The organism is Bacillus sp. JZ34, assembly GCF_053903205.1.
The window spans coordinates 4136331-4194001 of the sequence record NZ_CP096403.1 but is presented as its reverse complement, the minus strand read 5'-3'; the positions used below and the strand labels follow the sequence as shown (position 1 = coordinate 4194001).

The following is a 57671-nucleotide window of genomic DNA, read 5'->3' as shown; positions in this document are numbered from 1 at the left end:
GGCATTCAGCTGCATCGAGTACGCCGAGTCTCCCGCTTGTACCGGCACCGATGTAGATGATCCGTCCCCCTTTCTTTAACGACCCGACGGCGAAGTCAACGGCGGTCTTAACTTCTGGTAAGACTTCTTGTACAGCTTCGGCTACAGTTTTGTCTTCATCATTGATGATTTTCAAAATATCAATCGTCTTTGCCTGGTGAATGCGCCTGGATCTTTCATTCCGGCGTTCGGTCGTTAATGAACCTAAATGGCTGTTTTCCATCGACAACTCCTCCTGATAATGAAGTGCATATATTTCTTAATTTTCAGTATATTAAGAGTGGAATATTATTTCAATAACAAAAGGTAAATATTAAAATTTTATTTCAATGAAGTTCTAAACAACGGATTGCCGACATAAAATAAAGCGCAGATGAACTGCGCTTATGTTCAGGTATTACAGCTCGTCTATTTGGTGTTCGGAAATCACGCGGAAGCCTTCTTTTTTCAGAAGCGCCGCCGTAACGCCGTTGCCGGCTATTTTTTGGCTTGAGAAACTTCCATCGTATATATGGCTGCTGCCGCAAGACGGGCTGTTTTCCTTCAACACGATCGTATCAGCCTTGATTTGCCTTGCCATCTCCAATGTTAGATAAGCTCCTTTTATATACAGGTCTGTTACGTCTTTTCCCGATTGTGTGTTGATCACCGCCCTGCCGTCTAAAACGTCTTCTCCCGACCCGCCTATAATTTCGGCCGGTTCCCTTGGCGTTTGAAATCCGCCGAGCAGCTCGGGACAAGCAATCACCGCTTTTTTTTCTTCAACAAGCTTATTGATTTTCCCCACATAGCTGTGCGATCCGTTATAGCGGCATTCCACCCCGGCCAGACATGAACTTACCAGTATCATTTTTCGCGTCCCCTCTCTTGCACATCAGATAGCCCTATTTTAAACAAAATTTCTGCGTTTTTCTCAATGTTTATGAATAAAAAATTTGAAAATAAAAATTTTAATTTACCCCTTTACAAATGGGGAGGAACCTGTATATAATAACTTTTGTCAGCTTTACGAGAGCTGCTTGAAACACGATGATGGCCCGTTGGTCAAGTGGTTAAGACACCGCCCTTTCACGGCGGTAACACGGGTTCGAATCCCGTACGGGTCACCATTCTTTTTTGGACAGCACGCTGCGAATGCCGGAATTTTTAAAAGGAAGGCATGCTAAGGTCGCAACGTCCTGTTGCAACGCATGCACTTGTACGTCCTGTACTGCGGAGGATTAGCTCAGCTGGGAGAGCATCTGCCTTACAAGCAGAGGGTCGGCGGTTCGATCCCGTCATCCTCCACCATTTTTTCGGATCGGTTTTTGTCACAACCGCGCCGGTAACTGCATAAGATACCGTATCATGCCGGTCTAGCTCAATTGGTAGAGCAACTGACTTGTAATCAGTAGGTTGGGGGTTCAAGTCCTCTGGCCGGCACTGTTTTTGGAGGGGTAGCGAAGTGGCTAAACGCGGCGGACTGTAAATCCGCTCCCTCAGGGTTCGGCGGTTCGAATCCGTCCCCCTCCACCATTATTGGGCTATAGCCAAGCGGTAAGGCAACGGACTTTGACTCCGTCATGCGCTGGTTCGAATCCAGCTAGCCCAGTTTTTGGACATCCTGTTAGGATGTCCTTTTTATTTTGTCTTTTTTGTATAACTATTCAAAAAAATGTCTTGTTGAGTCAATTCCGAATTGGAAGGTACAATGAAGGTCTGAAAGGGGGATATCATATGTTAAAACAGCAGATTTCAATGATCGGCGTACCGATGGATCTCGGTCAGCTGAGGCGGGGAGTCGATATGGGACCGAGCGCGATTCGCTGTGCCGGTGTTAATGAACGGTTGGAAAGCCTTTGTCAGGATATTGAAGACCTCGGCGATATGACAATCGGGCAAAGAGAGGATGAGAAAGAAGGCGGGGAGCCGGCATCTGAAGAGCTGAGAAACTTGAAAGCGATTACAAAAGCGAGTGCAAAACTTGCTGAGACCGTTGATAAGATCGTGGCTTCAGGTGCTTTTCCGCTCGTGCTGGGAGGTGACCACAGTATAGCGATCGGAACGCTGGCCGGACTTGTGAAGCATTATCAAAACCTGGGTGTGATCTGGTATGATGCCCATGCTGATTTAAATACGAAAGAAACGTCTCCTTCAGGCAATATTCACGGCATGCCGCTCGCCATCAGCCTGGGGATCGGCCATGAAGGGCTGACAGGCATCTATGGAAAAGAAACGAAAATTAAAGCGGAGAACATCGTCATCATCGGTGCGAGGTCACTTGATGACGGGGAAAAAGAATTGATTCGCGACAAAGGGATCAAAGTGTATACAATGCATGAAATCGACCGCCTCGGTATGACGAGGGTGATGGAAGAAACGATAGACTATTTGCGCGGCAGAACGGACGGTGTCCATCTGTCGCTCGATTTAGACGCGCTTGATCCGAACGATGCCCCGGGTGTCGGAACCCCGGTAGCGGGAGGCATCAGCTACAGGGAAAGCCACCTGGCGATGGAAATGCTGGAAGAATCGAAGCTGATTACGTCCGCTGAGTTTGTCGAAGTCAACCCGATATTGGATGAGAAAAACAGGACGGCTGAAGCGGCAGTCGCCTTAATGGGGTCGCTGTTTGGCGAAAAGCTGCTTTAGATGCGGTTGAAGAGCGGCCTTAGGCTGCTTTTTTTTATAAAAAAGTCTCAACTTCATAATATTTAGATTGTATAATAATTTTAAGCTAATATTAAGCGCATGATCCCTGTCAAAGCATCTACACCCTGCCAAAAATTTGATAAACTATTTTTATGAATTTAATGAAACCTTATAAAAATCAATTCGTATACATAAAGACCGGTGAAGGCAGAGGTTAGATAAATATGGAAACAATGATTAAAAAAAGAATCAAACAGGTGAAAAAAGGCGATCGTAATGCATTTGCAGACATCGTGGATATTTACAAAGACAAAATTTATCAGCTTTGCTACCGTATGCTCGGCAATGCGCATGAGGCGGAAGATATTGCGCAGGAAGCGTTTATCAGAGCATACGTGAATATCGACAGTTTTGATATCAACCGGAAATTTTCCACATGGCTTTATCGAATCGCAACCAATTTGACCATCGATCGTATCCGTAAAAAAAAGCCGGACTATTACTTGGATGCAGAGGTGGCGGGGACTGAAGGACTGACGATGTATTCCCAGGTTGCGGCGGATGTTGCGCTTCCAGAGGATGAAGTGGTTTCTTTGGAGCTGCACAGCACCATCCAGGAAAAAATCTTAAGGCTTCCCGATAAATACAGGACGGTCATCGTATTAAAGTACATTGATGAGCTCTCACTCATTGAGATCAGTGAAATCCTTAATATTCCCGTAGGTACGGTGAAAACGAGGATACACAGGGGCAGAGAGGCTCTCAGAAAACAATTAAGGGATCTTTAAGTGGGGTGATGAAATGAGCTGTCCGGAGCATATTGTTCAGCTTATGCATAAATACCTTGACGGAGACATACTACCGGAAGATGAATCGCAATTAAAAGAGCACCTCCAATCATGCGAAGACTGCAAAAAGCACCTTCATGAAATGGAAAAATCCATCGCTCTTGTCCAGAGCACGTCACATCTTACAGCTCCGGCGAACTTTACAGCCGATGTGCTGGCGAATCTGCCGAAGGAAAAGCGAACGGCATCGATCAACAGGTGGCTTAAAGCCCATCCGTTTTTAGTGGCGGCAGCTTTGTTTATCATTTTGATGGGCGGCAGCTTTTTCTCCAGCTGGAAAAACGATCAGGATTTCAGCGTATCCAGCCAGCCCAATCTCGTAGTGAAAAACAACACGGTCATCGTACCTGAAGGCAAAGTTGTCAAAGGCGATGTGACCGTGAAAAACGGAAAGCTGATTATAGAAGGCAAAGTCGACGGCGATGTCACGATTGTTAATGGCGAAAAATATACGGCTTCAGCAGGACAAGTCACTGGTCAGATCCATGAGATCAACGAAGTGTTCGACTGGATGTGGTATAAGATTAAATCGACCGGAAAATCGGTTTTTGACATGAAGGAGTCTAAAGAGTAGAGCAAAGCGGGCGAATGAGCTTTGCTCTTTTTTTATGAGGGGCCGCCATTTCACTTGGAAAATCAATTTGTGCTATAATAGCGTCTGTATATGTAAAAATAATAGATCATACCATTTTGAAACATATTAACCTTACTAATGACTGAATTCTTGGAGGACGAGGAAATGGCTTTTGAGGATATCCCTTTCTTGCAGTACCTCGGCGATGCCGTTGATATTCTCCTTGTTTGGTACGTAATATATAAATTAATGATGGTCATCCGCGGGACAAAGGCGGTTCAGCTTTTAAAGGGAATCGTGGTCATTGTTCTCGTCAGGCTGGCCAGTCAATATTTAGGATTAAGCACCCTGCAGTGGCTGGTTGACCAGGCGATCACATGGGGGTTCCTGGCGATCATTATCATCTTCCAGCCTGAATTGAGGAGAGCGCTGGAACAGCTGGGGCGGGGGCGCTTTTTTTCGAGGAGCGGAACACCTGAGGAAGAGCAGCAGCAGAAAACGATTGATGCGATTACAAAAGCGATTAAATATATGGCGAAACGCCGGATTGGCGCGCTTCTGACGATTGAACGGGAGACGGGAATGGGCGATTACATAGAAACGGGGATCCCTTTAAATGCAAAGGTCAGCTCTGAGCTATTGATCAACATCTTTATTCCGAATACACCGCTTCATGACGGCGCCGTAATTATGAAAAATGATGAGGTTGCTGCAGCCGCCTGCTACCTTCCGCTTTCTGAAAGCCCTTTTATTTCAAAAGAGCTTGGGACGAGGCACAGAGCAGCAGTGGGAATCAGTGAAGTGACCGACAGTCTGACGGTTGTCGTATCCGAAGAAACGGGCGGCATCAGCGTCGCCAAAAACGGAGACCTTCACCGTGATTTATCGGAAGAGGCATTGAAAAACATGCTTGAAGCGGAATTCAAGAAAAATTCGCGAGAAACTTCCTCAAATCGCTGGTATTGGAGGGCGAAGAAAAATGGATAAGTTCTTAAACAATCCCTGGGCTGTCAAAGTAGTCGCATTATTATTCGCGTTTCTTCTTTACTTTGCGGTCCACAGCGCTCAAGCGCCGACTCCGAAGAAACCAGGTGAATCGTTTTTCCCGACATCGACGACAGACGAAGCGACGCTCACCGATATACCGGTCAAATCGTTTTATGATGATGAAAACTACGTCGTAACAGGCGTGCCGCAGACGGTGAATGTCACGATTAAAGGCCCGACAGGAACCGTCAAGAAGGTCAGACAAGTGAAGGATTTTGAGATTTATGCCGATATGCAGCATCTGAAAACAGGCAGGCACAAAGTCGAGCTGAAGGCCAGAAATGTTGCCGAAGGCCTCACTCTGACCATCAATCCATCGGTGACAACCGTGACCATCGAAGAAAAAACGACGAAGGAATTCCCGGTCGAGGTTGATTTTTATAATAAAAACAAAATGAAAGACGGCTACACGCCGGAGCTGCCGATTATCAACCCGAAAAACGTCAGCGTCACCGGCTCAAAAGCCGTGATCGACAGAATCCAAAACATCAAGGCGACGATCAATTTAGAGGGCGTCGACCAGACGGTTGAAAAAGAAGCCAAGCTAACAGTGTACGACAGGGACGGAAATGTTCTTCCGGTTGAAGTCAGTCCATCCGTCGTTAAAATCACCGTTCCCGTGACAAGCCCTAGCAAAAAGATTCCCGTCAAAGTTGACCGGAAAGGGAGCCTTCCGGACGGTATCAGCATTTCCAGCCTCGATATCAGTCCGGGAGAGGTAACCGTCTACGGGCCGCAAAATGTTCTTGATTCGTTAGAATTTGTCGAGGCCGATGAGGTTGATTTAAGTAAAATGAAAGATGACACTGAGTTGGAAGCCAACATTAAAGTGCCGGACGGCGCTAAAAAAGTGTCACCCGAAAAAGTGAAAATCAAGGTGAAAGTTGACAAGGAAGAAGAGAAAAAACTGAAGAACGTTTCAATTAAAACCGCGGGGCTGAATGACAGCCGGGATCTTGAATTTCTCGATCCGAAGTCAGGCAAGCTGGATATCACGGCAAAGGGCTCGACAGCCGCGATCGAAAAACTCCAGCCTTCCGACGTCGAGCTCTATGTCAATGTGGCGGATCTCGATGACGGCGAGCATAACGTGAAGCTGGAAGTAAACGGACCGCAGAACATGACATGGTCGCTGCCGCGGCAGAGCATTCGAGTGAAAATCTCATCTCAAACAACCCAAAACGAAAAAAATAATGGTCAGAATGAAGAAGAAGAGAATCATTCTGAAAAGGATTCACAACCTTCATGAATCAAAAAGGAGCGATATTAATGGGCAAGTATTTTGGTACAGACGGTGTAAGAGGCGTGGCAAACAGTGAACTTACACCCGAGCTGGCCTTTAAAGTCGGACGCTTTGGCGGATATGTCCTAACAAAAGATAAGGAGCGCCCCAAGGTGCTGATCGGCCGTGATACGCGCATTTCCGGGCATATGCTGGAAGGTGCCCTTGTTGCGGGCCTTCTTTCGATAGGAGCAGAAGTCATGCGTCTCGGCGTGATTTCGACGCCCGGCGTCGCATATTTGACGAAGGCTATGGACGCGGAAGCGGGCGTAATGATTTCAGCTTCCCACAACCCTGTCGAAGACAATGGAATTAAGTTTTTCGGCGGCGACGGATTTAAGCTTTCCGATGAGCAGGAGCTTGAAATCGAGCGTCTGATGGATCAGCCTGAAGATCACCTGCCAAGGCCTGTAGGCGCTGATCTGGGTATGGTGAACGACTACTTTGAAGGCGGACAGAAATATTTGCAGTTTCTTAAGCAGTCTGCTGATGAAGACTTCACAGGCATTCATGTCGCACTTGACTGTGCGCACGGGGCGACATCTTCGCTGGCGACCCACCTGTTTGCCGATCTTGACGCAGATGTATCGACGATGGGGACTTCTCCGAACGGATTAAACATCAATGACGGAGTCGGCTCGACCCACCCTGAAGCCCTGGCCGAATTTGTGAAAGAAAAGGGAGCTGACGTCGGCATGGCGTTTGACGGGGATGGTGACCGCTTGATCGCTGTTGACGAAAAGGGGAATATCGTAGACGGCGATCAAATCATGTACATATGTTCGAAGTACTTGAAGAGCGAGGGGCGCCTGGCGGACAATACAGTTGTCTCTACGGTGATGAGCAACCTCGGCTTTTACAAAGCGCTTGAAGCGGAAGGCATTAAAAGCGTTCAGACAGCTGTCGGCGACCGCTATGTAGTGGAAGCGATGAAAAAGGACGGGTTTACTTTCGGCGGAGAACAGTCGGGACATCTGATTTTCCTTGATTACAATACGACAGGCGACGGCCTGCTTTCTGCGATCATGCTGATGAACACGATCAAAATGACAGGTAAGTCTTTGTCAGAGCTTGCGGCAGAGATGCAGAAGTTTCCGCAGCTCCTCTTGAACGTGAAAGTAACCGATAAACATAAAGTAGCGGAGAACGAAAAGGTAAAAGCTGTCATCGAAGAGGTTGAGAAGGAAATGAACGGTGACGGCCGCATCCTTGTGCGCCCGTCCGGCACCGAGCCGCTTGTCCGTGTTATGGCTGAGGCGAAAACGAAGGAGCTTTGCGAGAAATACGTAGGCCGCATTGCAGATGTCGTGAAAGCTGAAATGGGAGCGGAGTGATTTTCCGCAGAAGACTGACGAACGAGACATGCTGATTTGACATAAGATAAAGGGAACCGTTCAATCTTGGAAAAAATGTGAACCATTTTGAAAAATGTTTGACGGTTCCTTTAGTGTATAGTAAAATCAGCTTGTCTTGTTTAATTTAAAAGGAAAGGCAGGGCAGAACCATTTTTTATAGTTATAGCGCCCGGACTAAGCGTGCGGATGAAACAGCTTAGTTGACGAGGATGGAGGTTTATCGAATTTTCGGCGGATGCCTCCCGGCTGACCACAAGATCACAGCCGCAAGGATTTCCTCAAACCAAAGAGGCGACTCTTTGAACAAAGGGAAATCGCATGATCTTCCATAAAAAACATGTAGGAGGGGACGAAGAATGTCCCCGCCTGATAAGCAGACTTTCTTCGTCTCCTGCCTGCGACTTTAGGAGGAAGAAAATTATGTGTGGTATTGTAGGTTATATTGGCCAGCTTGATGCAAAGGAAATTTTACTTAAAGGTTTGGAAAAGCTGGAGTATCGCGGCTACGATTCAGCTGGAATCGCTGTAGCGAACGAAGACGGCGTACACGTGTTTAAAGAAAAAGGACGGATTGCCGATCTTCGCGAAGTCGTTGATGCAAATGTGATATCGCAAGCGGGAATCGGACACACACGCTGGGCGACTCACGGGGAACCGAGCCGTCTAAACGCTCACCCGCATCAAAGCGCATCAGGCCGATTTACACTTGTTCATAACGGCGTCATCGAAAACTATGTTCAGCTGACGCGCGAATATTTACAAGATGTAACCCTTAAAAGTGATACGGATACAGAGGTTGTCGTTCAAGTGATCGAGCAATTCGTCAATAACGGTCTTGACACGGAAGAAGCGTTCCGCCAAACGCTTATGCTGCTCAAAGGCTCTTATGCGATTGCATTATTCGATCATGAAAACAAAGAAACAATCTATGTTGCGAAAAATAAAAGCCCGCTTCTTGTCGGCCTTGGAGACAATTTCAATGTGATCGCGTCTGACGCGATGGCGATGCTTCAAGTGACAAACGAATACGTGGAGCTTATGGATAAAGAAATGGTGATTGTCACAGACAAAAAAGTTGTGATTAAAAACCTTGACGGAGAATTGATGTCACGTGCCTCATATATTGCAGAGCTTGATGCGAGCGATATCGAAAAAGGCACATACCCTCACTACATGTTAAAAGAAATCGATGAACAGCCACTTGTCATGCGGAAAATCATTCAGACGTACCAAGATGAAAACGGCAAGCTTTCCATTCCTGGAGACATTGCAAATGCTGTTGCAGAAGCGGATCGCGTCTATATCATCGCCTGCGGAACGAGCTATCATGCCGGTCTTGTCGGCAAACAATTTATCGAAACATGGGCGAAAGTTCCGGCTGAAGTCCATGTCGCAAGCGAATTCTCTTACAATATGCCATTGCTTTCTGAGAAGCCGCTGTTTATCTTTATTTCTCAAAGCGGAGAAACGGCTGACAGCCGCGCGGTTCTCGTACAGGTGAAAAAGCTCGGACACAAAGCGCTGACATTGACCAACGTACCGGGATCCACGCTTTCCCGTGAAGCGGACTACACGCTTTTACTGAATGCCGGCCCGGAAATCGCGGTAGCGTCAACAAAAGCATATACGGCGCAAATCGCAGTTCTCGCTATTTTGGCAGCTGTGACTGCGGAAACCCGCGGCAAAGCACTCGGCTTTGATCTTGTTAAAGAGCTCGGCATCATCGGAAACGCGATGGAAGCCCTTTGCGACCAGAAAGACGAAATGGAAATGATCGCGCGCGAATATTTGACAGTAACACGCAATGCTTTCTTCATCGGCCGCGGCCTCGACTATTTCGTCTGCCTCGAAGGATCCCTGAAGCTGAAAGAGATTTCTTACATTCAAGCTGAAGGCTTCGCCGGCGGTGAATTGAAGCACGGTACAATCGCATTGATCGAAGACGGCACACCAGTCATTGCCCTTGCGACACAGGAGCACGTCAATTTAAGCATCCGTGGAAATGTCAAAGAAGTGACAGCCCGCGGCGCCAACCCTTGCGTGATCTCCTTGAAAGGCCTGGAAGAAGCAGACGACCGCTTCGTCCTGCCTGAAGTGCATCCGGAGCTCGCACCGCTCGTCTCCGTCATCCCGCTGCAGCTAATCGCATACTACGCAGCGCTGCACCGCGGCTGTGACGTTGATAAGCCACGGAACTTGGCGAAGAGTGTGACGGTGGAGTAAGGCGACGTTTGAAATAATAGTTTGTACCCCTCTTGGATTGGATGATCTGGAGGGGTATTTTTGTGTTTGAAAGAGAAATAAGTCTTATCAAAAATCGAACTCTGGTAGTCTGAAAGTGCGCTAGATTATAATTGAAAGGATGTGTAACCATGAACAACGAGACGTACATTGAAGTCAACAGAACATCGCAGTTGATGAATAAAATGAGAAAATTCTCAGTGCTGATTGATGGTGTCGAGGCTGGGAAAATCAAAGATGGCGGGAGGCTGCGAATTGATTTGGAGCCTGGCGAACATGAGATCCAAGTGAAAATTGATTGGTGTGTAAGCCAAACTTTGAGGTTTACGTTAGATGAAGGAGAAGCTTTAAAGTTTAGATGCGGAAGTCCGGTTCGTGGATGGAAGATGTTCTTCGGACTTTTTTATGTATTGGCCGATCCAGAAAAGTATTCGTTTATTGAGCAGGAATAGGCGGTTGCAAGCAGCTTTGGTCTGCATCATCGCCATCATACGCTGCACCGTAACAACCTGACGAAAAGTGTGACGGTGCAGTTTTTTATCCGCAGATGAACATGAAGCGGTGTCAATGAAAGAAAAAGCCTCATCCTTTTTAAAACACCTTATTTCTATAAATCCGAATCGACAGAAGCCATGAACACCCGTATAGCGTAATAATTGATATGGCAACGATCAGATACAGCAGAGCATTTTGTAAGGATAGCAGCATGTGAATCAACTCTCTAATTTGATCGTTCAAATTTTGGACAACAAAATTAACCGTTAGCATATACAAGCCAAATGCAACAATAGAAGCAATCAACAAATAGTTACTTTTGAATTTATAACAGAATGGCAGCATGAATGAAGCAGCTGTCATCACAATGGCGACCATTAGCAAAATGTCTTTCCAGATCGTAAGTTCCCGGTGAATGATAAAGTTTACGATCAATATGGCCGCAGCCACCATACATGTAAAGAGAACGACGACAATATACTTTGAACTGACAATTTCCTTTCGTGTATAAGGCAAAGAATTGAGAAGCATATGTATAGAAGGCTTTTCATCTATTGACATGGTATTCATAAAAATAGCAATACTAAATGCAATTCCAACCCAGATGGGGGAAGCATCTAATGTTAAATAAACACATAACCCCAAAAATAAAACTGCCAATGTTTTTTTCTGCAAGACAATGTCCTTACGTATTAAGTTGAACATGCTCTTTAGCTCCTTTCTTCGTATAAAACATAATATCTTCCAGAGTCGGTTTTTCAATTAACACCATATCCCCAAAAATGTTTTCTGTTCGTGATTTATTCGCAGTCAATGCTTCAAATCCATGAGTTGATTTTCGAACCGCTATAAACTCCTGTTCGGTTTCCCGGTCCAACAACTCCATGCCGCCTTTTACAATTGCATATTGTTCTTCAATCTCGTAAAAGTCCTTTGTAAAGATATGCTCTCCTTTATGAATGAACGTGATATAATCTGCAATCTTATCTAAATCAGTTGTTATATGAGTTGAAAAAAAGATCGTCTTATCCCCATCTTGCATGAGCTGATGCAAGATTTCCAACAGCTCACGGCGGAAAATCGGGTCCAGTCCGGCCGTCGGTTCATCCATAATAATTAGTTCCGCATGATGGGACAAAGCGACGGCTAATGATGCTTTCATCATCATCCCTTTTGAGAACGTCTTGATTTTTTTAGTGAGCGGCAAGTTAAATGTGTTCACATAATCATTGAATACTTGTTCATCCCAATTGACATAGGATCTTTTCACAATATCTTTCATTTCAGTCAATGTTAAATGTTCATAAAATATGTTCGAATCAAATACAAAGCCAATTCGTTGTTTGATTTCTTTCTCATGCTCCTTGTAATTCAAGCCAAATACCGTAATCGTTCCGCTGTCAGGCTGCAATAAGTTCATGATCAGTTTAATCGTTGTCGATTTCCCCACGCCATTTCCGCCGATAAATCCGGTGACAAAACCTTTTTTTACATTCATTGAAAAGTCCTTTAGTTGAAAACCATCGAACGATTTATGAACATGCCGGAGTTCAATTACATTGTCCATCATTCTTCCTCCTGATATAAAATGGTAAGCAAATCTTTTAATTCTGTAAGGGGAACGCCAATGTCTTTGCTGTTTTTTATCGCTGCTGTCAACTGCTCTTCAATTGCTTTCATTTTTCCTTCTTTCATCATTTCGTTATTCTGATCTGATACAAAAGAGCCTTTCCCGACTACGGAATAAATGAAGGCATTTTTCTCAAGTTCTTCATAGGCGCGCTTTGACGTAATAAGGCTGACATTTAGATCTTTTGCCAATTGGCGCATAGAAGGCAGCGGCTGTCCAGGCTTCAATTCATCGGCAAGAATATGATCCTTAATTTGGGTGTAAATTTGTTCATAAATGGGTTGCTTTGAACGATTCGAAATTATAATTTTCATTTCAAAACCTCTTTTATTTATACACAATATATACAATATGTACAATATACACAAAAATTACCTGAATGGCAACGATTTTTTGTACTGAAATTTTCTTGATACTCTACTCACGTCACCTTTTACACTTATATTGAAGAATAGATAGGAAAGGTGACTAAAATGGATGAAGAGCCATCAAAAAAAGCAATCTTTTCAGTACAATTAATGCTTGGAATTTCACTTATTCTTGGTGTTATACCTCCCCTTATTATGTTTTTAATTTCAAGAAAGAAAGACTTATATTACGGTGAATCAAGTCGCAAAGCACTTAACTTTCATTTGACGATTTTCCCATTGTTTGTAATTGGTAGTTTTCTGCCTTCATGGGTTAAGTACGTTATATTGGCTATAGAAACATTAATAATCATGTATGCTATTATTCGAATAGCTTTTCAAAAACCATATTATTATCCAGCCATTCCTTACATTAAAAGTAAAGATGAAAATATAGAAAAGAGGTATTCGCATGTCAAATAATATGTTGACAATCGGACAATTGGCTAAACGAACAGGAGTTTCTATAAGAACACTTAGGTATTACGATAAAATTGGTTTGCTAATACCAACCGACTACAAAGAAGGAGGACACCGACTTTATAGCCTTGATGAACTCTCACGTTTACAACAAATACAATCTCTTAAATTCATAGGCTTTTCACTTAAAGACATCGCAGATTTATTAAAATCGCAATTTATAGAAGAACAGCAACTTAGCTATTCAATTTCATTCAAAAAAAGAGAACTTATTGCAGAACAAGAAAGAATTCGTCAAACGATTGATCAGTTGGATCATATGAAAACTATTATCTCAGGGTATGAAAAGGTAGATATAAAATTATTCAGCTTTATTATTCACTCTATTCTTTTTGAAGAGGAAAATTTTAATGAATATAGTCAAGCTAAAGGTTCTATTCACAATTTTAGAAGCAGTGAAAGAGCTAATTTAGATAAAGAGTACTTTTCATTGTTTATGGATTTGAAGGAACTTATAGCAAACGAAACAAATCCTGAATCCGATGAAGCATTAAAATTTATCAAACAGTTGGTAGATATTTCTAACAGAACGTTATTAAAGATTGATACAGCAGAAATAGAATCAACGGTTCAATATAATGAACCTAATATACTCAATCCCTTCACGGAAGAAGAAAGAGCCTTTCTTAAAAATGCTTTTGCTTATATGTCAAAGTTACAAGAATGATTAATTGAAAAAGAGTACACCCAATGGCTAAAGAAAAAAATTGGCGCTCCCACTTTCTGTGTATAAAGCTTATTTACGGAGGTTTTAGTTTTGGTTCAAGAAATTTTCCAAAGGGTAGAAGAAGTCAATATTATTTATCAATTTATAGCAGTATTTATAATTGGATTTGTGCCTTTCCTTGAGGCTTTCGTAGCTGTACCAATCGGAATACTTTTAGGCCTACCATTTATTCTCGTAGTTTTAGTGGGGGCTACCGCTAACTGGCTGTCTGTTATGGCTGTAATAGTATTTTCTTCTTTTATGAGATCTTGGTTTTCCAAAAAAGAAAAGAATAACACTGATCATTACATTAACAGACGTTTTCAAAAAGCAAAGTCATACTTCAATAAGTACGGAGTTCCCGGGATCTCACTTTTGGGTCCTATAATAGGAACAAATCACATTGGAGCATTGGTATGTATAATAGCGAAAGCAAATAAAAAAAGGATCATCGTTTGGCAAACTGTCAGTATAGTTATGTGGGCTGCGGGAACTGGAGTTCTGTTAATTTTCGGAGTTGATATCTACAATAATATAAAGAACTAGAATATACTCAATACACCAAATTTTATAATTCTCGATTTGGAAGAGGGTATCGCTTTTTGTTAGACATATTATCTTATCCTTCACTCCGTCCAAAGTGTGGTGCTATTGCAAACTTATATAAGTATGGCAACTAACAATTATTTTTCGATCTACCAACGTATGCGTGTTGGTATTCATGTCAAACGCCAACGGTAAAAAGGTAGGGAATGTGTCGTTCAAGAAGTAAAAATTACCGTTGTATCATCACATGTTATGAGTGAGTTTATAAAGAAATATATGTTGCTGTCTTTTCCAAAAAGCAATGGTGGAAGTTTTTTTAATCCTCTTTCACAATATTTCAATTACCCGAAGAAAAAATAAACGGGCATATAACATATTGACAATTTGCGATATGAAGATATAATGATTGGTATGGAACCTATTGAAGTTTTCAAAGCTTTATCAAATGAATCAAGGCTGCAAATTTTGCAATGGCTGAAGGAGCCTGATCGTCATTTTGAACCCCATGAAGGGATTGATATGAACACAATCGGGGTATGTGTCAGCCAAATCACAGACAAATTGAAAATGACGCAATCAACGGCTTCTCAATATCTCGCCATTCTTTTAAGAGCCGGCTTGATTAAGGCGGAACGAATCGGAAAGTATACGTACTACAAAAGAGACGAAGAGGCCATCAGAAAGCTTGCTGACTTTCTTAAAACAGAGATATGAGCATTCAAAAAATAAACATCTCTAGATGATGTTTATTTTTACACCATACATATCGACATATTCCGATGTGTTTATTTTTTGATTTACATATCGTTATTTCGTGATATGTAAATGTATAAAGCGAAGAAGGAGCGAACGATGATGTTTAGTGCTTGGAAAATTTATATTTTAGCGATCATCAGTTTTTTGGTAGGGACCTCAGAGTACATTATTTCCGGGATTTTGGATCAGATCGCCCAAACACTCGGAATAACTTTAGCTGCCGCGGGCCAGCTGATTACGATCTTTTCACTTGTGTATGCAGTTTTCACACCGGTTCTCATGGCATTGACGGCAAGTATGGATAGGCGCAAGTTAATGATGTATGCTCTCGCTTTGTTTGTGATCGGAAATATTCTGGCCTTTACCCTGCCTGGCTATGGCTGGTTTGTTGCAGCGCGGGTCATTATGGCATTGGGGGCAGGCATGGTTGTGGTCACGGCATTAACGATTGCCGCCAAAATAGCTCCGGCGGGTAAGCAGGGCAGTGCAATTGCTACAGTGATCATGGGGTTTACCGCTTCTCTGATCATAGGTGTTCCACTCGGAAGAATGACGGCAGAAGCATTAGGCTGGAAGTCTGTATTTGGAGGAATTGCTTTACTGGGATTCATCGCAATGATTGTTATATTCTTAATCTTGCCGCATACCGAAGGCGATAAGCCTGTTCCTTTGCTTCAACAGCTTTCTCTTTTAAAGAACCGGAAAGTAGCAATGGGGTTATCAATCACTTTTTTCTGGCTCGGAGGGTATTCCGTTGCATATACTTATCTGTCTCCTTATCTTCAGACCGTTTCAGGGATAAGCGGCAATTTGCTTAGCGGCTTTTTGCTTATATTTGGAATCGCCAGCTTGGTTGGATCGAAGTTTGGCGGATATAGCACCGATAAATGGGGCGTTCCCTTTACACTCGTTGGCGGGATGGCACTGCATATCATCGCACTGATTTTACTGTCGCTTGTCACCCATTCCTATGTCGGAGTACTGTTGATTCTCATATTATGGTCGTTTGCCGCATGGTCTACCGGCCCGACACAGCAATATCACTTAGCGACGCTCGAACCGGAATTGTCAGGTGTATTGCTCGGCATCAATCAATCGATGATGCAATTCGCCATGGCCGTAGGTGCAGGCATCGGAGGAGTTTTTGTGGAAAAAATATCGCTCGCTTCTATTACATGGTTTGGGGCATTGGAGGTTACACTTGCGATTGTTGTTGTTTTGGTGACTTTCAGTTCGCATTACAAACGGAAAGCAGGATCTGTAAGAGAAATCAGCTCATAATACGTTGCCTTGATTGGTGTTGAAGATTCAATGGGTTCATTCCTCATATCTTACCTGTGCTGACAGGTGATGTTGTGAGGAGCCGAAAGATCTAACATCCGCCCGTTGTAAAACGAGCGGATGTTTTTTATTTAGTCCGCTAAAATCCGCAAATAAGCCTTCCAAGGTCCGACATCGTCCTGATACCGTTTTGCCAGCACTCTTGCGATTTGCGAGATGTGAGTGAGGTCGTGGGCAACCCATGTTGAGATCTGTTCTCTCAGCTTGACGATTCCAAACTCAGGGTGCATTCCCGTTTGTTCGAAGTCGGTTTCAGGATCAATGATCTGCCGCAATGCTTCCAGATTCGCCCGTCTGATGTCTGCAAACTCGTTAAGCAACTGTTCCATCGTTTTTCCGTCGTTTTGATTCAACTGGCTGAAGCGGTCGAACGGCGGAAAAGGTTCCGTTGCTCCTTTTGTCACGATCAATTTGATGCGCGGTAACCAATTGTTTTTTTCTCCTTCAATCAGATGGCCGACGACATCAAAGGCGTTCCACGTGTCTTCGCCTTCATTGCAGCTGATCCAGGGACTTGATAATCCGGTCAGCAGCTGACTCAGCGTTTGTGGTGTGCGTTCCAGGATTTCGATTGCTTCCTTGAGTTGAAAGTTCATGTGGATGACCTCCTTTGCAATTTGAGATAAAAGGATGAGATAGGACTGACGTGTTTTACATTTATTTTAATTGAATAGTTGGAAGTATTCACCCCATCAAGAAATTCTAAACAGGCTAAAATACTTTCATTTATATTTTTATAAACCTGAGTTTTAAAGACTTCCCAAGGGTGGACATCCAGCTTCGATCTTATTTGGATAGCTTCTTTATCTTTAAAATACTTTATTTCTATAAATACGATTCGACAGAAGCCATGAACATCCATAGCAGAAATTAACCTGCATACTAGTAACACTTTACTATCACTGTGGAGCAAGTTCTCGCCTAGTATGAAATAATCTGAGAGTAATAAAGTTGTATCCGAAGTTTGATTTCATCAATGAACTAGATTCTTATAACAATTGGGAAAAGGCTAAAAAAAGAGAAGACCTAAAACAAATTATTGATATCCTAGAATATAGGAGCAAAAGTATTAATGTCTATAGAGAACATATTAACAGAAGCAATAAACATACGAGTGATTTCATTAACATTATGGGGAGCATCATTCACTTGACTTTTAATAGGTTATTTGAGATTGACCGCGATTTCGAAAATAAACTATATGTTTACGCATACCAAACATTATATGGCCAGAGAGTTCGAAGAAAGATGCTTCATTTACAGGAACTTTAAAAAACATCTTAAACAGATGGTTGAACAGATTAACTGATCAATCATCTGTTTTTTTCGATATTGATGGAGTCTTGATTTTTTATTGCTAAACTCTATTTATAAAGACGAAAAGGAGTTATTTGAAGATGAGCAATGAGTATATCTTGCAAACGAGGCACTTAACCAAAAAATACAAAAAATCGACCATTTTAAACGGTGTATCAATTAATGTAAGAAAGAACACTGTTTACGGCCTTTTGGGTCCCAACGGGGCAGGTAAGTCAACGACGCTAAAAATAATATCCGGTTTGCTCAAACAAACATCAGGAGAGGTAATTTTCAATGGAAATCAGTGGACAAGGAAAGATTTGATTTATATCGGATCTTTAATTGAAAATGCTCCGCTTTATGGGAATTTAACTGCTATAGAAAATCTTGAGGTGATAAATACGATTCTTGGCCTGCCAAAAGAGCGAATTCAGGAGGTTCTTCAAGTTGTTGGGTTAACAAATACGGGAAGTAAAAAAGTGATGAATTTTTCTATGGGAATGAAACAACGACTTGGCATTGCCCTTGCCATTTTGAATCGTCCCAAGCTATTAATATTAGATGAGCCTACTAATGGATTGGATCCTATTGGGATTCAAGAATTAAGAGAATTGATCGCTTCATTTCCGAAGCAAGGAATGACCGTTCTTTTATCCAGCCACTTGTTATCGGAAGTTGAACATTTAGCTGATGATATCGGCATTATCAGCAATGGAATACTCGGCTATGAAGGTAAATATCATTCATATGATAACTTAGAAAATCTATTTACAGATGTTGTACGAAAGCATAGAGCCCAATAGGAGGTTACCGAATGTATTTATATTTAAAATCAGAAATGATAAAAACAAAAAGAACAATGATTAGAAAAATGTTGTTGGTGATACCCCTAATATGTTCCATTCTTGCACTAGGTTTTAATTTTCTAGGCGGCCCGGATATCGTAAGGCTGAGTGTAGAAACGATCATTAATCATTGGGGAATATTATGGCTATCCGTGTTCGTAGCCCTTTCCACTGGGCTTTTAAATAATCTCGAAAAAAAATCGACAAATTTTAAAACGATTATTGGCTTACCAATAGATCTTCAAAAAAAGGAAATAAGCAGAGTTTTATTTACAACTGGATTAATGGGGCTAGGGTCTCTTCTGTTAATAACTTTTATAATCCTAACAAGTTTGCTGGTTAATACAAGTCCATATTTGGTTTCACTTTCTTCTTGTATTTTAGCGGTTACCTTAATGTTTATAGCTTCACTATGGCAGATCCCGTTTTGCTTGTGGCTTTCTAGAAAAACGAATCTTTTTATCACCTTACTGTTGAATAGCATGCTTAATTTAAATTTAGGTGCAGTTTTTGCTCCTACGGGAGATTGGTGGTTTGTTCCATACAGCTGGCATTTAAGAGTGCAAATGCCTTTAACGAAGCTACACTCTAATGGAATCTCTTTGCCGCAAAATGATGAACTTCTGAGCTATTCAGTTATTCCGACTGCTCTTGTTTTAAGCCTTACATTTTTTTTCATACTGACATTGATTACTGTTAGGTCTTTTAATAAACTTGAGGTGAAATAATGCTGCAATTTTATAGATGTTTTCTTGGCGAATGTAAAAAAAGAAAGCGAAGTATATTTTCATTATTACACTTAAGCATTCCGCTCGTTTTATCTGGTATTTTGGTGATGTACTTCTTATTCAGGAATGTACCCGTAGGTCCGGAAGCAAGCTATATCATTTTTTTCGAATTAATTGGAGTAGGTACACCGGTCATCATTTCGATTATTTGTGGGCTGGTGGCCGATTCTGAAAACGAGGCAGGCCATTTTCAAAATATACTTGGATTAATTCAGAGCAGAACCGTTTCATTCACAAGTCAAACAACAATGATGATATTCTCTTATTTTGCTGCGATGTTTTTAACGATATCAATCTATACCCTAGCTCTGAAGCACCTGATTGGAGTAGGTGAAGTTAACTTTACTCTCTACTATTTAACAGGTATAATTTTTGCAGGAACTTCCATCTTTCAATATTTCTTCTATCAATTCGTTGGTTATAATTATGGGATAGGAATGTGCAGTATATGTGGGTTTGGAGGAGTGATTATCGCAGCTCTGTGCTTGACCACAATAGGAGATAAAATCTGGTGGCTCCTGCCTTGGGCTTGGGCAAACCGATTCGGTGAATATGTAATGGATTATTTGAAAATGACAGGTCCAAAACCGGTTGGAAATTCTACACTTGTAATGGGAGGTTATTCTTTTTTAATTATGACTACAGGAATAATTCTTCTAAGTATCGTTTGGATAAATAGGTGGTCCGGAAAAAAAACAAACGATTAAAGGGTGGTTCAATTTGGCCAAAATCTTGGCGGTTGATGATGACGCTGCAATTCTAAGACTGGTCAGGAAAATGTTGAGTATAAAAAAACATGAGGTTACAACTTTGCAAAGTATTAAAGATATCACGATAGAGGAGTTAAATAAATATAATCTCATTTTATTAGATGTCATGATGCCAGATGAAGATGGATTTAAAATTTGTGAGAAGATTAGATCTTTAATTGATATACCGATCATCTTTATGACTGCCAAAAGTGATGAATCTTCAATAATTAAAGGTTTATCCATTGGCGGAGATGATTATATTGTAAAGCCATTCAGCATTCATGAAGTGAATGCGCGTATTGAGGCCCATTTAAGGCGGGAAGCAAGGCCGAAAAAGGATACTAAAAGTGTATTTATCGATGGTGACATCCTTATTGATTTGGAAGCAAAAAAAGTAATGGTGAAAGGGGAGGAAGTAAACTTTACTAAAACTCAATACAAAATTTGTGAACTGCTTGCATTACACAAGGGGAAAATCTTTTCCAAAGAAGATATTTATGAGTCTGTCTATTCAATAGAAAGCGATTCTCAAATTTCAACGGTTGTTGAACATATCAGAGTGATAAGGAAAAAAATTGCCCAGTTCAATTTAGCCCCTATCGGTACGGTCTGGGGTGTAGGGTATATATGGGAATAAAGAATACGTTATCGGTTTATTTTGTTAAATGGATTACAAAATTAGGTTTTGCAGGTTTGTTTATTTTGACCCTGAATATTGGATTCGTGACTTGGGGAATTAATCATCATTTTTTCCTTCCGGCAAATGAACCGATAAAAAAAGCGGAAAAAATACAGAGTAAAGTTGAAAATGCCAATTATATTGATCCCAGCATCATTCCTCCAGAACTGGATTATACTATTTTTAATAAGCAAACAAACAAAATTGTAAAGAGTAATATGAGTTCCAGAAATAAACAAAGATCAATAGAAGCTTATCTGTATCCTAGTAAGGATAGAATGAGCTCTTTTATAAGATATGACAGTCGATATGAAAGCATTTTGATTCATTATAGCTTGAAAATCCAGTTTGCAAATATTGAATTAAGAAAGGTATTTCCGAACCCTGGCGTATGGATATCAGTTTTTTCAATTTTAATTTATTGTGTTTATTTAGTTTGGAATATAAGAAGTTTTTCTCGAATTATTGTCCAAGAAAACCAAAAGCTTATCCAAGTAGCCCGTAAAATAAAAGAAAGAGACTTAAATATCGAATTTCCGCGAGTTCGATTTAATGAGTACAAAGATGTAATGGGCGCAATGGAGAGTTTATCGGAAGCACTTGTTAAATCCATTCAGAAGGAAATTGAGATTACCAATTCAAAGTCAGAACAGATCAGTTATTTAATCCACGATATAAAAATTCCACTGACTGTGATAAAAGGGAATATAGAACTTTTGGAGACAATGGGAGATGAGGATGCTAAGGAAAATTTTAGCGACATTAAGAATTCTATACAGCAGATTGAAGGATACATTCAGGAAGTTATCGATATCAACCTGGACAACAAACAAGACAATACGAATATGGAAGAAGTATCTGTAACCGATTTCTTGTGCAAGCTGGAAGCCGAAGTTAAAAGCTTGGGTAATAATATCATTGTCGAAGATTGGACACATAAAGAGGCTACTACCCTTTATATAGACGTAATCCTGCTTATTCGAGCAATAAATAATATTGTATTAAACGGAATAGAAAGAACGCCGCCGCATGAAAAAGTGCAAATGATCGTCAAGCAGGATAAAGACCGTATTCAATTTGTTATCATCGATCAAGGACCCGGTTTTTCGGAAGAAGCTCTAAAAAAAGGTACTGAACTTTTTTACACTGAAAACTTTGGACGGACTAATAACAGCCATTATGGATTAGGATTAACGTTTACCGAAAAGGTAATCAAGCAGCATAATGGAAGAATGAAGTTTAGAAATAATGCCAACAACTCTGGGGAGGTACTGGTAGAATTACCGATTCTATCGAGAAAGGGATAATACAAAAGATAAGTTCATTTTAATGACTAAAGGAGAATATTTGACCGCTTTTGTGTGATTTTTTATTTTTTAAAGTGTCCCGAATCCTCATTCGGGACACCCTTTTATATTTCTGAAACTAAGTCAACTGCCGCTCAGCAAACTCACGATACAGCGCATGCGAAGCAATCAGCTCGTGGTGCCGCCCCCGCCCTGTGATCTCGCCTTTTTCGATAAATATAATTTGGTCCGCGTTCACGATTGTCGATAGCCGGTGGGCGATGACGAAGGTGGTGCGGCCTTCCATGAGGCGGGCGAGCGCCTGCTGGACGATGGCTTCTGATTGGCTGTCGAGGCTGGCTGTCGCTTCGTCCATCATTAAAATTTTCGGGTCGCGCAGGAAGGCGCGGGCGATGGCGATCCGCTGTCTTTGTCCGCCGGACAGCTTGACGCCGCGTTCGCCGACTTCCGTATCAAGCTGCTCTGGAAATTGTTTAATAAATGTGTCGGCATAAGCCATTTCCGCGACTTTCCACAGTTCTGGATCGTCAATGCTGTCGGCGTAGTCCAAGCCATAGCATAAGTTCTCACGGATGGTGCCGGACATCATCGGGCTGTCTTGAGATACGTAGCCGATCTGGCTGCGCCACGATTTCATCGACAGCTTGTTGATCGGTGTTTCCCCGATATTAATGACCCCTGAGTCCGGTTCGTAAAATCGTTCCAAGAGGCCGAACATCGTCGTTTTTCCGCCGCCGCTCGGACCGACAAATGCAATCATCTGCCCGGGATCGACGTCAAAAGATACCTCCCGCAAGACAGGCTCGTCATCGCCATAAGAGAAAGATACATTCTCGACGCGTATCGGCAGATTGGAGATGTCCATCTCAAGTCCTTCCTGGCCCTCTTCCTCTTCAGTATGCAAAATCTCGATGATCCGCTCTGTTGCCCCTTTTGCTTTTTGCAGCTGAGTGAAAAACATTGTGAACGATGTGATCGGGAAGATGATTTGAAACAGATAAAGCAAAAAGGCGATCAGTGAACCTGCCGACATCGTCCCCTCAGAGACGCGGATGCCGCCGTAGCCGATGATGGCGACGATCACAATCATAATGACAAGGTGCATAAACGGGGAGACAAGCGCAAATATACGGGCTTCCTTGAGTCCGTATTGAAAGAGCTTCGAAATGCCTGATAGCCCTTTCATTTTTTCTGTATGCTCGGCGTTTGATGCTTTCATTAATCTGATTTCGCTTAATGTCTGCTGGACATGTCCGGTGAAGGAAGCTGTTTCATCCTGCAGCGTTTTGGAGATGCGCTGCATTTTCATGCCGAGCGGGATCATGATGAAGGTCGTGATCGGAACGGAGATCAGCATGAGCAGTGTCATTTTCCAATCCATGATCAGCAAAATGATCACCGATCCGACAATGGTGATGATGCCGGAAACAAACTGCGGAAAATGGTCGGAAATCAAGCTTTCAACAATGCCGGTGTCATTGACAACACGGCTGACGGTTTCACCGCTCGTCTTTTCGTCAAAGTAGCGGACAGGCAGGCGCAGCAGCTTGAACCACATACGCTCGCGCAGGGAAGCGACCACTTTTTGCCCGGCATAGGAAAGAAAATAGGTCGAAAACCCGTCGCAGACCGCTTGAACAATAAAAACGAGCGCAAGGATTCCCGCTAAGGCCAGATTGATCGAATGGACGGAAAAGCCGTCAACCATTTCCCTTGTCAACAGTGGAATGGACAGGCCGACCAATGTAGTGACGAGGCTTGCGGCCAAACCGACGGTTAAAGCCAGCCTGGGGACGCCGGATGTGAGAATCATGGTGAAAAACGGTTTCATGCTATTGTTGTTTTCTGTTTTCATTTGATAAACTCCTTATCGATATAATGTCAAAGAAGTGGATGGCGCAAGCTGTAACTCATCATATTACGATATACACAGCAGAAAGTTCCCGATCATTGCCGATTTTAGCTTCATGCTAAAAAGATTGACAGGAGAGATAATTGTAACTATTATTGTTACATATAGTTGATTGCATATAAGAAAGGAAGAAAAAACATGACGATAAATATTAAAGTATATTCCGATTATGTCTGTCCATTCTGTTTCCTCGGAAAAGACCAATTCGAAAAAGCGATCGAAGGCAAAGATGTGGAAGTCGAGTGGCTGCCATTCGAACTGAGGCCGCGTCCATCTGAGCAGCTTGATCCGTTAAACGACCCGTCCAAATTGGCAATGTGGGACGGCGCCATTAAGCCGCGAATCGAGGCTTGGGACGTCAACATGAAGCTGCCAAACGTCTCACCGCATCCTTATACAGATTTGGCTCATGAAGGCTATCACTTTGCAAAAGAACACGGTAAAGCGAAAGCGTACAATGACCGGGTTTATCAAGCCTTTTTCCAGGAAGATCAAAATATTGGCGACATCGACGTATTAACAGCGCTGGCTAAAGAAGCCGGACTGGATGAGCAGGCTTTTAAAGAAGCTTTAAGCTCCAGAACATATCAGGACGTGCAGCGGAAGGCGCTCCAACACGCTTACGAAGAAGTAGGCATTACGGCCGTTCCGACATTTATCATTGGCAATGAACGGATCGCCGGGGCCGCCGCAAGGGAAGTGTTTGAACAGGTGATTGAAAAAGAAAGCAAACAAAAGCCTGCTGCCGGCTTGCAGTGCGACCTTGACGGAAACAACTGCTGAGCAGGAAAAATGAGCGATTTGCAGAACCCTTTAATAGGGTTCTTTTTTATACCGGAAAGAAGAGGGAAGACAGTTGACACTCCATCATTTTATTGCAGCCGATCAGAAGCTTCCGTTGGGAAGTTTCCGGGACCAAACAAAAGAAGGTTTGATTAGCATCGCTGAGCTTGATCAAGGGTATGAAATGATCAAAACAAAATTCAGCAAGCCGTTTGTGTATGAGGCAACCGGCTGTTTGCATAGACCCGGGAATGGCATAAGGGCGCTATTCAGCTATATCAATTCAAATATTGCCGATGGCGAAGATATTGAAGTTTACTCTTGCTGGGACGGTGAGGAAGACAGAGAAAAAGACGACCGTTTGGACTTTTTCATTGATCTAAAAGCTCTTCAGCTGGGCAAGCATGTCAAGCTGGATAAAAAGAAATACATCGATGAAATTGCAGGCATGTTTTATTTTGAGGAGCGGCAGCTGGTCAAGATTCGTAAATAAAACATTTGCTGGCGCAGGGTTTTCACACCTTTTTTCGGCCGGTTCATTTAGATGTTCAATCAGTGCACGCGCATTGTCATAGCTCACAGGCTAAGTACGATTAAGGATGCAGATCTCATATTAGTGCTAAAAGACGGAGAGATTCAAGAGATGGGCAACCATTTACAATTGATTCGCAACCAAGGGTTTTACACCAAATTGTACAATTCAAACAATGACCAAGCGATTGTGGGAGGAGGCTAAAACAGTGAATGATTTATTTGATGAAATAAGAGATGAGTCGATTAATATTGGGGGGATTGATGGTTACAAATTCGGCTCCTTAAAAGAGATATTGCGAAATAAAAGATTTGTATTTCTTGGTGAAAGCAGCCATTGCGTCAAAGAATATATTGAGGCGAAGGCAAGCTTGATCAAATATCTGCATCAGGAATTAGGATTTCGTATTCTTGCTTTCGAAAGTGAATTGGGAGATTGCAGCATAGGAAATTATCTTTCAGAAGAACTTAGTGCCAAAGAAAATATGTCCGGTTCCATCGGGAAAGTTTGGCAAAACGAATTTATGCTTGATTTGTTTGAGTATATGAAGGAAACTCAACAGCGGCAGCCTTTGTATTTAACAGGCGTTGATGTTCAGCAGAGCATGGATAAGCACTTTTCCTCCTACATGCGTTCGCATTTGACAGGGGATCTCAGGAAAACGTTTGTAACATTTGATACGCGTACAAATGAGATGCTCGATAAAGATTATATGTTAAAGCGGCGTTTTAGGAAAACAGTAGAAGAAATTGAAAGAATAGGCCAAGGACTGATAAGGGAGCTTGAAAAACAGACTTTCCCCTCTGCTATGCTTCGTGATGTCGTGTTACAGACGATGAAAAACAGACTCAATTATTTTAAGGCGAATTTTACAAAAGGTTTTTCAAAATTGTTTGAATATCGTGATGAATTAATGGCGAAGAATCTTGAATTTTTATCTCAGCATGTTTATCCTGATGAGAAATTTATCATTTGGGCTCACAACCTTCACATCAAAAAACAAAGCAGCGTCAATCGGTTTTCACCATATCGATCATTTGTAGAAAACCTTCCGGAATTTATGAAAGAGGACAGTTTTGTTATTGGTCTTTACGCGGGAGAAGGAAGAATGGGTGACAACCAAGGAGGCGATCATCCTATCAAAAAAGTTAACAAAAAGCACATGGAGTGGTTGCTCAGCAATTCACCCCATCCCAATTTTTTTATACCATGTGCTTCAAAGTGGGGGGAAAAAAAGTGGAAGGCTTTTGAGGGAGGAGGCTTGCGTATTTCTTTCAAGCCGGTTCAACAGTATGACGGAGTTTTATTCTTTAAAAAAGTAACCCCAGCAGTTGTTAATGTTGAATAGGATGTTGACGGGTTAAGCATAACCTCTAAGGTGAAGATCTCTGCTTATAGGAATTTTTTGTTGGGAAAAGAACTTTTTCGTTATATTAAATTGCTGGTGGCGGCCAAAGGGAGGAAAACTGAAAGCTGTTTTTTTGGTTTTCAATGGTGAATGGGATTATTGCATAGAGTGCACAAGTCAGACCCAGGGTAATTTCATGGACGTATTAACTTTTGGTAAAGGCGTTTATCAGGACATCCATGAAAAGATATGTTCGGCAGATGAGGAAGGGAATCCTGTTCCCGAGATGCCGGAGATGGTGGTTGAGGAGAAATATGAAGAACTCCAAAGGTAAATTGGTAACGCGTTCACAGTTTCTTGAGAGGAAGATCTTCAACAAATCATGATAAAGGGATGGCCGAAGGCTTTTCTTCACAGCTGGATCGCCTTGAAGACGATCTGAAAGCCATTCGTTAAAAGAGGGAGGGTATATTGATGACGACGTTTCCTGAGCATTTCATATAACCACGTAATCGCGGACCTCCTCATCAAGTTTTTCTATAACCATTAAAAAGAGGAGGTTGATATACATGCGTACAGAGCAGGAAATCATCGATTTGGTGCTGAAGATCGCACGGGAGGACGACCGCGTTAGAGCGGTCGGTATGAACGGTTCGCGGACGAATCCGAATGTTCCGAAAGACCCTTTTCGCGATTATGATATGGTCTATGTTGTAACAGATATGCAGTCTTTTCTTGATGAGCCGGGCTGGGTTGACGTTTTTGGGGAGCGGATCATCATGCAGACGCCGGAAGCGATGGAGCTGTTTCCGAATGAGCTTGGCAACCGCTTTTCTTATTTGATGTTATTTACTGACGGTAGCCGCATTGATTTGATTCTTGTGCCTCTTGAAGAAAAGCTGGAATACTGCCGGGTAGACGGATTAACCGTGATCCTGCTCGATAAGGATCAGGACCTGCCCGTTATCCCGCCGCCGACGGATCGGGAATATTGGGTGCAAAAACCGTCCCCGCAATGCTTCGCCGACTGCTGCAATGAATTTTGGTGGACGTCGACATATGTGGCCAAAGGGTTGTGGCGGCAGGAAATTCTTTATGCACTCGATCATTTAAACCTCATCAGGGCCATGCTGCTGAAAATGCTCGAATGGAAGGTCGGTTTTGAAACGGGCTTTTCGCTGAGCATAGGCAAGAATGCAAAGTTTCTTGATCGCTATGTTGATCGAAATACGTGGGAAAGGCTTTTGGAGACGTATCCGCCAGCTGATTATGAGCGTGTATGGAACAGTTTGTTTAAGATGTGGGATCTGTTTGAAGAGACAGCGGCAGCAGTCGCTGAACATCTGGCTGAACAATATCTTTTCGCAGAAGCCGAGAAAGTCAAACAGTACGTGAGACGCGTTCAGCAGCTGAAGCCTGATGCAAAGGTAATTGACTAATCAGATGATGGCCGCACTCCCGGCAGGTGAGCCGGGAGTGTGTTTTTTGCGGAGGTGAACGCCATGTTCAGTCTTAAAAAAATATTGAAGGAGCATTATGGAATCGACAGTGTGAACATTTCTCCCGAGCAAGGGGGATGGACAGCACTCGCTTATCAAGTAACCGATGGAAAAGCCGCTTTCTTTCTAAAAGTGTATGATAAAAATAGGGCATCGACAGCGAAATGGACGGCTCTGATTGATGATTATATGCCTGTTCTCAGGTGGCTGAGTGACCGCACCGCTCTCAGCGGGAAACTGCCTGTGCCGCTTTTAACAACAAATGGAGAATACAAGTGCGAAGATGATGATGCGGTTTATGTGCTTTATGAATACATCGCCGGGGAAACCATTGGTGGCCGGCCGCTCGGCAAAGGCTGCGCGAAGAAGCTCGCCAGCATCATAGCGGAGCTGCACCGATATGACGAGACGATCCCGGTGAAGACAGAAAGAATAAAAGAAAACTATGATATTTCGTTTTTAGGCGAGATGAAACAATGGCTTGATCACCTTCCTTGTGAGCTGGCGCCACTCATTCAACCCTACATCGGATCAATCCGCGAGATGATGGAGGCAGCCTTGTCCCTGGCGGATGATTTGAAATGCAGCGACAGAAGATTGGCTTTGTGCCATACAGATATTCATGGATGGAATATGATGAAAACGGGCGGGGAATTGATTTTGATCGATTGGGAGGGCTTGAAATTGGCCCCTGTTGAAGCGGATCTGATGTTTTTTGCCAATCAACCGTATGTACAAGAGTTTTTGCGGGTTTATCGCGAGACTCATAAAGGGTTTGAAATTGATCAGAACGCATTGCGGTTTTATCAGATCAGGCGAAGACTGGAGGACATATGGGAGTTTACAGAGCAGCTGGCGTTTGACATTCAGACAGAAAAAGAAAAGGCAGAGACGATGAGCTTGCTGAAAAACGAGCTTGAGGCCATAGAGGACAGCAAGATCGACTGTTAAAAAGCTAAATGGAGGAACATCTGTGAAAAATTATCGTACTTTATTTTTTGATGTGGATGACACACTATTAGACTTCGGTGCAGCGGAAAAGTCAGCACTGCGGAAGCTTTTTCAGGAACAGCAAATTCCTTTAACAGCTGAAATAGAAGCGAATTATAGACGTATCAATCAAGGTTTATGGAGGGCGTTTGAAAAAGGGGAGATAGACCGCGGCCAAGTGGTCAATACGCGTTTTTCCCTTTTATTCAAAGAATATGGTCTAGAGGCTGACGGCGTTTTGCTTGAGGAGAAGTATCGCAGCTTCCTTGAAGAAGGGCATCAACTGATAGACGGCGCTTTTGAATTAATTGAAAGCCTGCAGGATCAATATGATTTATATATCGTGACGAACGGTATTTCAAAAACGCAGTATAAGCGTCTGCAAGCTTCGGGATTATACCCGATGTTTAAAGGGATTTTTGTTTCAGAGGACACCGGTTTTCAAAAACCGATGAAAGAATACTTTGATTACGTTTTTGAACGAATTCCTCATTTTTCTGCCGATCAAGGGCTGATCATCGGGGATTCATTGACAGCGGACATAAAAGGGGGGCGGCTGGCCGGATTGGATACATGCTGGATGAATCCAGACATGTCAGCGAATCATACGGACATTGAGCCGACTTATCAAATTCAAAGGCTTAATGAACTCCAGCACATTTTAAATCATGGAAAAGTACCTTCGGCCTGATTGCTGCCGATACGAGTAAAGAACGCGATGCTTGACTGGCTCAAGTCATAAAGAAAGCTCTCGCTTTTTGCGAGAGCTTTTTTGAAGTATTTATGATCTGTTGACCTTGAAAACGCCTAACCCCTGCTCAGTCACAACTGCCGGCTAAGGCCTATACGAAGCCGTTTGAATCATTTGAATAAAGTTGCTGGCGGAAGGAGCAAGGTGATCATCTCTTCTAATGCATAATGAAATAGGATTTTTTAAATCGACTTGTTTGACATGAACCCGCGCTATATCTCCCCGGTCAATATATTCGTTTACTTCAAGAGAGGATGTGAAAGCGACTCCATAACCTTCCATAACCGTTCTGATCGTTTCATTCAATCCGTTTATTTGTATACCTATTCTGGGTTTGTCGACATGATGCAATGTGCATAAAGAAATTAATTTCTCCCGGGAAAGACTTCCTTCTTCACGAAAGATAAACGGTTCTTTCACCACTTCTTCCAATGTCGTGTACTGTGATGCAAGCCTATGATTTTTATTGACGACAAACAGCATGTCATCTTCTAAAAGCAGCGTCCCTTTTATGAAAGGATCGAATTCCGTTGTCCCGCCGATCAGGCCAATGTCCGCTTCATAGTTGATCAGCTGTTCACAAGCTTTTTGAAAGTTCGTTGTCGTGATTTCAACTTCTGTCTTGGGAAATTGCTGTTTATAGCGGCTGAGCCATCTTGGCAGCAAATAATTGGCGGGGAGGAAGGTGGCGGCAATACGCAGTTTTCCAATTGACCCTTCCCTTAACTGTTCCACGTACAATTCAATTTCTTTTTCAAGTGAAAACAGCCGCTTTGCCTGTTTTGCAAGCTCTGCGCCGGACTGTGTCAGCAGAATCCCCCTGCCTTTAGGAACGAATAAGGTACAGTCGATCTCGCGTTCTAATTTCTTAATTTGCGAGGTGACGGCAGGCTGGCTGATGTTTAGCTGTTTGGCAGCTTGGGTGACGCTGCCTGTTTCCGCGACCGAATAGAACAATCGCAGTGCATGAAGATTCATATTTCACACCTCTATTTATAAATAAAAGTTATCAATATCAAATAAAGATATATTAGAGTTATCTAAATACTTTTACTATTATAAAGTTGAACAACATGTTTTACAAGAAAGGAGAAACGGCTATGAGTACGCTTATCCTAAATAAAACAGCTTATTGCAAGTCTCCGTATGATGTATGGCTGGAGGAATTGAACGAACCGGTGGCCATGCTGACTTCAACCGATCGTGCGGATGAATGCAGAAATTATGATGTGATCGAAGCGTTTGACGATTATCCGGTTAATGGATGCATCGAAATGCGTGCTTTGGAGCTGAATGAAACGTATCACTTTAAAACGATTATTGCATCATCAGAATTTGATATGTTGAGGGCGGGGAAGCTGAGGTCGCTTTTGGGTATAAAAGGGCAGTCTTACGAAAGCGCTCTGTTGTTCCGCAACAAAATATTAATGAAAGAGCAGGTCAGAAAAGCCGGTGTAAAGGTTCCGGACTTTAAGAAAATCGACTCGGCGGCCGACTTATATACGTTTGTTCAAACTTTCGGTTTTCCTGTGGTCGTTAAGCCTATTTGCGGATCGGGGTCTGTTGATACAACCGTTTTAAGGGATCGGCAGGACGTGTGGAATTTTCTTTCGAAAGGTTTTCCTGATCATCTGGAGGTTGAGTCGTTTATCGAAGGGGATATGTATCATATAGACGGTCTGATCCTTGATGGAGAGACTGTCCTCAGCTGGCCGTCGCGTTATATCAACGGATGTCTGGCTTTTCAGGAACAACAGTTTTTAGGCAGCCTCCAGCTTGAACGGGAAAATCCGCTCACCCGGCGGTTGACTGATTTTGTTCAAAAAGCGCTTGCTGCCCTTCCTGTTCCGGATATTACAACATTCCATGCTGAAGTGTTTCATACACCGGATGATGAACTGGTGTTTTGTGAAGTGGCCAGCAGAACCGGCGGCGCTATGGTCCGTGAAGCTACTGCGCAGACTTTCGGCTTTGATATCAATGAAGCGTGTGTTAAAGCGCAATGCGGCCTGGACTTTCATATTCCGGCGGTGAACAACAATCCGCACCGCCTAAGCGGCTGGCTGTTGATTCCACCAAAAGACGGCGTGCTGAAAGAAATCATGCCGGCACCAGCTACAGACTGGCTAGCGAAACAAAATATTTTCGCTCAAGCCGGAGACAGGTTCCACGGCTCGTCTTCCAGTGTAGACGCAATAGCAGGCTGTTTGATTACCGGGCACACAGAAGCCGAATTAAGCGGCCGCATCAGCCGGCTTGCAACGTGGTTTCATGATCATACCGAATGGGAAAAGACTTCGGATGTTTGCGCAATTTAAAGCATTCAGCCGCCTTCACCCGTTGATCCGATTTTTGCTGATAGGCACGCTTGTCACAAAGGCGGCTAAGTCGATGACAACCCCGTTTTTGGCACTCTATCTTCATATGAAAACGGGAGCCGATTTTGGAACCATCGGGCTTGTGATCGGTTTAGGCTATTTTTCAAGCACTGTAGGAGGGGTAGTCGGAGGAGCGCTTTCAGATAAAATCGGCAGAAAAAAAGTGATGCTTTCATCCATTTTCATTTGGAGCTTTGTATTCATTCTTTTTGGACTTGTCCATGATTTCATGTGGTTTTTATTGCTAAATATTTTAAGCGGGCTTTGCCATTCGTGTTTTGAACCTGTGTCAAAGGCTTTGATGGCTGAGTTATCGGAACGGGAGATGAGATTCCGCATTTTCTCTTTGCGGTATTTGGCCATTAATATTGGAGCCGCTGTCGGACCTTTATTGGGCACTTATTTCGGTCTTGCCAAAACCGGAATGCCGTTTATCATCACAGGGCTTGTCTATTTTGGCTATGCTGCACTTTTAAGCTTGATGATGATTCGGCTGATCACGGTGAAAGAGACAAAAACCGCTTCTGAAAAAATTCAGGCAGGTTCCGTTTTAAAAACGTTAAAGCAAGACAAGGCTCTTCGATTTTACATAGCCGGCGGCATCCTTTTTTTGTTCAGCTATTCGCAAATGGAAAGTACTTTGCTGCAGTATTTAAATAACGACTTTGCAAACGGAGTTAAAATATTTTCGACTTTAATTACGTTAAACGCAGTGACGGTCATCCTTTTACAAGTGCCGCTCACCCGTTTATTTGAGAAGTATAAATCCTTAACAACAATATCAATTGGAACCGTTTTTTGCATGTTGGGGAATGTCGGTTTTTCTGTCGCAAATGGCTGGATTGTTTTTATGCTTTCGATGTTTGTTCTGACAATCGGCGAAATTTTATGTTTTCCTTCAATGAATGTCCTTTTGGACGAGCTTGCTCCGGATCATATGAAGGGCGCGTATTACGGCATGCAAAACTTATACAACATCGGTGAATTTTTAGGGCCTTGGCTGGGGGGAATGATGCTTGCCTTGTACGGGGGAAAAGCCGTCTTTCTCATTGCTGCGTGTTCAGTCTTCTTCGCTCTAGGTGCCTACCATCTGGGAAGGAGAAAGTTTTTATCTGCACAGCATCATGGTGTATCGCCTTTTTCTTATTGAAAATTTAGGCCGCTCATGCATGAATCATCAAGAATTCACCCAACCTATAAGGTAAAAAAGGAGATTGAATCATGGACACAACATTGGGCTACCTCCGTGAGTCACTGTCGAATCACCTTGAACACGGCATAGGACAAAACATTTACAGAAAAATCGTTTCCGGGCGATATGCCAATGAGGAAGAGTTTGTCGAGCACTTGGAGGAGCGGGAAATGGAATTTCTGAATCAAGTGCTTGAACATGAGATGAAATATGCGCTGAATGAACAGGACCATAAACGAACAAGAGAATTAAACGAAGTGTATGAACTGTTGTTTTGAAAGGCGGGCATGAACAATGGGTGCAATAGAGCGGAACGGATACACGTTTGAACCGGAATACAGCGTGACCAGACAAAACGGCGCCATCCATGTATACCGGCGCGGCCGGTTTGTCGAGGAGATTCCCTTTGAGTTTCACGGAGAGTTTCCAGAACATGATTTAATTGAAGAGCTTGTCAATCATTATTGCTATGAAAATAAAATATAAGGTTTGAAGAGGCTGCCGACGGGCGGCTTTTATTTTTGGATTTTTTGATATCTATCATCCGCTTGCAGTTTTTACACGGCAGCAGAAAAGCTGCCATAAATATGACAGCTCATGCATCGCTATTTTTTCTTTTCATCGTAGTATTGAACAGGGTACATGGATCCTTCCGATACCATTTTGTTATCTTCGATATCATGCGGAGACGGATGGCCTGCTTTTTCAACCGGGAATGAATCTACGTTGTGTTTTTCCGAAAAGTAAGGGATCTTTTCTTTGACGCTTTGCAAGTACGATTTCAGTTTTTGTCTTCTTGTTTCGTCTTTGAGCATATATGCGGTGACTCCGGCGGCAACGGCGAGACCTGAGATCAGATTCTTTTGCTTCATGGTCATAACCCCTTTCTGATTAGGTGTTTGCAGATGTTATTCCCATGATGGCATCCGTTTAAACCAACTGATCGAGCGCTTCGTCTATATTCGTGGTCGGCTGTCTGCAGGCGAAGTTTTCACAAATATAGACAGTCGTTTTGTTATAGACTGCTTTGTATTCGGCCGCAAAGTCGGCAATCCCTTTGAAATCGTCAGGCGATTCTGCGGCGAGGACGGCGTAATTCGGCTGGAAAGCCTGCTGCAAAGTGCTTACGATCTTCTGTCTGTCCGGGTCATGGCGCTTTCCGAGCACAACGATTTCTTTTTGCGGCATGACATGGCTCAACAGGCCTTGGAGAAAGTTTGTATGGCCGCTCGGATAAGCGGAGACATCTCCATTGAATGCAGAAAACATTTTTGCCGCTTGATCATGGAGCGTTAAATCGCCGGTCAACCGACCAAGCCGGGACAGCTGCACGGCCAGGACGCCGTTTCCGGACGGGAGGGCGCCGTCGTATACTTCTTTATCCCGCACGATCAAAGCCTCGGCATCGTTTCCCGTAAAATAAAAACCCCCGTGCTCTTCATCCCAGAACAGCCCCGTCATGTCCTCTGCGAGCTTTTTGGCTTTTCGCAAATCGGTTAAATCAAGTGATGCTTCATACAATTCGATGTAGGCCCACAGCAGGAAGGCGTAGTCATCGATAAACCCTTTATGTTTCACCTCGCCGTCACGGTAGCGGACCATAACGCGTCCGTCTTGAATCAATTTATTCTCGATGAACGCGACTGCAGCTCGCGCCATCTCCAAGTATTCGGGCGCAGTGTAGACTTTCGCCGCTTTGGCAAGAGCCGCGATCATCAGAGCGTTCCAAGATGTCAGCACTTTGTCGTCGACATGGGGATACGTTCTTTCCTGCCGTTTTTCAAAAAGTTTTATTCTCGCTTCTTCAAGCTTGTTCTGAAGCTCTTCATCTGTCAGCGCGAATTCATCCTTGATGTTTTCCAGCCTGGTGTAGATCAAGTTTGGGATATTGTGTCCTTCAAAATTCCCTTCTTGCGTGATGTTGTAAACAGCGCAATACAATTCGCCTAGTTCATCCCCGAGCGTTTCGAGGACTTCGTCTTTTGACCACACATAATATTTGCCTTCCACGCCTTCCGTGTCGGCATCAAGCGCTGAATAAAAAGCGCCTCTGTCATCGGTCATTTCGCGGCGGACAAATGTGATGATCTGCTCGGAAATCTGTTTATACCGTTCGTTTTTCGTGATTTGATAGGCTTCAGTATATGCGATCAGCAATAAAGCATTATCGTAAAGCATTTTTTCAAAGTGGGGAACGAGCCATTCGTCGTCTGTCGAATAGCGGGCGAACCCGTAGCCGACATGATCGTAAATGCCGCCGTTCGCCATGCTGTCCAACGTTTTCGTCACACTGTACAGCGCGTTCTCCTCGCCGCTGTATTGATGATAGCGAAGCAGAAATGCCAGCATATGGGGGATCGGAAATTTCGGTGCGCTTCCGAAACCGCCGTACGCCGCATCGAAGCTGTTGATCAGCTGTTGATACGTCCGTCTCAACATGTCTTCGCCGAGCGAATCGCCGGCATCGCTTTTCGCTTTGATTCTCAGGTTGTTGGCGGCTTTTTCAGCAATATCCTCAACATGTTCCCGGTTGTTCGCAAAAGTATCGGAAAGCTGCTTCACCACCTCAACAAATCCCGGCCGGTTAAACCGGCTCGTCTTCGGAAAATATGTACCCGCATAAAACGGCTTCTGATCAGGCGTTAAAAACACATTCAACGGCCAGCCGCCCTGCCCCGTCATCATCTGGCAGATCGTCATATAAATTGAATCCACATCAGGCCGCTCCTCGCGGTCCACTTTAATAGAGACGAATTTTTCATTCAGGAGCTTCGCAACTTCTTCATCTTCGAAGCTTTCATGAGCCATGACATGGCACCAATGACATGTGCGTATAGCTACCCAGACTAGCTATACCCAATAGATACGAGTACAGGTTTGTTCTCGCGTTTCGCTTTTTCAAATGCTTCTTCTCCCCAAGGGAACCAATCCACAGGGTTGTGAGCATGTTGAAGTAAATATGGTGACTTCTCAGCGATTAATCTATTGGGTTTATTGTTAGTGGGCATGGGATCACCTTCTTTCGAATTTAAGTAATATATTCTTTAATATACCCTCTTTAAATTATAAAATTCTTTTTGCATTAGATAAAAAATGGATTTTCAAAATTAAAAACTCATTCCAAATAGTCTGCCTTCGTTATTTTCGCGGTCATCCAATGTAATTGTTATTTCATTATCATAAATTTTATATAGGGAATCATCTGAATTTCTGGGGATGTCATCTTCTAAGGCTGTAAAGATATATTGAATTCCATTATTGGAACATAATTCTCTTATTTTATTAATGTATTTTATTTTTTTTGTATTTGATAAGGACTCTAAGCTCCCGTCATGATAAGCAAATTGGTAAAATTTTTCGGTAGGGTAATTAATTAGAACAGCTAAATCAAAGCACACGCATAACATTTTTCTATATGAGTAACCATCGGATTTAGATGTTAATTCTGCTTCATCTATTCCTATTATTTTGGCCCTGAATTCAACGTTTTTAGAATCATTGATCTCATAAAAGAGTATTGCAGTTTCCCCTAGTATCTCTAAAACCAATTGGGAAAAATCTATCGCTATTTGCTTAAATAAATTATTGCCCTGATTTAAATGGTGTTCTATACGATCAATTATGTTTTGTAGTGTTGCTTCCTTAGCTTTAATAGCGTCATCCATTTCTTTTAAGAGATCGTAATTGTCCATTTTGCTTAATAGGTTACTAATCTCATTTTCGACTTCAACAAGCTCCATTTGGTACTTCTTGAATTTAGTGAAGGAATCTTTTTCTTTTAACAAAGAAAGAATTTCATTACGACGCTTATTTTCTTTCCGTAACTTATTATTTACATACTCCAAGTCCTTTTGTAAAATAGCTAAGTTTTCTTCTAAGAGTAGGTTTCTTTCTTCTGTAATATCATTATTAAACTTAACTAAATCACCATACTCTTTCTTTAATTCATTTGGGAAAAATATTTTTATTTCAGAGAACAGCGTTTGTAATTTACTTATATCAAAAGGAACACTGTTTCTTAAAGATTCTTGAGTTTTCTTTATCTCATATTTTAATTTATATTCTTTACTATTTAATTTAGAGATATTCGTTTCTATTTCTTCAATTAATTCTCTATTTAGTTCTCTTTCATTCATATAAAAATCAAAATCATCGATTTTCGTTAGAAGCTTCTCTTTTTTTGCTTCACTTATATCTAACAAAGATTTAATTTGGTTTAACTGATTAAGATTAATTTTAAGTTTTTGTTCCATATCATTAAATAATGTTAATTCATCTTTAATTTCTGATTCTTTCAAGTACTTTTCTTTAATTAACGCACCATTAAATCCGAGTAATTGAGCGATTGCTGGTTTCCATGAAGAATCGCTACCCCTAAACTTTGTTAGCTTAAAAACTTCATCATAATCATATTGTGTTCTTAAGAAATAGTTAATATATTGTCTGTAATCATAAGGAAGCAACTCGCTAAATCCCCAAAAACGATTTAATATTTCCTTGGGATTCTTGTTTACATCAGACGAAGTTAAGGGAAGGTCTTTATAGTCCCAAGCTAATTCCTCTCGAAAGTCTTGTTTGCCCTCGTTATGGAATTTCAAGGATATCTTAGTGTTGTTCTTCACACTTCTTTTTATTGTTATGTATTGTGAATTGTTTTTTTTAAGCTCCATAAAAAAAGTATAGTCACTGAACTTTTCGATGTTATCTTTTAAAAAGTTACCTGTTTTTAATCCTTTTAAAAACATAAAATCTATTAAATTTATAAGAGTACTCTTTCCTAAATTGTGTGAATCAGATTCAAGGTTTTGCTGATTTATTACTCTACCAAGTATTATATTTAACCCATCAGTAAAATCTAAATCATTAAATCTACTGTTATTTGAATATATCTTAGATATTTTCATTCTTTAGCAACTCCACATTATCAGAATGTTTATTGTATTTGATTGCATTAAAAGAATACAAAAAAGTAAGTGCCAAATTAAAAAGTTCCATAATGCCATCTTCATTAATTTCTTGACAAATAGCTTTATATAAATCATCATATGAGTAGAGATTTTTATTTTTTAATTTCTGTATAATAATGTGACTAATATTAAAAATTGAAAGTTTTAAATCCATATATTTATGAGGTTTGATCATGTTTATCACCTATGTCGCAATTATAATACATATAATGTAGAAAAACCCATATGAGTTCTTTGTTGAATGGAAGTTCATAATTAGACTTTTCAACTATATAGTTATATATCGCATCAAAGATCTTTTCGAAATACTCGAACTCTCTCCTATTGCATACGATTTTATTGTTTATTTCTGTTGTTGTACTAAGGTACATTTTTAAAAACTCTTCATTTCTTATGTCTTTGAGAAAAATGGAGATTTTTTCAAAGTGCATTAAGCTATTTTTCTTTATGTGTTCAAAATATTCATTTGAAAGTCTATTGATTTCGTTTTTTTTCTTAATTTTAGGTCGATAGAAATCTGTTGTATTTTCAATAACATTGTTGATATTGTCAGTTTCGTTAGAGAAACATTCTATAATTTCTTTTAGGTCTTGTTCATAGAACCTGATAGGATGAGGATTAAAATTATAGATATGAGTTGTTTCTTTTATATCCCTACCTGCAGATTTATTATTGTTTCCAGCTATTATTTGCAGTATTCTCTCAAACATTTTCCATATCATTCCCAGCTGTTTTGTTCCCTCTTCCAATAACTAGTTGTTTTCTGGCGTTATTTGAATTGATATTTAAATTTTTGGTTATCTTTATAACTTTCCCAGCAACAAAGATGCTTATTATGAAAGATAATATTGAACACACTCCTGAAATAAAGTTAAATGTTTGCATATAAGCTAAATGTCCCCCTTCGAAAAGTTGTTGTGGTACTAATTATACCCTATTATAGCACTTTTTGGTGAAAAAACATCTGTTCAACCCCAAAATATCAAATATTTAAAAGGTTCAACATCAAAAATCAAGGGTTTTCAGTAAACTTTGGGAACGATCTAAAGTTATTGTTATTTCTTTCAATTCCTTCATGTATATTAACTATGCCCGATCACATGTAGATTTATGTTTATGATTAAGATAAGATTTCTATCTTAGTTTCTTATTGGCATCAATGACAAGTCGAATAACCGATGCTGACAAGTACCGGCTTGTTTTCGCGTTTCGCTTTTTCGAAGGCTTCTTCGCCCCAGGGGTACCAGTCAACGGGGTTGTGGGCGTGTTGGAGTAAGTATGGTGACTTCTCAGCGATTAATCTATTGGGTTTACTTTTGTTTGGCATGGGATCACCTTCTTCCTATAATTAGTTTATATTTAACTTAACACATTTTTTCAAAAATAATCCCTGTTTCTTTATACAGCTGACTGTTCTTTAAAATTATACGTATTATCCCCGAAGCATTTAAAACACCTAATATAACTAACAAAGACCAATAACTTGAAATACCTTTATCTGTGTTCCATCAGCAAATGAAATAATCATCGTTACACCGGGAACAAGGTTGAAAAATAAAGATGTTTTACTTGCCCTAATCTCCTTAATCCCCTGGAAAAGTTTCAGACAAAGTTGATCAATTCCCTGTTAACAATATAAACAAATTGTTTGAACGGTTTTTCATGGGAGATAAGGCCAGAACAGATAATCAAGGAACCGGACTTGGGCTTGCTATCTCAAAAAGAATTGTTGAACTTGATCAAGGTCATATCCATGCGGAGTATAAAGAAGGCTGGATAAGCTTTATTGTTGAACATCCAATCCGGATGTAATGGCTTATGGGATTAAAAGTTCCCTAGGCATTGTGAAAGGTGTTTTTTCATTCTCATAGCTTATGAGGGGTTTGTTTTGATTTCTATTGTATCCCCATTAAAATTTGAGCCAATTTAAAGCAGAAGCAAAGTGAAGTTACCGAACGACTTTGCAGCTTTGTTGATTTTGCCATAGAGATACTAGTCGAATAGCCGATGCTGACGAGCATCGGCTTTTTTTCGCGATTAGACGTTTTGGAAGCACAACAGCACTTCCCCGCATCTTTGATTGTAAAAATAACCGCAAAATACTCAAAACCTTTTCATGGCCCCCCTTTTCATTCCCTCCTTGGACATGATTATGCACAGTTTTCAAAAAAAATTTAAAAAACGACCCTTATCATTTTTTCATAAAACGAACCAAATATTTTCATAAAAAGACAAATGATGAACCGGAAAATTGGAAATTTACAAACCCGATTATTAGCAAATATCTTTGATGAGATGTAAAGCATCTGAATTGCGAACCCGACTTGAAGAATGAAAAAAAGCTAAGAAGAGGCAAAGATAGGATTGGTAAAAAAACTATATATTGGATGCTCCTTGGCTTTGATTCGGTTTGCGAAATTTGAGTGTATCGTCACATTCAGTGTTTTCATTCTTCTTGGTACTATTGGTTTACAGAGAAGGAAGATTTTTAATTGGGAACGAGTATCGCGGAGGAAAGATACAGCTCTTTGTCAGCTCAAATGTTCATGCCTCGGATTAGTCATAAGATTTAGCTCGGATTCAAGACTCTCAAAATAATATAGTTTCATAAACTGTCATAAAAATGATCTTAAATCATCTTGATAATTTCCATTTATTAATAATATACAGATAAAAAATATACAAATTTGTCGATTATTTGAATTTAAATATCAATATTTTGTTATATTGTGAAATATAAAACTATTTTGGTAAGTTTTTATTGAAAGGAGGGTCATATTGAGAACATATTTGAAAATATTAGGTTGAAATATGATATTTCAGCAACCGTTACAGCAAATATTGTCTGTGAAAAAATGACTATTGGAGTGAGGAATTGATGCAAAAGAATTTTCTGCCTAAATCTTACAAACTGAAGCTCAGAAAATGTCTAATGTTTTTTGCAATCTTGCTATTAATCGCAAGCAATCTGTCGGCTGCTGTTTTGCCTAATCAGGTGCATGCGGAGGAAAGTACGGAAGCAACCCAAGCGGCAGAAAATCCTTGCCCAGCTCCGGTAGCGCTGATTAACGGCAGCTTTGAGCAAGGTGCTGCCAGAGGAACTGCATATAATAATTCAGGTTATTTTTTTTACGAATCTGAAGTTCCAGGCTGGAAGACAACTGACGAAGCCGTTGGTTATAAAGTGATTGAAATATGGAATTACGCAGAGAATCTCCCTTCAACGGTGAAAAATTGGCCTGCACCTCCTGATGGAAACCGGTGGGCTGAATTGAACGCTTTTGAAAACGGCATGCTGTATCAAGATGTGAAGACAACGCCTGGTCAAACCATCTACTGGCGCTTGTCCCATATGGGAAGGCAAGGCGTTGACACCATGCAGGTTCGCATTGGGGCAGCGACTAATAACCCGTACGATACCGTGGTCCAAAAACAACTGTCTGATGGGAGAGCAGCATGGGGGACTCATACTGGCTCTTATACCGTTCCAGCTGGACAGACGACAACACGATTCGGCTTTGAGGCAGTGAGTTCCGCCGGCGGAAGCTTAGGAGCCGGGAACTTTTTGGATGATATCTTCTTGGGCACAGAACCGTGTGTAACTGCCAATAAAACGGTTTCTCCGCAGGGAGAGGTGCACGCCGGCGATGAGCTGACGTACTCGGTTCAAGTCAAAAACGAAGGCGGAGACATCGCTGCAAATGCAAACTTCACCGATCTTATCCCGGAGGGAACGGAATATGTCCCTGGATCGTTAAAATTGATCAAAGGTTCGACGACAAAAAATCTAACTGATGCATCAGACAGTGACGAAGGCCATTTTGACGGCAGCAAGGTAAACGTCAAGCTAGGTAATTTGCTAAATACGACCGACTTGCCTAATGGAGTCACTGTTCAATTTAAAGTGAAAACGCTAACGGACTACGACGTTACAAAAGTCAATAACAAGGCGCAAATTAACTACGACAATTTATTAACGAAAAAAGATGAACAAACGGAATCAAATGAAGTAACGACGCCGATCATCTTTAATGAACCCAAGCTTGAATCAAAGAAAACCTCATCCATACAACAAAAAGGGGACGGCAACACAGATGCCGACCATCCGGAAGTGGGAGATACGCTTCTGTACACGATTCAGACCCGAAATACCTCTGAAGACAGTATTGTAAAAAATCTCACCATTTCAGACGCGATTCCGGAAGGTTTGGAATATGTCCCGGATACTTTAAAAGTGGACGGTAAAGCGGTAAGCGATGCCCAAGACGGTGATCAAGGCCATTACGCCGAAGGCAAAGCGACAGGCCAGTTTGGCAATGTAACGGACACCGAATGGCACACCGTGACATTCCAGGCGAAGGTAAAGTCCGGCCAATCCGGTAAGGATATTGTCAACACGGCAAACGTAAACGGAGACAATATCAATGATCCGGATAAGCCGAACAACGAAGTGAAAGTGTATCCGCGTAATCCGGAGCTCGAATCGAAGAAAACCGCGTCCATTCAGGAAAAAGCTGAAGGAAATACAGACGCAGATCATCCTGAAGTCGGGGACACGCTTCTGTATACGATTCAGACCCGAAATATTTCTGAAGACAGTCTCATAAAAAATCTTACGATCTCAGACGCGATTCCGGAAGGACTTGAATATGTTCCGGGGACATTGAAAGTGGACGGTAAAGCGGTAACTGACGCACAGGGCGATGATCAGGGCGATTATACAGATGGCACAGTAAACGGCCAATTCGGCGATATCACCGATATGGAATGGCATCATGTGACATTTGAAGTGAAGGTGCAGCCTGGCCAAGCAGGGAAAGATATTGTCAACACGGCAACCGCCGGCGGCGATAATGTTGACAAGCCTAATAAGCCGAATCATGAAGTGAAAGTCTATCCGCGTGATCCAGTTTTAGAATCTGAGAAAACGGCAAAGAACCTCGATTCGGACAAGGATATATTTGAAGTGGGCGACACGGTCGTCTACACGATTAAGACACGCAATAAGATAACTGAAAGTACGATAGAAAATCTCGTCATTTCCGACGAACTTCCAGCCGGCCTGACATATGTCGAAGGCAGCATAAAAGCGAGCAACGGCGGCGAAGCGACATTTGAAGACGGCAAGATCACAGCAAACTTCGGCAATGTCACCGACACGGAGTGGCGAACTGTGACGTTCCAGGCGAAAATCGAGTCCGGCTATATTGGTAAAACGATTAAAAACGTGGCAACCGTTGACGGCGGAAACATCGATGATCCTGACAAGCCGGGAACAGACATCAAAGTTGATCCGAAAAAGCCAAAGCTTGACTCAAAGAAAACGGCTAGCCTTCAAGAAAAAGCTGAAGGGAACACCGATGCGGATCACCCTGAAGTCGGGGACACGCTTCTTTACACGATCCAGACCCAAAACAAGGTTGAAGACAGCCTTGTCAAAAACCTCACCATTTCCGACGCCATTCCGGAAGGCCTTGAATATGTTCCAGGTACATTGAAAGTGGACGGCACTGCGGTGACAGACGCTCAAGACGATGATCAAGGGCATTATGGAGACGGAAAAGTTTCAGGGGAATTTGGCGATGTCACGGACACGAAGTTGCATACCGTAACATTTGAAGTGAAAGTTAGGTCCGGCCAAGCGGGCAAAGACATTGTCAATACAGCGACGATCAGCGGCGGCAATGTTGACAAACCTGACAAGCCGAGCCATGAAGTGAAAGTATATCCGCGTGATCCAGTTTTAAAATCTGAGAAAACAGCGAAAAACCTGGATTCAAATAAAGACAAGTATGAAGCGGTCGACACGGTTGTCTACACAATTAAAACCCGCAATACGGTAACAGAGAGCCTGGTAGAAAACTTGACGATTTCGGACGAACTCCCAGCCGGCCTGACATATGTCGAAGGCAGCATAAAAGCGAGCAACGGCGGCGAAGCGAAAATTGAAAATGGAAAGATCACGGCGAATTTCGGTGACGTCACCGACACAGAGTGGCGAACTGTGACGTTCCAAGCGAAAATCGAGTCCGGCTATATAGGCAAAACGATTAAAAACGTGGCAACCGTTGACGGCGGAAACATCGATGATCCTGACAAGCCGGGAACAGACATCAAAGTTGATCCGAAAAAGCCAAAGCTTGACTCAAAGAAAACGGCTAGCCTTCAAGAAAAAGCTGAAGGGAACACCGATGCGGATCACCCTGAAGTCGGGGACACGCTTCTTTACACGATCCAGACCCAAAACAAGGTTGAAGACAGCCTTGTCAAAAACCTCACCATTTCCGACGCCATTCCGGAAGGCCTTGAATATGTTCCAGGTACATTGAAAGTGGACGGCACTGCGGTGACAGACGCTCAAGACGATGATCAAGGGCATTATGGAGACGGAAAAGTTTCAGGGGAATTTGGCGATGTCACGGACACGAAGTTGCATACCGTAACATTTGAAGTGAAAGTTAGGTCCGGCCAAGCGGGCAAAGACATTGTCAATACAGCGACGATCAGCGGCGGCAATGTTGACAAACCTGACAAGCCGAGCCATGAAGTGAAAGTGTATCCGCGTGATCCAATTTTAGAATCTGAGAAAACAGCGAAAAACCTAGATTCTGATAAGGAAAAGTATGAAGCGGGCGACACGGTGGTCTACACGATTAAAACCCGCAATACGGTAACAGACAGCAAAGTTGAAAACCTGGTCATCTCAGACAAGCTTCCAGCCGGCCTGTCATATGTAAAAGGCAGCCTAAAAGTGAGCCATGGTGGTAAAGGTACATTTACAGACGGCAAGGTTACAGCGAACTTTGGAGATGTAAGCGATACGGAATGGAGAACGGTGACATTCCAAGCGAAAATCGAGTCCGGCTATGCGGGCAAAACGATTAAAAACGTTGCATCTGTAGACGGGGGAAATATCGATACACCGGATAAACCGGGAACAGACATTACGGTTGAACCGAAGGATCCCGAGCCTAATAACCAAGGAGAGCCTGAAAAACCAGAAAAGCCAAGTCCATCTGAACCGAAAGATAAAGCTAAGAAGACAGGCGGAGTACATGAGCTTCCGGATACTGCTACAAATACATTTAATCTGATTCTTTGCGGCTTAGGGTTGCTGTTGGTTGGATCGGCCATTTGGTACTTGAGAAGAAAGAGAAGTGTCTAATCTCTGTCGTGAAAAAGAATCTTCCTATCCTCATCATTGCAGCCGGACTCGTCCTTATTGGCTATGGTGTCTGGAAGGTGATGGATACCAGCAAAAAGACGGAACAAACATTAGAAGCAGCTAAACTCGCAATCGAGCATCCTCAAAAAGCAGATCGAGACCGGTTCAAACCCAAGTTCGGCGAAGCAGCCGGTATTCTGGAGATTCCAAAAATCCACGCAGAGCTTCCGATTGTGGAGGGAACGGATGCGGATGATTTGGAAAAAGGAGTCGGGCACTATAAAGGCAGCTACTATCCAAATGATAATGGACAAATTGTTTTGTCGGGCCATCGGGATACAGTCTTTCGGCGAACGGGTGAACTAAAAAGAGGGGATCAATTGAAGATTTTGCTGCCTTATGGAAGCTTTTCATATGAAATTGAAAAGACAAAAATCGTTGATAAAAATGATACATCCATTATTACGCTGCAGCATGACAAAGAGGAGCTCATTCTTACGACTTGCTATCCCTTTACGTATATCGGCAATGCCCCGAAACGGTACATCATTTATGGAAAAAGAGTTTGATCATAAGTCGCAGGAATCCCTGCGACTTATTTAAATCGAAAAATTCGATTTACATACCGTTCTTTCGATGAGGTTTTTGATGGGTTACAGCGAAACATGTACAACCTGTTGGCTGTAGATGAAGAATTATGATTTGATGTAGTTATGCTCGTTTTCGCTGCTCGTATTAATCAGCCTTTCAGGTTAGAGGTGAAAGATATGGAACAATTAAAAAGCAGAATAAAAAAAGCAATGATAAAGAAAGGCCTTATAAAACCCTGCACAAATTGCAATCATGATGAAGCGATCATAATAGACCCATATGTAAGGCTGGATCTGCAAGATTATTCTTCTGTTTTGAATGTTAGGCCTGAAGCGATTCCTTCCGTCGCTGTCGTATGTGCCGGCTGCGGAAAAATTGATTTATATGCAGCTAAGGTGTTAATGCCTTCGGAATTTATCTGAAAAATCATTCTGCCTGAGTTTTATACAGGAAAATTCAAAAAAGATAGGGAGGATGTTTTTTGGAAAAAGCAGCATTTATTAGGAAAATGGATGACCTGGGGAGAATTGTCTTACCTAAAAGGATAAGAAAAGTATTGAAAATAAACGAACAAGATTCAATAGAGATATTTGTTGAAGATGAAAAAGTCATATTGCGCAAATATTTAGAAGGCAAAGCGTGTTTTGTTACCGGCACGGTGTCGGATAATAATAAAATTTTATCAGGCGGGATTGTGTTAAGCCCTGAAGGAGCGAGAATTCTACTGCAAGATCTATTGTCTCTCCGATTACAAAAAGAAATCTAAAGTAACCCAATATCAAGCTTGCAAATCAATGGCGGAAAAGGCGGTTCGGGAAATGTCAGATTATCCGTTAAAGCATGACCATGTAGGGAGTGTTGTTTGCAAACTGGAAAAATAAGAATTGGGAAATCCCTGCTGCTGATAAAACAATAAAGCATTTTTTAGTTGAAAAAAGAGCAATATAAAGAAAATAGAAGAACGCCCCCTTTTGTTACTAGGGGGCAATTTTTTTCAGGGATAGAATGAGTCTTCAAGCCTTGAATAATTTCTCCATTGAAAAACAGTGATTCATTGTCAAGTCGTATAGCCAATTAATACTGCTTGGACTGTTTTTGAAGAAGATTCATAAACTAATTGTAGGGTGTCTTAATGACTCTAAATACAATAGCAAGAATTAAAATACCAATTATCCCTATTCGGCAGCCAGGTATCGGATATGATAGACCGGCTATGGAAAGTCTTGAAACATTAGCCGACAATCAAAAGCGATTCAATTTTTTCCTTTATCAATGCAGACAAAGGAAATTATGAACATTACTTGGCGTATTGCATCAAATTGACGGTGCCGGGTGCTTTAATTGTTGCCGATTGCGCACTTACAGGGGGAAGTGTAGCAGACGATTATGCTGCACCGAAGCGTCATACAGAATCCATGAAGAAATTCGATCAAGCGGTCGCCGCCCATCCTCAATTAGAATCCCTGTTGATGCCGATCGGCGATGGGATGACCGTTTCAAGAGTGAAAAAAGAATATTGCTGTAATCTTGTTAAAGAGCAAATAACGGTGCTAAAACTGTATTTTAAAGGAAGACCAAACTACAATCATATAGGAGGGGGCTTCCATTGGTAGGACGTATAGGAAATGCACAAAGCACAATCTTGTTTTTTCACTTCGCTTCTTCTCTTAAAGTGTACCGCCACAAGATTGTGGGTGTGTTAAGTATATCTTCGATAGGGCGGCTGTTGTCGCTGTATTATTATTTTTGATCTAGGATTGAAAGGTAAGTTATGTTAAAATAGGAAATACAGGTTTGCAATTTCCTATTATTTTAATTGCAACCGCTATTTATATTATGAAATTACTTTTAAAACAAAATAATAAAGCATATTGCAGCAGTCGCTTCGAGAATCATCGTTTTGCACTTCAAAGTTTGAAAAATATTTATTCGATTAAGAAATTAATAAATACCATATGGGCTCCAATTTTAATACAGTAGCTAGTATAGGAATAAAAATAACGTTAAATTTGTTTTCTGGAATTACTTAGAATAAATGAACAGGATAGAGGTTTTTAATATGACGGCTTCTTTTAAAGGTTTTTTTAAGGACGTAAAACTAAAATGTTCTCGATGTGGAAAAGAAATAAACGAAAATGATGAGATGACTGTAGCTATTAGAATGCCGAATAAAAGGCGGATGCCTGTCGGTCCTTTAGATAGAGTGTTATCTAAATTTGCTCACGAAATTTTATGTAACAAGTGTAAATAGGAAGATTTAATAGTTGTCGCAAGTCAGAATTAACAGAACATCATCTGGCTAGTTACTGATTCGGTGGCTAGTTTTTTTAATACCTGAAACCGAAATACCACCACAATCTAAAATCGGAATATGGATAGATTCAGGTTCGTAAAATGTTGAAGGGGACATGCTCTTAACAACTTTACAAAAGGTGCAAAAATTGTGATGGTTGCGATTATGATCATGACTCCCGTTCATATGCAGTGCCACGGACACAGCTTAGGAGATGTCGGGATCGTGATAGGTTTTCATATCGGTTCAATGTATCTTCCATCACTTGTCACAGGGGTTCTTGTTGACAAAATTGGCCGGACAGCCATGAGCATCGCCTCAGAAGTAACCTTACTGCTCGCTGGTGCAGTGGTGGCGCTGGATCCCAGTGATTCGCTCGTTTTATTGATCGTTGCCTTCTACACGTGCGAAAGGGCAAGGAACGCTTGATGTTTTGATCGCATTGGCGGGAGCTTCCGGCGGGACTCTTTCAGGAATGGTTGTCGCTCATTCAAGCTATGCTGCATTATCTTTGGCGGGAGGGCTGTTATCTTGGCTCTGATTCCATCCGTCATTTGGTCGCGAAGAAAAACAGACATTCAAAAAGGGTAGGAAAAGGTTCCATCGATATGAGGCCTATCGGACATCGCCGCAGGGCTTTCTTAATTTAAAAACGATAAAATCAGGACATCTGAAATCTTCTGCAAATGACGGATATTTTTTCAGTATTTCTTCTGATGGCTTTGGTTCTACTATGCTTTCGAGCATGAAGCCCGTTTTCATCAAAATGTTAATATAGCTCGTCAAGGTTCTATGGAAAAACAGCATATTCTCCCGATCGCCAAGCTTTTGTTCGTATGTACCTTCATAAAAATACCGGTCTACATTCCAATGCAGTTTTTTTCCGTCTTTTGTTTTTTCCCAGCCGCTTTCCGGCGTAATGAAGCAGGGATGCAAAATTGAAAAAATAAAAAATCCGCGGTCTGTCAGCAGCCGATGCATTTCCTGAAACGCTTTTTCATAATCCGCAAGGTCTTGCATGACCATATTCGATATAATTAAATCAAAGCTTTTGTCTTCCAACATATTCAGGTCTTCACAGTTCCCGTGCTGATACTCAATCGGCAAATCATCCGGCGTCCTTTTCTTGGCAATGTCGATCATTCTCGGCGAGTAATCGACAGCCGTTACATTGGCTCCGGCCTTGGCCAGCAGCCTGCTGAAATACCCTTCACCGCACCCGGCATCGAGCACACGTTGATTCTTTACCGTTTCAATGAGAGAAAAAATAGCAGGATTTAAAAACACTTCTTTGTGGATGTCTCCAAGTTCGGTATGATTGGCAGCATAAGCATCGGCAAATCGATTCCATCTTTGAATGGCTTCTTCTGTGCCAATTTTCTTTGTCATATTTCTCCTCCTTTTCAAAGTCTGTTTATTCATTTAACACGATATCCCCTGATCATAAAACTGATCAATTTTTTCAAAGACCCTTTGAATAAGGGTATTAGAGATAAAAGGATTTAACAAAACGGCACGGAGCCAGCGGTTTCCCCTATATGCAGGCAATGAAAAGAAGACGTTTTCTTCATTCAACAAAAACTGCTGCAATTCGAGATTCCAGTTATCCCATTGAGCTTCATCAAGGTTATGCGGGATGCCTCTAAAGCAGACAACGTTTGTATCCGGCTCGCTGGACAGTTCGAGATAATGGCGCTGTTTCACCTGCTTGGTAAACTCGTCTTTTAATGCGAGGCTTTCATGCAACAGCTCCCTGTAGCCTTTTAATCCAATGTGCTGAAGCGATAAATATAACTTTAGGATATCCGCATGCCGCGTGCCCTGAACACTGATTTCGCCCAAGTTAGCAAAGGCTGTTTCATTCATATAAGGGGCGGAAATGCGAAAACCGGTTTCCAAAACGCCGTGATTTTTGAATAAAACCATTGCACAAGTCTTCGCAATGTACATCCATTTTTGCGGATTGAATGTGATGGAATCTGCCATTTCGATTCCGTTCAGCTTATCGCGGTAAGCTTCTGAAAAAATGAGTGCTCCTCCGTATGCCGCGTCGACATGCAGCCATAATCCGTTTTCCTTTGCGATGTCAGCGATCGATCGAATGGGGTCGATGCTTCCTGTGACTGTCGTTCCGGCCGTGGCTGCAATTGCAAAAGGAATCTTGCCTTCATTTTTTGCCTGCTCGATTTTCTTTCTTAAATCGTCAAGATCCATTTTCGAATCGCTGCTGTTTTTCACCGGGATTACGCTGGAGGTACCCAGTCCCAACAGCATCGCTGCTTTATGTAAGGAAGTATGGCTGACGTCTGAAGCAAAGATGACCGGCTGTCCGGAAAGACCGAATAACCCCGATTCCTTTACCTTCAATTGATTGTTTCGCGCTGCTGCGAGCGCTTGAAGATTCGCGAGGCTTCCGCCGCTTGTCATCACACCCCCTGAGTTGTCGTCATATCCAAACATACGGGCAATGGTGCCCAAAAGCTGTACTTCCATCTTCGAAAAGACAGGCGACATTTCAAGGCTCAGCATATTGTTATTGATTGAAGTGCTGACGAATTCGCCCAGACAAGACATTAGAGTCGGTATGGAATCCATATGCCCCATATAATTCGGGCCTAGAGGATTCATGGAGTTTTTTACAATCGCCTGCAACTTTTTTAAGAGCTCTTCTAATTCGATTCCGGTCTCGGGTATATCGCCGTAATGTGATGATTCCGGAGAAGGCAAAGTGCGGTGATTCCCAGCGTTGCTTGCATGCTCAATGACAAATTTGACGATTTGATCAACAAGAATCGATATTTCCTTAATATTCTCACCGTTCGGATCGATAAAAGTGTTACTGGGCAAAAAGGATAGTTTCATAGTTCACACGCTGCTTTCTTTCACATTTTTTCTCAATTATAGCATTTTGATTTTGGCGTAGCATGGTTGATTGCTGAGTATAGAAGGTTCGAAGGAAAAATTAATGTGGTGACAGAAGCTGCTATGACGCCGGTCACAAGACATTTGAGCATGTCTATCGACAGAAGCCCGACACCACGCCGCGTTCTCTTTGGTTCATGTGAGCATCGCTAAACAATAGGTAGCTTATCGTCGATCATAAAAGTAAGGATATTGATGCAAAAGGATAGATGAATGGAGTTTTTTGAAAATGGAATTTAACGAGCTTATCGAAACGCGTCACTCTGCAAATAATTTTCTGGAAGATGTTCAAATTACGGTGAAAGATTTGGAGCCTATCTTTGAGGATATCAAGCTAGCGCCTTCAGCGTTCAATTTGCAGCACGCAGAGTATAAAGTGGTATTGGAGAAGGATTTAAAAGAAAAAATCAGGGAAGCTGCGAGCGGCCAATATAAAGTGCATTCAGCCTCTGCCGTGATTTTAGTGACGGGAGACCGCTACGCCTACCGGCAAACGGAAAAAATCAACGAAGGCATGAGGGATTTAGGAATTATTAAGGACTTTGAGCTGCAGGAAATGGTTGAAAACAATACCCAATTTTACGAGACGCGCGGGGAGCCATTCATGAAGGAAGAAGCGATTCGCAATGCTTCTCTTTCTGCGATGATGTTTATGCTTGCCGCCAAAAACCGGGGGTGGGACACATGCCCAATGATCGGATTTGACAGCGATCAGGTCCGCGAGTTGCTAGAGATCCCGGATACACATGAAATCGTCCTCATGATTACGATCGGCAAAGAAAAAGAAAGCAGCCGACGCTTGAGAGGATATCGCGAGCCGGTTAATGAATTTGTTTCTTTCTATTAAAAAAAGGAGAGGGCGCCTTAAGACAGGCAGTCCTCTTTATCATTTTTCCCCGCGGTGAGACAGTACTTCGACTAAGTGGTCAAGATCAAGCTTAAGGTGGCGAATCATAGCTTTTGATGCCTGCTCGTCGTCTCTTTGTTTCATATGGCGGAAAATTTCCCGATGCTGCTCCAAAATGGCTTCAGCCCGTTTTTCTCCTTCAAAATTCAAAATGCGGAAATAATAAATTAATCCTTCCAAATCGTTGAGCTGCTTCCGCAATAGACTGTTTCGTGTATATTGGATAATTAAGTCGTGAAATGTATCATTTAATTGGATAATTGTGTTTTGATCCTTGGATTGAAGGATGGCTTCCTCCGTTTTTTGCAAAACGTCTTCAATCGTTTTCAGTTCCTCTGCCGTTGCAATTCTTGCCGTCAATCCCGCAGCGAATGATTCAAGCGCCGTTCTGCAAAAATAGATTTCTTCAACGTCCTTGATTGTCGGCTGATAGACCTTCACTCTTGAGTCGATGACGATGAGCCCCTCTTTTTCCAGAACTCTGATCGCTTCTCTCAAAGGGCTTTTGCTGACGCCGAGCTCCTTAGCTAACTTCGCTTCGGCGATTCGTTCACCGGGCTTTAATTTCCCTTCAAATATCATTCGCTTAATCGCATGGTAGGATTGTTCATAAAACGGTTTTGGTTTTTCAATCACGCTTCTCATCCTCGTATTCGTTTTCATTTCGTATTTTACCACAGGTTCCTTCGTGATCTCCCGCTATAGCCATTCCAAGTTAATTAAAATAAGAGAATGAACCCTGAAACGGCGGGAGTTAAAAATAAACCCGATTTCAAGACGACTTTCGGCAGGACATTGGTGAATTTAGCTCCGACATAAGCGCCGCACATCGTACCGATCAAGATTTTGACCAACAGAACATAATCGACGAAGCCTTCTGAAATATAGCCCGCCCCACCGCCTAACGAGAGCGGAATAATGACGAGCATCGTCGTTCCTACGGAATGGCGAATAGACAGATTCAGCATCATCATCAACCCGATTTGAATAAAAGGCGCCGAGCCGATTCCGAACGTTCCGGACAGGATGCCGGCTACGATTCCCAATAAACTGGCCTTGATCCAAAAGGCAAGGTTCGTTCCCTGGTCAGCTTCTTTTTCTTGCAAAAAGAATAATCTGATTAAAATCAGAATGGCCGATAAGAATAACATTCCTGCGGTCATATAGTGCAATGAACTTGAAGGTATCAGAGAAGTCAGCTTAGCTCCTGCAAAGGATCCTATTGCAGCAAAACAGCCGACGGTTAAGCCGATTTTCAGCTTGATATTTCCTTCGCGAAAGTGGCTGTACGTTCCTGATAAGCTCGTAAAAGCCATACCGGCCAGAGATGTTCCCAATGCTGTATGAATCGGAATGTGAAACATCATCGTTAACAGTGCGATGACGAATCCGGCTCCGCCGGCCCCGACAAAGCCAAGCACAAGACCTAATAAAAACATAACCAACACAATCAACATGTTGCTTCTTCCCCTTTATGAATAACTGATTTCGCATCATCTGAGGGTCGACGGTATCTGGTCGACCAAAATCAATGATAACATCTTACTCTATTATTTCCATATTGACAAGAGAGCCAGGAGGGCGTATGTCGTCTACTTTTATTTTTTTAGCCAAGTGAAAGACATTCCTGTTGACAATCAGTCTATTTGTAATTATGATAGTTACATCAAGTGTAACGTTTTTTGTTACAGTTCGACATTAAAACATTAGGAGGAATTTGATTATGAAAATGTTAGTAACAGGAGCAACTGGAAAATTAGGATCGAAAGTTGTGAAAAAACTGCTGGAAACTGTACCGGCGGATCAGTTGGCGGTCAGCGTGCGCAATCCGGAAAAAGCGGAAGCGCTGCAGGCGCGAGGAGTCGATGTGCGTCAAGGGGATTTTGACCGCCCGGAAACATTGGCATCCGCATTTCAAGGCGTTGACCGTCTGCTGATCATCTCTGCCGATGGAGACAATGAGACGAGAATCCGTCAGCACGGCAACGCGGTAGCCGCCGCAGAACGCGCGGGAGTTCGGTTTATCGCTTATACGAGTATTGCGAATGCCCGCGAAAGCAAAAACTTCCTTGCGCCGACTCACAAAGCAACTGAAGAAGCGATTTTGAAAACGGGGATTCCATACTCCTTCTTGCGCAATAACTGGTACTTGGAAAATGAAATGTCGAGTATTCAAGGTGTTTTGGCGGGAGCCCCTTGGGTGACGTCAGCAGAGAACGGCAAGGTGGGCTGGGCGCTGCAGCAGGATTACGCGGATGCAGCGGCGGCGGTTCTGTCCGGCGAAGGCCACGAAAACACCGTCTACGAACTTTCAGGCAAACTATTAACTCAGGAAGAAATCGCTTCTGTCCTTGCAGAAGTATTGGGCAAAGAAGTATCCGTTCAGCATGTTGACGATGCTGCCTATCGCGATATCATGAAAAATGCGGGTGTACCGGATTTTCTGATTCCGATGGTTGTCGAAATCCAAAAAGGCATTCGTGAAGGCACACTTGAAGTCGAAAGCGATGATTTTGAAAAAGTGCTCGGCCGTCCGCTCACTCCAATTAAAGAAGGATTGGCTCAAATTGTTGCAAAAATCTCAGAAGCGAAATAATTAACGGCATTCGAAAGAGTGATGAACAAGATTCCAGTGTTCATCACTCTTTTTTTAAAGATAGATAACTAAAAAACTCACCACAATCACCGCGCATACCTTATAGCCCAAATTCCTTTTTTTAAATAAGTAAAAAATCGACTGGATTCCAGAGCTAATGATGAAGGCGTAAAAAAAGTGTTCAAATGTAAAGTGAAATCCGCGAAATATAAATTGCATGAAAAGGGCGATACCGGTCAGGTAAAACCAGCCGTGATCATCTAACATTTTTTTGAATTCGGATTTAGCTTCATCAGTGGAAGATATAGAAACAGATTCAGTTGACAGCTCTCTTTTTAAAGATAAAAAGCCGGCTGCGAGAACCGAGACCCCTAAAATAAATAGAATAATTGCTTCGAACATTGAATACCTCCGTTTCGACTAACAATAAAAATCCGTCGGGGACGACCATTTTGAATCTTTACAAATATGCACCTGACCGTTATTTGATCTTTTGTTGCTGTATTAAACTTACGGCCACAAGCATGGCGGTGCCGAGTAAGGCAACCGGAAGAAACCATCCGCCAAATCCGCTTCCCAAGTCTAAAGCGATTGACACAGATTCCATTAATATGAGAGAAAAAATGATGAGGCATGCATTTTTTAAGCGGTTGATCAACTTTCGGCTGAGCAGGTAGAACTGTTCAGCGTTTGTTTCATTCAGACGCTTTGGATGATTATGAATCTCAGGGTGCTTTTCTAAGAATTGCATGAACAGAAGGATAAGTAATCCGATCCCCGGCAATATCAAAAGCTCCCATTTTGATCCCCAGCGATCGACTTCACCGAGTGCGTTGTAATGTGCAGGCACTTTTTCGGGGAGTGCTCCCCAGACAGCGGCCAAAAAGATAATTGATCCCAGGTAAAAGAAATAGCCAAATACGTTCCAAACCCGTTCCCCTTTTGTCTTTTTAATTTTAATGTGAGTACCGTTAGCTCTGTTTGGCATATGTGATCTCTCCTTTAGTTTTAAATACGGTTTAACCCATGAAAAAGTTCGGGATTTTTGCCTGTTGGAATAGGGTATATTTGCGATCAGTCCAGGCAATGTTAAGGGAATGTAAATCATCAGCCGGCAATGTTAAGTTATTGTAAATTTTCGATTTGAATCGTTTACATAGGCTTTAATCTCCATCATAATCATAGTGTTTGGTTTGTAGATTTATGTCGAATTAGGGGGGCAACGACTTTGGAAATAGATGTGCAGAAATTGCTTTTTGAATTCATTGGAGGTCTCGGGATTTTTCTTCTTGGTATTAAGTTTATGGGAGAAGGACTCCAAAAATCAGCCGGAGATAAGCTGAGAGACATTTTAGATCGTTTTACAAGCAACCCTCTGATGGGTGTTTTGGCAGGTATGATTGTCACGGTTTTAATTCAAAGCAGTTCCGGCACCACCGTTATTACTGTCGGTCTTGTCAGCGCCGGCTTTATGACCCTCCGCCAGGCGATCGGCGTCATTATGGGTGCGAACATCGGAACGACGGCCACAGCCTTTATTATCGGCTTTGACGTTGGGGCATATGCGCTTCCGATCATCGCCATTGGTTCATTTTTGCTGTTTTTCTTTAAAAACAAAAAGCTCCAGAACATCGGACAAATTCTGTTTGGATTTGGTGCACTTTTCTATGGCTTGGAGTTAATGAGCAGCGGGATGAAGCCGCTTCGGACGGTTGAAGCTTTTCATGATTTAACAGTCAGCATGAGTGCGAATCCAGTTCTCGGTGTGATTGTCGGCACCCTTTTCACCGTTCTCGTCCAAAGCTCAAGTGCAACGATCGGGATCCTGCAAGGGCTGTTTGCCGATTCATTAATAGATCTCAACGGCGCTCTGCCTGTATTATTTGGAGACAATATCGGTACGACGATTACCGCCGTACTGGCATCTCTTGGCGCCTCCGTTGCAGCCAAACGGGCCGCGGCCGTTCACGTATTATTCAACCTGATTGGGACAGTTATCTTCCTGATCTTGCTGAAGCCGTTCACAGCTTTGATTTTAACGCTTCAATCCTCTTTAGGGCTGGACCCTAAGATGGTGATTGCGTTTGCCCACGGGATCTTTAATACGTCGAATACGCTGATTCAGCTTCCGTTTGTCGGCATATTGGCTTTGATCGTTACGAAGCTGATTCCGGGCAAAGATTCGGTTGTGGACTATAAAGCAACACATCTGGATCCGCTGTTCATTCAGCAGTCTCCTTCAATTGCGCTGGGTCAGGTAAAAGAAGAAGTATTGCGCATGGGTGAATTTGCGGTAAAGGGACTTGAGGAAACAAAAGAGTTTTTTAATACAAAACAGGCAAAACATGCGCAAAGCGCTTTTCAAATAGAAGATGCGATCAACAATTTGGACAGAAAGATTACTGATTATTTGATCGAACTGTCAGCGACCACTCTTTCTGAACAAGAATCTGAAGAACATCATATGTTAATGGACACAGTCAGAGACATTGAAAGAATCGGCGATCACTTTGAAAACTTGGTTGAGCTTGGCGAGTACCAGCAATCCAACAGGGTGAAAATTTCCGAAGCGGCAATGGCGGACTTAACAGAAATGCTTGATCTGACTATTTCCACTGTTAAGGAGTCCATCACAGCTCTTGGAGAAAATAACGAAGATGCCGCAAGACGTGTAGTCGAAAAAGAAAATCAAATCGATAAAATGGAACGCAAGCTTCGCAAAAAGCACATTCTTCGCTTAAACGACGGATTATGCAGCGGACAAGCAGGCGTGATCTTCGTCGATATCACCAGCAAT

56 protein-coding genes, 5 tRNA genes and 7 pseudogenes (2 of these 68 cut by a window edge) are annotated in these 57671 nt (G+C 42.2%); 46 read left to right on the top strand and 22 right to left on the bottom strand.

Annotation, left to right across the window (positions count from 1 at the left end):
* Positions 1 to 262 carry the start of an N-acetylmuramic acid 6-phosphate etherase gene (gene murQ / locus M1D90_RS21210; RefSeq protein ID WP_020449917.1) on the bottom strand. It extends 656 nt beyond the left edge of the window, so only the first 262 of its 918 coding nucleotides appear in the window; its start codon is at positions 260 to 262; its stop codon lies off the left edge, out of view.
* A 174-nt stretch (positions 263 to 436) separates the two neighbouring features.
* Positions 437 to 889, bottom strand: a complete 453-nt coding sequence (locus tag M1D90_RS21205) for a DUF523 domain-containing protein (protein WP_023857681.1) — start codon at positions 887 to 889, stop codon at positions 437 to 439.
* Positions 890 to 1073: 184 nt separating this feature from the next.
* Here M1D90_RS21205 and M1D90_RS21200 point away from each other — a divergent pair.
* From M1D90_RS21200 to M1D90_RS21140, 13 genes are all read left to right on the top strand, one after another.
* Positions 1074 to 1148: transfer RNA gene (locus tag M1D90_RS21200), tRNA-Glu, on the top strand.
* A 105-nt stretch (positions 1149 to 1253) separates the two neighbouring features.
* Positions 1254 to 1329 (top strand) — tRNA-Val (locus M1D90_RS21195).
* Between the two features lie 59 nt (positions 1330 to 1388).
* Positions 1389 to 1461: transfer RNA gene (locus tag M1D90_RS21190), tRNA-Thr, on the top strand.
* Between the two features lie 8 nt (positions 1462 to 1469).
* Positions 1470 to 1554: transfer RNA gene (locus tag M1D90_RS21185), tRNA-Tyr, on the top strand.
* Between the two features lie 4 nt (positions 1555 to 1558).
* Positions 1559 to 1630: transfer RNA gene (locus M1D90_RS21180), tRNA-Gln, on the top strand.
* 125 nt (positions 1631 to 1755) lie between these two features.
* A complete protein-coding gene (gene rocF / locus M1D90_RS21175) occupies positions 1756 to 2670 on the top strand; it encodes an arginase (RefSeq protein ID WP_025810878.1) in 915 nt (304 codons plus the stop codon).
* Positions 2671 to 2894: 224 nt separating this feature from the next.
* Positions 2895 to 3458, top strand: a complete 564-nt coding sequence (sigW, locus tag M1D90_RS21170) for an RNA polymerase sigma factor SigW (RefSeq protein WP_003178438.1) — start codon at positions 2895 to 2897, stop codon at positions 3456 to 3458.
* 13 nt (positions 3459 to 3471) lie between these two features.
* The gene (gene rsiW, locus M1D90_RS21165; RefSeq protein WP_023857683.1) at positions 3472 to 4092 is read left to right on the top strand and encodes an anti-sigma-W factor RsiW; all 621 of its coding nucleotides are present in this window, start codon (positions 3472 to 3474) and stop codon (positions 4090 to 4092) included.
* Between the two features lie 165 nt (positions 4093 to 4257).
* Positions 4258 to 5079: a diadenylate cyclase CdaA gene (gene cdaA, locus M1D90_RS21160; protein WP_003178443.1), complete on the top strand. Its 822-nt coding sequence runs from the start codon at positions 4258 to 4260 to the stop codon at positions 5077 to 5079.
* The gene (locus M1D90_RS21155; RefSeq protein WP_025810877.1) at positions 5072 to 6388 is read left to right on the top strand and encodes a CdaR family protein; all 1317 of its coding nucleotides are present in this window, start codon (positions 5072 to 5074) and stop codon (positions 6386 to 6388) included. The genes cdaA and M1D90_RS21155 overlap by 8 nt, the downstream gene beginning before the upstream one ends.
* A gap of 20 nt (positions 6389 to 6408) precedes the next feature.
* Positions 6409 to 7755: a phosphoglucosamine mutase gene (glmM, locus tag M1D90_RS21150; protein ID WP_023857685.1), complete on the top strand. Its 1347-nt coding sequence runs from the start codon at positions 6409 to 6411 to the stop codon at positions 7753 to 7755.
* Positions 7756 to 8196: 441 nt separating this feature from the next.
* Positions 8197 to 9999: a glutamine--fructose-6-phosphate transaminase (isomerizing) gene (glmS, locus tag M1D90_RS21145; RefSeq protein WP_023857686.1), complete on the top strand. Its 1803-nt coding sequence runs from the start codon at positions 8197 to 8199 to the stop codon at positions 9997 to 9999.
* 149 nt (positions 10000 to 10148) lie between these two features.
* The gene (locus M1D90_RS21140) at positions 10149 to 10469 is read left to right on the top strand and encodes a hypothetical protein (RefSeq protein ID WP_025810876.1); all 321 of its coding nucleotides are present in this window, start codon (positions 10149 to 10151) and stop codon (positions 10467 to 10469) included.
* A gap of 139 nt (positions 10470 to 10608) precedes the next feature.
* Here the strand turns inward: M1D90_RS21140 and M1D90_RS21135 are convergent, their stop codons facing one another.
* From M1D90_RS21135 to M1D90_RS21125, 3 genes are read right to left on the bottom strand one after another with little or no spacing between them, the layout of a single operon-like run.
* Entirely contained in the window at positions 10609 to 11217 is a 609-nt protein-coding gene (locus tag M1D90_RS21135; RefSeq protein WP_456283045.1) for an ABC-2 transporter permease, read from the bottom strand.
* Complete coding sequence (locus M1D90_RS21130) at positions 11198 to 12079, bottom strand: ABC transporter ATP-binding protein (RefSeq protein WP_023857689.1); 882 nt, start codon at positions 12077 to 12079, stop codon at positions 11198 to 11200. Before M1D90_RS21130 ends, M1D90_RS21135 begins: the two co-directional genes overlap by 20 nt.
* Positions 12079 to 12456 (bottom strand): GntR family transcriptional regulator, encoded by a 378-nt coding sequence (locus M1D90_RS21125; protein WP_023857690.1) that lies wholly within the window; start codon positions 12454 to 12456, stop codon positions 12079 to 12081. Before M1D90_RS21125 ends, M1D90_RS21130 begins: the two co-directional genes overlap by 1 nt.
* A gap of 159 nt (positions 12457 to 12615) precedes the next feature.
* On the opposite strand from M1D90_RS21125, the gene M1D90_RS21120 reads away from it, so the two are divergent.
* The 5 genes from M1D90_RS21120 to M1D90_RS21100 all read left to right on the top strand — a co-directional run bounded on the left by M1D90_RS21120 (position 12616) and on the right by M1D90_RS21100 (position 16318).
* Positions 12616 to 12972 (top strand): DUF4870 domain-containing protein, encoded by a 357-nt coding sequence (locus tag M1D90_RS21120; protein ID WP_025810874.1) that lies wholly within the window; start codon positions 12616 to 12618, stop codon positions 12970 to 12972.
* Positions 12962 to 13696, top strand: a complete 735-nt coding sequence (locus M1D90_RS21115; RefSeq protein WP_023857692.1) for a MerR family transcriptional regulator — start codon at positions 12962 to 12964, stop codon at positions 13694 to 13696. The genes M1D90_RS21120 and M1D90_RS21115 overlap by 11 nt, the downstream gene beginning before the upstream one ends.
* Positions 13697 to 13786: 90 nt before the next feature.
* Positions 13787 to 14281, top strand: a complete 495-nt coding sequence (locus tag M1D90_RS21110; protein ID WP_023857693.1) for a small multi-drug export protein — start codon at positions 13787 to 13789, stop codon at positions 14279 to 14281.
* A 411-nt stretch (positions 14282 to 14692) separates the two neighbouring features.
* A complete protein-coding gene (locus tag M1D90_RS21105; RefSeq protein ID WP_025810872.1) occupies positions 14693 to 14995 on the top strand; it encodes an ArsR/SmtB family transcription factor in 303 nt (100 codons plus the stop codon).
* A 141-nt stretch (positions 14996 to 15136) separates the two neighbouring features.
* Positions 15137 to 16318 (top strand): MFS transporter, encoded by a 1182-nt coding sequence (locus tag M1D90_RS21100; protein ID WP_065643418.1) that lies wholly within the window; start codon positions 15137 to 15139, stop codon positions 16316 to 16318.
* A gap of 131 nt (positions 16319 to 16449) precedes the next feature.
* Here the strand turns inward: M1D90_RS21100 and M1D90_RS21095 are convergent, their stop codons facing one another.
* Complete coding sequence (locus tag M1D90_RS21095; protein WP_065643417.1) at positions 16450 to 16974, bottom strand: DinB family protein; 525 nt, start codon at positions 16972 to 16974, stop codon at positions 16450 to 16452.
* A 355-nt stretch (positions 16975 to 17329) separates the two neighbouring features.
* Between M1D90_RS21095 and M1D90_RS21090 the strand changes: the two genes are divergently transcribed.
* The 6 genes from M1D90_RS21090 to M1D90_RS21065 all read left to right on the top strand — a co-directional run bounded on the left by M1D90_RS21090 (position 17330) and on the right by M1D90_RS21065 (position 22048).
* Complete coding sequence (locus M1D90_RS21090) at positions 17330 to 17650, top strand: lantibiotic dehydratase C-terminal domain-containing protein (protein WP_065643415.1); 321 nt, start codon at positions 17330 to 17332, stop codon at positions 17648 to 17650.
* Positions 17651 to 17775: 125 nt separating this feature from the next.
* Complete coding sequence (locus M1D90_RS21085; protein ID WP_065643414.1) at positions 17776 to 18480, top strand: lantibiotic protection ABC transporter ATP-binding protein; 705 nt, start codon at positions 17776 to 17778, stop codon at positions 18478 to 18480.
* Positions 18481 to 18491: 11 nt separating this feature from the next.
* The gene (locus M1D90_RS21080) at positions 18492 to 19250 is read left to right on the top strand and encodes a lantibiotic immunity ABC transporter MutE/EpiE family permease subunit (protein ID WP_065643413.1); all 759 of its coding nucleotides are present in this window, start codon (positions 18492 to 18494) and stop codon (positions 19248 to 19250) included.
* A complete protein-coding gene (locus M1D90_RS21075) occupies positions 19250 to 20017 on the top strand; it encodes a lantibiotic immunity ABC transporter MutG family permease subunit (RefSeq protein WP_065643412.1) in 768 nt (255 codons plus the stop codon). Before M1D90_RS21080 ends, M1D90_RS21075 begins: the two co-directional genes overlap by 1 nt.
* Before the next feature lie 13 nt (positions 20018 to 20030).
* Complete coding sequence (locus M1D90_RS21070) at positions 20031 to 20699, top strand: response regulator transcription factor (protein ID WP_065643411.1); 669 nt, start codon at positions 20031 to 20033, stop codon at positions 20697 to 20699.
* Positions 20690 to 22048 (top strand): sensor histidine kinase, encoded by a 1359-nt coding sequence (locus M1D90_RS21065; protein WP_065643410.1) that lies wholly within the window; start codon positions 20690 to 20692, stop codon positions 22046 to 22048. Before M1D90_RS21070 ends, M1D90_RS21065 begins: the two co-directional genes overlap by 10 nt.
* Positions 22049 to 22166: 118 nt before the next feature.
* Here M1D90_RS21065 and M1D90_RS21060 read toward each other — a convergent pair whose 3' ends face one another.
* On the bottom strand, positions 22167 to 23903 hold the full coding sequence (locus tag M1D90_RS21060) for an ABC transporter ATP-binding protein (protein ID WP_144497537.1): 1737 nt from the start codon (positions 23901 to 23903) through the stop codon (positions 22167 to 22169).
* A 195-nt stretch (positions 23904 to 24098) separates the two neighbouring features.
* Here M1D90_RS21060 and M1D90_RS21055 point away from each other — a divergent pair, with 195 nt between their 5' ends.
* The 8 genes and pseudogenes from M1D90_RS21055 (at position 24099) to M1D90_RS21020 (ending at position 29803) form a co-directional block, all read left to right on the top strand.
* The gene (locus M1D90_RS21055) at positions 24099 to 24743 is read left to right on the top strand and encodes a DsbA family oxidoreductase (protein WP_456283044.1); all 645 of its coding nucleotides are present in this window, start codon (positions 24099 to 24101) and stop codon (positions 24741 to 24743) included.
* Between the two features lie 73 nt (positions 24744 to 24816).
* Positions 24817 to 25236 carry a hypothetical protein gene (locus M1D90_RS21050; RefSeq protein ID WP_456283043.1) on the top strand — a complete coding sequence of 140 codons (420 nt, stop codon included), beginning with the start codon at positions 24817 to 24819 and terminating at the stop codon, positions 25234 to 25236.
* Positions 25237 to 25302: 66 nt separating this feature from the next.
* A pseudogene (locus M1D90_RS21045) lies at positions 25303 to 25479 on the top strand (hypothetical protein); the annotation flags it as partial.
* Between the two features lie 4 nt (positions 25480 to 25483).
* Positions 25484 to 26623 (top strand): erythromycin esterase family protein, encoded by a 1140-nt coding sequence (locus tag M1D90_RS21040; RefSeq protein WP_256164208.1) that lies wholly within the window; start codon positions 25484 to 25486, stop codon positions 26621 to 26623.
* 196 nt (positions 26624 to 26819) lie between these two features.
* A complete protein-coding gene (locus M1D90_RS21035) occupies positions 26820 to 26957 on the top strand; it encodes a hypothetical protein (protein WP_153247060.1) in 138 nt (45 codons plus the stop codon).
* A gap of 235 nt (positions 26958 to 27192) precedes the next feature.
* Complete coding sequence (locus M1D90_RS21030; RefSeq protein WP_456283042.1) at positions 27193 to 28062, top strand: aminoglycoside 6-adenylyltransferase; 870 nt, start codon at positions 27193 to 27195, stop codon at positions 28060 to 28062.
* A 63-nt stretch (positions 28063 to 28125) separates the two neighbouring features.
* Positions 28126 to 29073, top strand: a complete 948-nt coding sequence (locus M1D90_RS21025; RefSeq protein ID WP_231005835.1) for an aminoglycoside phosphotransferase family protein — start codon at positions 28126 to 28128, stop codon at positions 29071 to 29073.
* A 22-nt stretch (positions 29074 to 29095) separates the two neighbouring features.
* On the top strand, positions 29096 to 29803 hold the full coding sequence (locus M1D90_RS21020; RefSeq protein ID WP_020449940.1) for a YjjG family noncanonical pyrimidine nucleotidase: 708 nt from the start codon (positions 29096 to 29098) through the stop codon (positions 29801 to 29803).
* 144 nt (positions 29804 to 29947) lie between these two features.
* Here the strand turns inward: M1D90_RS21020 and M1D90_RS21015 are convergent, their stop codons facing one another.
* Positions 29948 to 30841 carry a LysR family transcriptional regulator gene (locus M1D90_RS21015; protein WP_020449942.1) on the bottom strand — a complete coding sequence of 298 codons (894 nt, stop codon included), beginning with the start codon at positions 30839 to 30841 and terminating at the stop codon, positions 29948 to 29950.
* Between the two features lie 122 nt (positions 30842 to 30963).
* On the opposite strand from M1D90_RS21015, the gene M1D90_RS21010 reads away from it, so the two are divergent.
* From M1D90_RS21010 to M1D90_RS20995, 4 genes are all read left to right on the top strand, one after another.
* Positions 30964 to 32181: an ATP-grasp domain-containing protein gene (locus M1D90_RS21010; protein ID WP_105979379.1), complete on the top strand. Its 1218-nt coding sequence runs from the start codon at positions 30964 to 30966 to the stop codon at positions 32179 to 32181.
* A complete protein-coding gene (locus M1D90_RS21005; protein WP_144497534.1) occupies positions 32165 to 33391 on the top strand; it encodes an MDR family MFS transporter in 1227 nt (408 codons plus the stop codon). Before M1D90_RS21010 ends, M1D90_RS21005 begins: the two co-directional genes overlap by 17 nt.
* A 71-nt stretch (positions 33392 to 33462) precedes the next feature.
* Positions 33463 to 33711 (top strand): sigma-G-dependent sporulation-specific acid-soluble spore protein CsgA, encoded by a 249-nt coding sequence (locus M1D90_RS21000; protein ID WP_003178498.1) that lies wholly within the window; start codon positions 33463 to 33465, stop codon positions 33709 to 33711.
* Positions 33712 to 33727: 16 nt separating this feature from the next.
* Positions 33728 to 33919: a YbxH family protein gene (locus M1D90_RS20995; protein ID WP_003178500.1), complete on the top strand. Its 192-nt coding sequence runs from the start codon at positions 33728 to 33730 to the stop codon at positions 33917 to 33919.
* Between the two features lie 119 nt (positions 33920 to 34038).
* On the opposite strand, the gene M1D90_RS20990 is transcribed toward M1D90_RS20995, so the two are convergent.
* The 8 genes and pseudogenes from M1D90_RS20990 to M1D90_RS20955 form a co-directional block, all read right to left on the bottom strand.
* Positions 34039 to 34305, bottom strand: coding sequence for a hypothetical protein (locus M1D90_RS20990; RefSeq protein WP_020449946.1), 267 nt, complete (start codon positions 34303 to 34305; stop codon positions 34039 to 34041).
* A 58-nt stretch (positions 34306 to 34363) separates the two neighbouring features.
* A complete protein-coding gene (locus tag M1D90_RS20985) occupies positions 34364 to 36241 on the bottom strand; it encodes a thioredoxin domain-containing protein (protein WP_271750703.1) in 1878 nt (625 codons plus the stop codon).
* Between the two features lie 38 nt (positions 36242 to 36279).
* The gene (locus M1D90_RS20980; protein ID WP_017474056.1) at positions 36280 to 36441 is read right to left on the bottom strand and encodes a DUF255 domain-containing protein; all 162 of its coding nucleotides are present in this window, start codon (positions 36439 to 36441) and stop codon (positions 36280 to 36282) included.
* 99 nt (positions 36442 to 36540) lie between these two features.
* Entirely contained in the window at positions 36541 to 38337 is a 1797-nt protein-coding gene (locus M1D90_RS20975; RefSeq protein WP_095292734.1) for a DUF2326 domain-containing protein, read from the bottom strand.
* Entirely contained in the window at positions 38324 to 38575 is a 252-nt protein-coding gene (locus M1D90_RS20970) for an ABC-three component system middle component 6 (protein ID WP_095292737.1), read from the bottom strand. Before M1D90_RS20970 ends, M1D90_RS20975 begins: the two co-directional genes overlap by 14 nt.
* Positions 38559 to 39149, bottom strand: coding sequence for an ABC-three component system protein (locus M1D90_RS20965; protein ID WP_179289536.1), 591 nt, complete (start codon positions 39147 to 39149; stop codon positions 38559 to 38561). Before M1D90_RS20965 ends, M1D90_RS20970 begins: the two co-directional genes overlap by 17 nt.
* Before the next feature lie 410 nt (positions 39150 to 39559).
* Positions 39560 to 39727, bottom strand: a pseudogene (locus M1D90_RS20960) (DUF255 domain-containing protein); the annotation flags it as partial.
* A gap of 37 nt (positions 39728 to 39764) precedes the next feature.
* Positions 39765 to 39994 (bottom strand): annotated as a pseudogene (locus tag M1D90_RS20955) (hypothetical protein); the annotation flags it as partial.
* A gap of 2 nt (positions 39995 to 39996) precedes the next feature.
* Between M1D90_RS20955 and M1D90_RS20950 the strand changes: the two are divergent.
* The 7 genes and pseudogenes from M1D90_RS20950 to M1D90_RS20920 form a co-directional block, all read left to right on the top strand.
* Positions 39997 to 40212, top strand: a pseudogene (locus tag M1D90_RS20950) (ATP-binding protein); the annotation flags it as partial.
* 1066 nt (positions 40213 to 41278) lie between these two features.
* Positions 41279 to 45310: pseudogene (locus M1D90_RS20945) on the top strand (isopeptide-forming domain-containing fimbrial protein); the annotation flags it as partial.
* Positions 45311 to 45573: 263 nt separating this feature from the next.
* Positions 45574 to 46134 (top strand): class D sortase, encoded by a 561-nt coding sequence (locus M1D90_RS20940; RefSeq protein WP_035337424.1) that lies wholly within the window; start codon positions 45574 to 45576, stop codon positions 46132 to 46134.
* A gap of 198 nt (positions 46135 to 46332) precedes the next feature.
* Positions 46333 to 46578 carry a hypothetical protein gene (locus M1D90_RS20935; RefSeq protein WP_035337421.1) on the top strand — a complete coding sequence of 82 codons (246 nt, stop codon included), beginning with the start codon at positions 46333 to 46335 and terminating at the stop codon, positions 46576 to 46578.
* Between the two features lie 59 nt (positions 46579 to 46637).
* On the top strand, positions 46638 to 46922 hold the full coding sequence (locus M1D90_RS20930; protein WP_268342021.1) for an AbrB/MazE/SpoVT family DNA-binding domain-containing protein: 285 nt from the start codon (positions 46638 to 46640) through the stop codon (positions 46920 to 46922).
* A gap of 412 nt (positions 46923 to 47334) precedes the next feature.
* Positions 47335 to 47667, top strand: a pseudogene (locus tag M1D90_RS20925) (O-methyltransferase); the annotation flags it as partial.
* Positions 47668 to 48593: 926 nt separating this feature from the next.
* A pseudogene (locus tag M1D90_RS20920) lies at positions 48594 to 49040 on the top strand (MFS transporter); the annotation flags it as partial.
* Between the two features lie 24 nt (positions 49041 to 49064).
* On the opposite strand, the gene M1D90_RS20915 reads toward M1D90_RS20920, so the two are convergent.
* A complete protein-coding gene (locus M1D90_RS20915) occupies positions 49065 to 49838 on the bottom strand; it encodes a class I SAM-dependent methyltransferase (RefSeq protein WP_271750691.1) in 774 nt (257 codons plus the stop codon).
* A gap of 33 nt (positions 49839 to 49871) precedes the next feature.
* On the bottom strand, positions 49872 to 51311 hold the full coding sequence (locus M1D90_RS20910; protein ID WP_456283041.1) for a pyridoxal phosphate-dependent decarboxylase family protein: 1440 nt from the start codon (positions 51309 to 51311) through the stop codon (positions 49872 to 49874).
* Between the two features lie 289 nt (positions 51312 to 51600).
* On the opposite strand from M1D90_RS20910, the gene M1D90_RS20905 reads away from it, so the two are divergent.
* Positions 51601 to 52218, top strand: a complete 618-nt coding sequence (locus M1D90_RS20905; protein WP_456283040.1) for a nitroreductase family protein — start codon at positions 51601 to 51603, stop codon at positions 52216 to 52218.
* Positions 52219 to 52257: 39 nt separating this feature from the next.
* Here the strand turns inward: M1D90_RS20905 and M1D90_RS20900 are convergent, their stop codons facing one another.
* Positions 52258 to 52923, bottom strand: a complete 666-nt coding sequence (locus tag M1D90_RS20900; RefSeq protein WP_039073258.1) for a GntR family transcriptional regulator — start codon at positions 52921 to 52923, stop codon at positions 52258 to 52260.
* Positions 52924 to 52997: 74 nt separating this feature from the next.
* Positions 52998 to 53735: a sulfite exporter TauE/SafE family protein gene (locus M1D90_RS20895; protein ID WP_035337405.1), complete on the bottom strand. Its 738-nt coding sequence runs from the start codon at positions 53733 to 53735 to the stop codon at positions 52998 to 53000.
* A 266-nt stretch (positions 53736 to 54001) separates the two neighbouring features.
* Here M1D90_RS20895 and M1D90_RS20890 point away from each other — a divergent pair, with 266 nt between their 5' ends.
* Positions 54002 to 54874, top strand: coding sequence for an SDR family oxidoreductase (locus M1D90_RS20890; RefSeq protein ID WP_456283039.1), 873 nt, complete (start codon positions 54002 to 54004; stop codon positions 54872 to 54874).
* Positions 54875 to 54928: 54 nt separating this feature from the next.
* On the opposite strand, the gene M1D90_RS20885 is transcribed toward M1D90_RS20890, so the two are convergent.
* Both M1D90_RS20885 and M1D90_RS20880 read right to left on the bottom strand, forming a co-directional pair.
* Complete coding sequence (locus M1D90_RS20885) at positions 54929 to 55276, bottom strand: hypothetical protein (protein WP_224146510.1); 348 nt, start codon at positions 55274 to 55276, stop codon at positions 54929 to 54931.
* Positions 55277 to 55355: 79 nt separating this feature from the next.
* Positions 55356 to 55862, bottom strand: coding sequence for a DUF1648 domain-containing protein (locus M1D90_RS20880; RefSeq protein ID WP_224146509.1), 507 nt, complete (start codon positions 55860 to 55862; stop codon positions 55356 to 55358).
* 240 nt (positions 55863 to 56102) lie between these two features.
* On the opposite strand from M1D90_RS20880, the gene M1D90_RS20875 reads away from it, so the two are divergent.
* Positions 56103 to 57671, top strand: the 5' portion of a protein-coding gene (locus tag M1D90_RS20875) for a Na/Pi cotransporter family protein (protein ID WP_023857728.1). 66 nt of this gene lie beyond the right edge of the window; only the first 1569 of its 1635 coding nucleotides appear in the window; it begins with the start codon at positions 56103 to 56105; the stop codon falls past the right edge of the window.

Bases quoted from the DNA above. Each gene is read 5' to 3' on its own strand.
- M1D90_RS21155 (WP_025810877.1), top strand. From the start codon at position 5,072: ATGGATAAGTTCTTAAACAATCCCTGGGCTGTCAAAGTAGTCGCATTA.
- M1D90_RS21085 (WP_065643414.1), top strand. From the start codon at position 17,776: ATGAGCAATGAGTATATCTTGCAAACGAGGCACTTAACCAAAAAATAC.
- M1D90_RS21105 (WP_025810872.1), top strand. From the start codon at position 14,693: ATGGAACCTATTGAAGTTTTCAAAGCTTTATCAAATGAATCAAGGCTG.
- glmS (WP_023857686.1), top strand. From the start codon at position 8,197: ATGTGTGGTATTGTAGGTTATATTGGCCAGCTTGATGCAAAGGAAATT.
- M1D90_RS21055 (WP_456283044.1), top strand. From the start codon at position 24,099: ATGACGATAAATATTAAAGTATATTCCGATTATGTCTGTCCATTCTGT.
- M1D90_RS20915 (WP_271750691.1), bottom strand. From the start codon at position 49,838: ATGACAAAGAAAATTGGCACAGAAGAAGCCATTCAAAGATGGAATCGA.
- M1D90_RS20975 (WP_095292734.1), bottom strand. From the start codon at position 38,337: ATGAAAATATCTAAGATATATTCAAATAACAGTAGATTTAATGATTTA.
- M1D90_RS20900 (WP_039073258.1), bottom strand. From the start codon at position 52,923: ATGAGAAGCGTGATTGAAAAACCAAAACCGTTTTATGAACAATCCTAC.
- M1D90_RS20980 (WP_017474056.1), bottom strand. From the start codon at position 36,441: ATGCCCACTAACAATAAACCCAATAGATTAATCGCTGAGAAGTCACCA.
- M1D90_RS20910 (WP_456283041.1), bottom strand. From the start codon at position 51,311: ATGAAACTATCCTTTTTGCCCAGTAACACTTTTATCGATCCGAACGGT.
- M1D90_RS20880 (WP_224146509.1), bottom strand. From the start codon at position 55,862: ATGCCAAACAGAGCTAACGGTACTCACATTAAAATTAAAAAGACAAAA.
- M1D90_RS21035 (WP_153247060.1), top strand. From the start codon at position 26,820: ATGGACGTATTAACTTTTGGTAAAGGCGTTTATCAGGACATCCATGAA.
- M1D90_RS20990 (WP_020449946.1), bottom strand. From the start codon at position 34,305: ATGAAGCAAAAGAATCTGATCTCAGGTCTCGCCGTTGCCGCCGGAGTC.
- M1D90_RS21130 (WP_023857689.1), bottom strand. From the start codon at position 12,079: ATGGACAATGTAATTGAACTCCGGCATGTTCATAAATCGTTCGATGGT.
- M1D90_RS20935 (WP_035337421.1), top strand. From the start codon at position 46,333: ATGGAACAATTAAAAAGCAGAATAAAAAAAGCAATGATAAAGAAAGGC.
- M1D90_RS21075 (WP_065643412.1), top strand. From the start codon at position 19,250: ATGCTGCAATTTTATAGATGTTTTCTTGGCGAATGTAAAAAAAGAAAG.
- M1D90_RS20985 (WP_271750703.1), bottom strand. From the start codon at position 36,241: ATGGCTCATGAAAGCTTCGAAGATGAAGAAGTTGCGAAGCTCCTGAAT.
- M1D90_RS21095 (WP_065643417.1), bottom strand. From the start codon at position 16,974: ATGAACTTTCAACTCAAGGAAGCAATCGAAATCCTGGAACGCACACCA.
- M1D90_RS20995 (WP_003178500.1), top strand. From the start codon at position 33,728: ATGGGTGCAATAGAGCGGAACGGATACACGTTTGAACCGGAATACAGC.
- M1D90_RS21005 (WP_144497534.1), top strand. From the start codon at position 32,165: ATGTTTGCGCAATTTAAAGCATTCAGCCGCCTTCACCCGTTGATCCGA.
- M1D90_RS20970 (WP_095292737.1), bottom strand. From the start codon at position 38,575: ATGATCAAACCTCATAAATATATGGATTTAAAACTTTCAATTTTTAAT.
- M1D90_RS21115 (WP_023857692.1), top strand. From the start codon at position 12,962: ATGTCAAATAATATGTTGACAATCGGACAATTGGCTAAACGAACAGGA.
- rocF (WP_025810878.1), top strand. From the start codon at position 1,756: ATGTTAAAACAGCAGATTTCAATGATCGGCGTACCGATGGATCTCGGT.
- M1D90_RS21120 (WP_025810874.1), top strand. From the start codon at position 12,616: ATGGATGAAGAGCCATCAAAAAAAGCAATCTTTTCAGTACAATTAATG.
- rsiW (WP_023857683.1), top strand. From the start codon at position 3,472: ATGAGCTGTCCGGAGCATATTGTTCAGCTTATGCATAAATACCTTGAC.
- M1D90_RS20905 (WP_456283040.1), top strand. From the start codon at position 51,601: ATGGAATTTAACGAGCTTATCGAAACGCGTCACTCTGCAAATAATTTT.
- glmM (WP_023857685.1), top strand. From the start codon at position 6,409: ATGGGCAAGTATTTTGGTACAGACGGTGTAAGAGGCGTGGCAAACAGT.
- M1D90_RS21080 (WP_065643413.1), top strand. From the start codon at position 18,492: ATGTATTTATATTTAAAATCAGAAATGATAAAAACAAAAAGAACAATG.
- M1D90_RS21000 (WP_003178498.1), top strand. From the start codon at position 33,463: ATGGACACAACATTGGGCTACCTCCGTGAGTCACTGTCGAATCACCTT.
- M1D90_RS20890 (WP_456283039.1), top strand. From the start codon at position 54,002: ATGAAAATGTTAGTAACAGGAGCAACTGGAAAATTAGGATCGAAAGTT.
- sigW (WP_003178438.1), top strand. From the start codon at position 2,895: ATGGAAACAATGATTAAAAAAAGAATCAAACAGGTGAAAAAAGGCGAT.
- M1D90_RS20885 (WP_224146510.1), bottom strand. From the start codon at position 55,276: ATGTTCGAAGCAATTATTCTATTTATTTTAGGGGTCTCGGTTCTCGCA.
- M1D90_RS21125 (WP_023857690.1), bottom strand. From the start codon at position 12,456: ATGAAAATTATAATTTCGAATCGTTCAAAGCAACCCATTTATGAACAA.
- M1D90_RS21010 (WP_105979379.1), top strand. From the start codon at position 30,964: ATGAGTACGCTTATCCTAAATAAAACAGCTTATTGCAAGTCTCCGTAT.
- M1D90_RS20895 (WP_035337405.1), bottom strand. From the start codon at position 53,735: ATGTTGATTGTGTTGGTTATGTTTTTATTAGGTCTTGTGCTTGGCTTT.
- M1D90_RS21025 (WP_231005835.1), top strand. From the start codon at position 28,126: ATGTTCAGTCTTAAAAAAATATTGAAGGAGCATTATGGAATCGACAGT.
- M1D90_RS21135 (WP_456283045.1), bottom strand. From the start codon at position 11,217: ATGTTCAACTTAATACGTAAGGACATTGTCTTGCAGAAAAAAACATTG.
- M1D90_RS21140 (WP_025810876.1), top strand. From the start codon at position 10,149: ATGAACAACGAGACGTACATTGAAGTCAACAGAACATCGCAGTTGATG.
- M1D90_RS21205 (WP_023857681.1), bottom strand. From the start codon at position 889: ATGATACTGGTAAGTTCATGTCTGGCCGGGGTGGAATGCCGCTATAAC.
- M1D90_RS21030 (WP_456283042.1), top strand. From the start codon at position 27,193: ATGCGTACAGAGCAGGAAATCATCGATTTGGTGCTGAAGATCGCACGG.
- cdaA (WP_003178443.1), top strand. From the start codon at position 4,258: ATGGCTTTTGAGGATATCCCTTTCTTGCAGTACCTCGGCGATGCCGTT.
- M1D90_RS21065 (WP_065643410.1), top strand. From the start codon at position 20,690: ATGGGAATAAAGAATACGTTATCGGTTTATTTTGTTAAATGGATTACA.
- M1D90_RS21100 (WP_065643418.1), top strand. From the start codon at position 15,137: ATGTTTAGTGCTTGGAAAATTTATATTTTAGCGATCATCAGTTTTTTG.
- M1D90_RS21060 (WP_144497537.1), bottom strand. From the start codon at position 23,903: ATGAAAACAGAAAACAACAATAGCATGAAACCGTTTTTCACCATGATT.
- M1D90_RS21015 (WP_020449942.1), bottom strand. From the start codon at position 30,841: ATGAATCTTCATGCACTGCGATTGTTCTATTCGGTCGCGGAAACAGGC.